Source organism: Micromonospora sp. DT231, from assembly GCF_049847025.1.
Classification (GTDB): domain Bacteria; phylum Actinomycetota; class Actinomycetes; order Mycobacteriales; family Micromonosporaceae; genus Micromonospora.
Window position 1 is genome coordinate 1 of the sequence record NZ_JBNCNO010000022.1, and the last position, 57,671, is coordinate 57,671.

A 57,671-nucleotide genomic window follows, 5' to 3' on the forward strand; every position below is an offset into this window, starting at 1 on the left:
CATGACCCTGGGCTGGGCCACCCCAGGTGAGAAGATGACCCAGCTCCTCGGTGTTGCAACCACCGGTTGAGCCCGCCCCTGGCACACTCAAAGACGAAGATCCCGCCGCAACATCAGGGATGTTGCTGCCTCAGGCGCGCAGCAGGCAGCAACATCCCTGATGTTGCTCGGATCTTGGTGCGGGGTGCGGGGTGCGGGGTGCGGGGTGCGGGAGGTAATGCGGGCGCCCGGCGGGCGTTTGCCCACGGGGCGGGCGCACGGGCGCACCAGCGTGCGGGCACGGGGCCGGCAGGGACGTGCGGGCGCGGGGGCGTGCGGGCACGGGGCGTGCGGGCACGGGGCGTGCGGGCGTCAACGGGGCCGGCACGGGCGTGCGCCAACAGGGCCGGCACGGACGTGCGGGCGCGGCACGGGCGTGCGCCCACGGTGCGGGGCACGGGCGTGCGCCCACGGTGCGGGGCACGGGCGTGCGCCCACGGTGCGGGGCGCGGACGTGCGGGCGCGGCACGGGCGTGCGCCCACGGTGCGGGGCACGGGCGTGCGCCCACGGTGCGGGGCACGGGCACGCGGGCGGGCGGGCGCGCATCGGTCGGTGGGCGGGTGCGCGGGGTCAGGGGGCTGGGCGGGCGGCGGCGCTGAAGAGGGTTACGGCGAGGTCGGCGAGAGCCGTGGCGGTCTGCTCGATCGGTTCGCGGGGGAGCACGATGTGACTGACCACCAGGCGGACGATGGTGTCGGCGGCGAAGGCCAGCGCGGCCCGGTCCGCTCCGGGCAGGTGGTCGCCGGCCCAGTCGACAAGCGCGCCGGACGCCGCGGTGAGCACCATCTCGGCCCGGGTGGTGAGGTACGGCAGTAGCTCGTCCGAGCCGCCTCGGGCGCTTGTCAGGATGGCCTTGACCAGGGGGTTTTCCGCCGCCGTGGTGAGGGTGTGCGCGATGGCCGCGTACGCGCCGGCCCGTACGTCGGTGTCGTGGGCGAGCAGGGCGGTCCGGACGGCGCCGACGAAGCGGTCCACCTCGGCGCGGGCGAGCGCCTCGGCCAGCCCTGCCTTGCTGCCGAACTCGTTGTACACGGTCTGCCGGCTCACCCCGGCGGCGTCGGCGACGGTACCCATCCGGACGCCGTCCCATCCGGTCGCGACGGTGAGCGCGCGGGCGGCGTCGACGATGCCGGTCCGTACCGGGGTGGGGTCCCTCTGCTCAATCATTCTGGTCGAAGTGTAGGTCGGCTCGGTGCGCCTCGATCTCGGCTCCGCGGGGCGGATTGAGCAAGGTCGTGACGGCAGATGCGGACGATGCCGCGCCCGAGCGCACTGCCCTGACGAGCGGCGCATAGGATGTGCGGTCATGGCACGCGTGCTCACTCCCCGTGCGGAGGATTTCCCCCGCTGGTACCAGGACCTGATCGCCAAGGCGAAGCTGGCCGACAACGGCCCGGTTCGCGGCACCATGGTCATCCGACCGGCCGGCTACGCCATCTGGGAGCGTATGCAGGCCGAGATGGACGCCCGGATCAAGGCGGCGGGTGCGGAGAACGCGTACTTCCCGCTCTTCATCCCGGAGAGCTACCTCAAGCGGGAGGCCCAGCACGTCGAGGGCTTCTCGCCGGAGCTGGCGGTCGTCACGCACGGTGGCGGCAAGCCCCTCGCCGAGCCGGTGGTGGTACGTCCCACCAGCGAGACGGTGATCGGCGAGTTCATGGCCAAGTGGATCGACTCGTACCGGGACCTGCCCCTGCTGCTCAACCAGTGGGCGAACGTGGTCCGGTGGGAGCTGCGCCCGCGGATCTTCCTGCGTACCAGCGAGTTCCTCTGGCAGGAGGGGCACACCGCGCACGCCACCCGCGAGGACGCCCGGGCGTACGCGCGGCGGATCCTGCACGAGGCGTACGAGGACCTGATGGTCAACGTGATCGGCATCCCGGTCGTGGTGGGCCTGAAGACGACGCGGGAGCGGTTCGCCGGCGCGACGGCCACGTACACCTGCGAAGGCATGATGGGTGACGGCAAGGCCCTCCAGCTGGGCACCAGCCACGAGCTGGGCCAGAACTTCGCCAAGGCGTTCGACATCAGCTACTCCTCGAAGGAGGGCGGCCGGGAGCACGCCTGGACCACCTCCTGGGGCACGTCGACCCGGATGCTCGGCGGCCTGATCATGGCGCACGGCGACGACAACGGTCTGCGCGTGCCGCCGAGGCTGGCGCCGATCCAGGCGTACGTCATGGTCGTCAAGGACGGCGACGGTGTGGGCGAGGCGGCGGCCAAGCTGCGCGACGGCCTGCGCGACGCCGGTGTCCGGGTGGCGCTCGACGACCGCACCGACACCCCGTTCGGCCGCCGGGCCGTCGACGCCGAGCTGCGTGGTTATCCGGTACGCGTCGAGGTCGGCCCGCGTGATCTGGCCGTCGGCAACGCGACCGTGGTGCGCCGGACCGACGGGTCGAAGACCCCGACGCCGGTGGCGGACGTGGTCGCCGCGGTGCTGGCCGCGCTGGAGACCGACCAGCAGGTGCTGCACGACCAGGCTCTGGCCAACCGCGAGTCGCGCACGGTGGAGGTGGCGACCCTGGCCGAGGCGATCGAGGCCGCCGCGGCCGGCTGGGCCCGGGTGCCGTGGTCGGCGGTCGGCGTGGCCGGCGAGGCCGAGGCGAACGGGCAGGGCGTCACGGTGCGGTGCCTGCTGCGCGCCGACGGCTCGGTGCCGGACTCGGAGGACGAGCCCGACCTGGTCGCCATCCTCGCCCGCGCCTACTGAGGTGCTCGTCGGCCGGTTCCAGCCGGGTCGGCTGATCCTGCATCGCAACGTGCGGCACGGCCGGCTCGGCTGGGTCCGGCCGGGCCGCGTGGTCAGCGACGACGAGCGCGGTCTGCTGGTGTGGATCGCCCGGGACTCGCCGGTGGCCCACGAGGTGACCGAGGCCGGGCTCACCATGCGCGCGGTGCCGTTCGCCCAGTGGGTCGCCTCGGACTACCGGATGGCGCACGGGCGCTGGAACGGGCCACCGCTGCTGAAGTTCCTGCCCACCGGGGCGGCGCACTCCGTCTGGTGGTTCCGCGACGCGCAGGGCCGGTTCACCCACTGGTACGTCAACCTGGAGGAGCCCGGTGTCCGCTGGGACGACGGCCCGGTGGCCGGTGTCGACGTGGTGGACCAGGATCTCGACGTGGTGGTGCGCCCGGACCTCGGCTGGGACTGGAAGGACGAGGACGAGTTCGTCGAGCGGCTCGCCTTCGGCGCCGACTACTGGGTGACCGACGAGAAGGCGGTCCGCGCCGAGGGGGAGCGGGTGATCGCGATCGCCGAGGCCGGTGAGTTCCCGTTCGACGGCACCTGGTGCGACTTCACCCCGCCCGCGGAATGGGACGTACCGGCGGTGCTGCCGGACGGCTGGGACCGTCCACCAGTCCGCTGACCTGCGTCGATTACTCTGTGTCATCCTGCGGACATAGAGTGTGGTGGGAGCGGTGTGGCGGCCTAGGGTTCAGGCAACGACACCACCAGTGGTGGGAGGCCCGATGGCCGACCAGATCAACACCTTCTCCGACCTCCAGGCTCGCGCCGGCGTGATCCTCGCCCGGCTGAATGCCGACCCCGCCGTCGCGATCGCGGCAGCCACGAATCCGCTGCTGGCCGTCGAGCACCTCGGCTACCAGTTCAACCCCGACACCCGTACCGGCATCGGTGACCGCATCCGGCTGGGACCCACGGCCGCCGACAAACTCGCCGACCTGCGTACGACGATCGCCCGGCTTGTCGATCGCCAGGTCGACCCCGACGACGGCCCTGCGGTCCGCCGGCTCCTGACCGACCTGGGCGTGCTCCCGTGCTCCGACGGCGATGAACCGGACACCGACCCGCCGCGCTGGCAGCCCGGCGGCGCCGGTGCCGACCCGCTGGAACCGCTCCGGGACCGGCACCCGGTGCTGGGCCCGCTGCTGGAGTACCGGCGGATTTCCGCCCGCCGGCCGAGGTTCGCGCCCCCGCGCGCCTTCGCCGCGATTCTCAGCGGTGCGGTGACCACGCCGTTGACGGCCGTGAGTGGCCGGCTCCAGTCGCCGGACCCGGCACCCGACACCCACCCCCGCTGACCAAACGGGCTGCCCATCGCGGCGACGGGGCCCAGGCAACTCCTGACGTCCGGCCCGGCATCCGGCCGTCCACACTCTCCGGCCTCCACCACACCGGCCCCGAAGGGGGACCAATGGCCGACACCCATGGCTTCGAGGTCGTCGTCGAGGCGACTTCGCCCGTTCTCCGCAAGGCGCTGCAGGGCGCCTGGAAGTCCGCCGAGTGCGGCGACACGAGCACCGACGAGGGACGCATCCCGCAATTCCTGCCGGTCCCGGCCGGCCTCGGGATCGGCGGTTTCACCACGGCCGGCGGCCAGGTGGAGATCCCCCGCGACCAACTCGACGCCACCCCACGACCCGACATCGACGGCTGTGAACTCACCTTCGGCCTGGTCATCCAGGTGACCGTCGCCGACCCGCCGGTGCCGTCCGCGCAACTGCTGGATCTCACCGCCATCGCGCACGCCGCCGTGCCGATCGGGGTGCTGCCCGACTCGAAGAACGTGGGGCTGCGCTTCGACGGCCTGCCCCGCAGCGCGGTCACCGCCACCCTGACCAGCGGCGACCCTCTCGCCCCGAAGCTCGTTCAGATCCTCGGCGAATACATCCACTTCGCCTACGAGAACGGTGGCCTCGGGGGCGTGCTGCATCCCGGTATCCCGGCGATCCCGCACGAGCAGGACGACACCGGGGTGGTGCTGGGCCTCGGCGTCGGCAGTTACACCCTCGACACCCACCTGGAGATCTACGACGACCAGGCCGACCCCGCCCACCGGATCGACGTCAGTCGGCCCGATCCGACGCACGTCCTCATCAGCATGCCGATCTACCTGCGGATGTTCCACATCGTGGGCAGTGGCGCGGCGCCCTCGCTGGCCGACCCGATGGCTGTGGAAACCCGGCTCGCCATCACCGTGCCGTTGGAGACCCCACCGGGCGCGTACACGTTGCGCTTCGACACCGCGACAGTGGCGGCGGGGCCGATCAGCCCGGCGCCCGGCATCGAGGGCACCCACTTCACCACCAACAACGCCACCCTCTTCGGTTTCCTCGACAACGCGCTGCAGGCCCAGCTCAACCAGCAGGGGGCAACGCTTGTGCACGGCTTCGGGTCACAGAGCATCGTGGTGCCCACGGTGGCGCAGATCGAGACGGCCATCGGTGACCTGCTCTTCGACGACCTGACCGGGCGGGGCTTCCTCGCCCTGTGGACGCCGGAGGTCGGTGGCGATGTGTTCGAGGCCGACAACGTCGCCAGCCGGGTCTTCGCCGACCTCCTGGTGATCGCGATCAACGCCGGCGAGGGCGCCGACATCGGGGCGGTGACGAACGTCGTACCGGCCGGGCGGGACTTCGCCATCCTGCTCGACGGGACGATCGTGCAGCAGAACATCGACTCCGCCCGGGTCAGCAACGGTTGGGCGGACAGCGACCTGCCGCGCCGCGTCGACCAGGGCGACGACAAGGCGGACGTCCGGGAGTTGGACGTCGAACTCCGCGACGGGTCGATCCGGATGACCGGGGAGTTGACGGTCATCGACGCGATCCTCGGCAGCATCGACGTCGACGCCAGCTTCCGGGCCGACGTGGGCCTGCACTGGACCCCGAACGGCGATCTCAACTCCGACGGCGTCCAGCGGATGGACAACCACCTGATCGGCGACCCGGACGTCGACCCCGAGGAGTCGGTCCTGTTCTGGGTCATCGCCATCATCCTGGCGATCATCAGCTTCGGCGCCGGGAGCATCCTGATCGGGATCATCATCATCGTGGTCGCCGCGGTGATCACGGCCGTGGTCAACAACATCGGCGGGTCGCGCCTTGTCGACCCGATCACCGGAGCGGTCAGCGGCATCACCGGCTGGCCGCCCGAGCTGGCCCGGATCGGGCGGGTCAGGGCCGTCTTCTTCGACCCGGTCGTGATCAACGCCGACGGGCTCGTCCTCGCCGGTGACCTGGAGGTGCTCAGCCCCTGTGAGAGCACCGAGGTGCTCGCCGCCCGCAGCAGCGGACCGTACACCGGGACGGCCCAGTCGGCCCTGCTGCTGGCCGCCGGGCACACCAGCGCCGCGGCCGGCTACACCTGGCTGACCGGCGACGGCGCGCTGCCGGCCGCCACCGCGGACGTCAACCACGTCTACGCCGCCAGCGGCACCTACCTGGCGGCGCACTCGTTGACGATCAACCAGCCCGGCGGCGCCACCAGCCGCCACTTCGCGTTGGTGTACGTCGCCAACGTGCCGCCCACCGTCGACGCCGGCCCGGACCTGACCGTCGACGAGGGTGAGATGGTCACCCTCGTCGGCCGTTTCAGCGACGTCGAGTACGTCGACACCCACGAGACCACCTGGAACTTCGGCGACGCCCAACCCACCGAGCCGGGCACGGTCGTGGAGACCAACACCCCGCCGTGGGCCGAGGGCACCAGCACCGTCCAGCACGCCTGGTGCGACAACGGTGTGTACGAGGTGACCCTGCGAGTCCGGGACCAGAACGGTGGGATGGCGACCGACACCCGGACCGTGACGGTGCGCAACGTCCCGCCCGTGGTCGACGCCGGCCCCGATCTGTTCACCTATCCCTGCACGGTCCTCACCCTCAGCGCCGCGTTCACCGATCCCGGTTGGTGCGACACGCACACCGCCGTCTGGGATTTCGGCGACTGCACCCCGCCGCTGCCGGCCGTGGTCACCGAGACGCACGAGCCGCCGGCCGGCCGGGGGACCGCCGTGGTGTCCCACCGTTACCCGGACTGCGGCACGTTCCTGGCCCGGTGCACGGTGACCGACGACGACGGTGGGACCGGGATCGACGAGCTGGTGGTTCGTGCCGTCGACGTGGTCAACAGGCACTTCGAGGACGGGTTCGCCCAGCGCACCACCGGACAGGTCGCCAACGGCTGGGAGCCGTACGTGCTGGCCGGCTCGGCGGCCGGCGGCACCGGCCAGCACGCCGCGAGCAACTTCGTGGTGCACGGTGGCCGCCGTTCCCAGGGGCTCGTGCCCGGCCCACGGCAGCGGGTCGGCGTCCGGCAGCAGATCGGGGCAAATCCCGGCTGGGCCTACCAGCTCACCGCCTGGTACGACCTCGACCAGGCCGACCCCTCGACCGCGCGGCTCGGCGTCGACCCCACCGGCGGCACCGATCCGACCTCCGCCGCCGTCGTCTGGAGCGACGGCACGAGCGCCCAGCGGTGGAGCCCGCTGACGGTACGCGTCGCCGCCCAGGCCGTCGCGGTGACCGTCTTCCTGGAGGCCGCTGCCGACGGGGCCGAACCCCGAAGGGACGGCGGACGGGTGTGGTTCGACGACGTGGACCTGTTGGCCGCGCAGCCGTACTGCCCCACGGAGCCCCCGCCGCCACGGCCGCGCGACTGCCTCGACTTCGCCGACCGTCAGCCCGGTACCCAGTACCCGGCGGAGTGGCCGGACGGCGAGTTCCTCATCCGTTCCCTGGACGGCGCCGGCCGGGTGGTCGTCGCGGTCGGCCCGCCCACCGGCGGCGCGGCCCTCCAACTCGGCGCCGGCGTCCGGGTCGCACTGCCCCACCCGGCGGACCGGGTCGTCGTCACCCTGGCCAACCAGGGCGGCAAACCGGTCGAGCTGACCGCGTTCGACGACGACGGTACGCAGCTCGACCGCGTCGACGTGCCGGCGAACTCACCACCGGGCCTGGCGACGGTGACTCTCACCGGTCCCGGCATCGTCTCCGTCCGGATCGTCGGTCGGTCGGCGGAAGGGCTGCTGGTCCGGCTCTGCGCCGAGTACGCCGACGACAGCGGGCCCGACGACAGCGGGCCGGACGACAGCGGGCCGGACGACAGCGGGTCCGGTGACGAACATGGCGACCCCACGTCGCACCCGGTTCCGATCGACCCCGGTGCCACCGGTCCGACGCGCCGGACCGACCCGCCGATTCGTGGCGGCTGCTGTGGCTGAACCCGACTCGCTCGACGCCGTCCGTGCCGTGCTGGCCGCGCACCGGGCCGACCTCACCAGGCGGTTCGCCGCCGTCGGCACCGGCATCGGCCGGCCCGACCCGTCCGGCCCGTACGTCATCACCGTCTACGTCACCGATCCCGTGTTGGTGGCCCTCACCAGCGAGCGCGTCGACGGTGTCGCGCTGCGCTTCGTGCTCACCGGGCCGTTCGAGGCCCGCCGAACCTGATCCATCACCTTGTTGCACCGGCAGGAGGCGGCCATGTCCAATCCGAACGACAGCTACGTCAAGGCCCGTGCGTTGGCTCGGGCGGCCCGGCAGGGACCACTTGCCGGGTTGCTCGGCGACCCGAACGTCAGCGGGCTCGCCTACGGGCGGCGGGAGGTCAGCGGGCGCCGCACGGACGAGCCGGCCCTGGTCGTGTACGTGGTGCGCAAGGTGCCGAGGCAGTTCCTCCCCACCACCCGGCTGCTGCCGCGGAGGGTCTACTTCGGACCGGACTTCGTCGAGGTCGACGTGGTGGAGACCGGCCCGTTCTTCGCCCAGGAGTTCACCGCCCGGGAACGTCCGGCGCCCAACGGGGTGAGCATCGCGCACATCGACGTCACGGCCGGCACGCTCGGCGCGCTGGTCACCGACAACACCGACGGTTCGCTCTGCGTCCTGAGCAACAACCACGTGCTGGCGAATTCCAACGCCGGGGCGATCGGCGACGCGATCGTGCAGCCCGGCGCGTACGACGGTGGCACCGCGCCGGCCGACACCATCGCCACGCTCAAGCGGTTCGTGATGATCAACCCGGCCGGCAACCGGGTGGACTGCGCGATCGGCCAGGTCTCCCAGCCCAACGACGTGATCGACCAGGTCAAGGACAACATCTACCCGGTGGCCAACGGCAACCATCCGGCGATCGGTCTGCTCTTCGCCGGCTCGTGCAACCGGACCCTGATCAACCCCATCGACGAGGTGCTGCGCCAACTCGACGTGACGTTCCTGAGCGGCGCGGGCGCCATCGCCGGCGTCGACATCGGCAGCAACGTGGAGAAGGTCGGCCGCACCACGGAGTACACCACCTCCACGGTGACCGAGCTGGATGTCAGCGCGAGCATCGACTACGGTCCCGGCGTCGGCGTGGCCACCTTCGAGGGCCAGATCGCCACCGCCCACCTGTCCGAGGGTGGCGACTCCGGGTCGGTGGTCTACCTGGGCGGCGAGGGTGGCAACGAGAGCGCCTGCGGTTGCGCCTCCAGCAGCACCGCCCGCCGGGTCCTGGACCGGGACGTCGACCTCGACGTGGCGGTCGAGAAGGAGTTCCGGCAGCGCTACCTGCAGCAGACCAGGGTCGGCCGGTTCGCTGTCGACACCTACTTCGCCAACGAGGACGGGCTGGTGGCCCGGGTCCGGGCGACGAAGCTCTCCGACGCCGACCGGCGGCACCTGCAGAAGCTCTACGACACCTACGCCGAGACGGCCCGTGCGGCACTGCTCCAGCCGCAGCGTTCCGAGGCGACGCTCACCACCGAGCACCTCGACGAGGCCCGCAAGACGCTGCGCCGCTTCGCGGACCGGTTGACCGCCGAGGAGATCTCCGCCGCCGAGGAGGTGCTGGCGCTGGCGAACGAGGCTGTCGGTCGTACCCCGGTGGAGATTCTGCGGATGCTCGACGACGAGCAGCTGCTGCACAAGGCGCAGGAGTTGGTCGAGCGGGTGCCCACCCTGTGTGCTCCCGGCAGTGGGCGGCGCGGCGACGGTGGCTGTGGCTGCGGTGGCGGTGGGAGCGGCGGTGACGCCGCCCAGCCGGCTGCCGAGAAACCCACCAAGCCGAAGCCCAAGCCCAAGCGGAAGCGGTGACGGTGAGCAACGCCACCGACCCGGACTGGCTGGCCAGCGCCCGTGCCCGGGAGGCGCTGGCCGGCCTGGACCGGCGGATGCGGGAGGCCGTCGCCGCGTCCGACCCGGTGCTGTGGGCGATGGCGACGGCACTGCAACGCCGAGGCGGCAAGCGGATCCGTCCCGCGCTGCTGCTGGTCGCGGCCGAATTCGGCACCGTCCGACCGGCACACCTGCTCGACGCCGCCGCGGCGTTGGAGTTGCTGCACCTCGCCTCGCTCTACCACGACGACGTGATGGACCGGGCCGTCACCCGGCGGCACGGCCCCAGCGTCAACGCCGAATGGGGCGAGCCGGCGGCCGTGGTCGCCGGGACCTTCCTGGTCGCCCGGGCCATCGCCCTGCTCGCCGTCTTCGACGACCGGTACGGCCGGGAGGCGGCCGCCGCGCTTGTCGCGCTCTGCACGGGCCAGCTCCGCGAGACGGAGAACGCGTTCTACACCGGCCTGACCGAGGCCGAGCACCTGGAGATCGTCGCTGGCAAGACGGCGACCCTGTTCGAGTTGCCCTGCCGGTTGGGCGCGCTGCTCGCCGGGGCGCCGCCGGCGACCGTCGAGGCGCTGGCCGGGTACGGCCACGACCTCGGAGTCGCCTTCCAGCTCACCGACGACGCGCTCGACGTGCGCGGCAGCTACGCGGCTCTCGGCAAGCGGCCGCTGACGGACGTCCGGGAAGGGGTCTACACCATGTCGGTACTGCGGTTGCTGGCCCGCGACACACCGGCGGCCGGCCGGGTGCGCGACCTCCTGGCGGTACGCGAGCCCACCCCGGCCGAGCTGGCCGAGGTGGCGGAGCTGGTGGTCGCCTCGGGCGTGGTGGACGAGGTCCTCGCCGAGGCCCGGAGCAGGGCCGCACAGGCCGCCCGGCGGCTGGATTCGCTACCGCCCGGCCCGGCCCGGGACTCGCTGGTCCGGCTCGCCGACTTCGCCGTCAGTCGGGCGGGCTGAGGTGGTCACGCCGGCCCCGACGCTGGTTCCGGACCGGCTCGACGGCTTCGACGCGGTGGTGGTGGGCGCCGGGCCGGGCGGTGCGGCCGCGGCGTACCGGCTGGCGGTCCTGGGCCGCCGGGTTCTGCTGATCGACAGGCGCGAGTTCCCCCGCGACAAGTGCTGCGGCGACGGCCTGACCCGCAGCGCCGTGCGTCTGCTCGCCGAGATGGGGGTGCTCGACGAGCTGACGGGTGCCCAGCGGGTGGGCGGGGTGCGGATCCGGATGCGTGGGCGAGGCAGTCGCGACTTCCACTACGAGGAGCCCGACGGCACCGGGTACGGCATGGTGGTGCCCCGGCTGGAGCTGGACGCGGTGCTGTGCCGGCGGGCGGTGCGTGCTGGCGCGGTGCTCTGGACCGGAGCCCGCGCCACCCGACTGCTGGGCGGTGCCGCCGGGGTCCACGGTGTGCAGGTCGAGTACGAGGGCCGCCGGTTCGCGCTGCGCACCCCGGCTGTGGTCGCCGCGGACGGGGCCTCCTCGCGGCTCGCTCACCAGGCCGGGTTGCGGAGTCCGGACCGGGAGTGGACCGGGTTCGCCGCCCGGGGCTACTTCACCGAGGTGGCCGGCCTCGACGAGCTGCTGGAGATCCACCTCCCGCTGGCGGACGTCACGGACCGGCGGGTGCTGCCCTCCTACGGCTGGGTGTTTCCGGTCGGCGACGGGACGGCGAACGTCGGCGTGGGCCTCTTCGACCCGACCCACCGGGAGAACGTGCGGTTGCTGTACGAGCGTTTCGTCGCCGAGCTGGCAACGACCGACCACCGGTTCCGGGCGGCCCGTCCGGTCGGACCGATGACCGGGGCGCCGCTGCGGCTGGACTTCGACCCGTCCCGGTGCGGTGTGCCGGGGTTGCTGCTGGTCGGCGACGCGGCGGGTCTGGTCAGCCCGTTCACCGGTGAGGGCATCAGCTTCGCCCTGGAGTCGGGCCTGCTCGCCGCGGACCGGATCGACACGGCGCTTCGTCGCGCCGGGGCGGGACCTGTGGATCCCGCTCCGTACGCCCGGCAGTTGGCCGCCCGGCAGTCCGGCTATTTCGAGACCGGCCGGTACTCGGTGCGCCGGTACCTGCTCGCCTGGCGGGTGCTCGACGCCACCTTCGACGACGACCGCCCGCTCTTCGCCCTCTGCCGCCGGCTGGCGCTCTTCCCGGACGGGGCGCGGGCCGGTGTCCTGCTGGACCCGCTGCCCCAGCCAACTCCGGAACTCGCCCGCGACCTGCGGCGCGATCTGCTGGCGGTGGGCGAACTGCTGGCCGGTTGTGTGCGGGAGGACTGGCCGATGTTCGTCCGGCTCGCCGGGGTGGACGAGGACCTGTCGACCCTCTCGCTGCGTCCGGCGGTGCTGCTGCTTGTCGCCGCGGCGGTCGGGGGCCGGGAACACCCGCTGCGGCACGCCCTCGCCGCGGCGGTGGACCTGGGTCTGCTCGCCGGCTTGGCGGTGGACAGCGCCCGGGAGGAGGCCCGGTCGACCGGGCCTCGGCCGACGCCGTGGGGCAACCGGTTCGCGGTGCTGGTCGCGGACTTCCTGCTGGCCCGGGCGTACGAGTTCGCCGCGCAGGGCGGTGGCCCGGTCGTCGCCGAGTTCGCCGAGGCACTGACGGTGGCCTGTGAGGGTCGGGCTCTGGAACTGCGTGACGACCCGTCGCCCGGCGGGGGCGCCGGTGGTGCCGTCCTGGCCGGGCGGGCCGCCATCGCTTTCGAGTTGCCGTGTCGGCTCGGCGGTCGGCTCGGCGGCGCCCGGGTTCCGGTGGTGGACGCGTTGGCCGCGTACGGTCGCGAGATCGGCGCGGCCCATACCCTCGGCGAGCAGCTTCGGGACCTGGTCGGGGCGTCCCGGTGGGGTGGGTCGGCACAGCCTGGGGCGGCTACCCACGACGACCCTCGGGTGGCCGGGTTGCTCGGCCTGGTGGCCGAGCATGCCCAACGGGCGCGCGAGGCGCTGCGGTTGGTGCCTGCCGGCCCGGCCCGCGAGCTGCTGGCTCGGCTGGCCACCCCCGGGCTGCCGGGTGCCGTGGACCCCGACGGCAGAGTGATGTCGGTCACGTAGTGGCGTTCGATGGGCACGTCTGGGGCTCCGGTGCGAGTGATCGGCGGCCGATCTGGCAGAATGGGTCGCTGGTATCCGGCGCGCGTCCGGCGCCCTCTAACCCGGGCACGTCGCTAGTCCACCGAGTAGTCTCCGGCCCAACCCCACGGGTCCGGTCGGCGCTCACCCATGCACACCGCCCACACGGGCCGGTGAGATCGCAACAGGAGCGAAACAACTGTGGCCGTAAAGATCCGGCTCCTGCGGATGGGCAAGATCCGCAACCCGCAGTACCGCATCGTCATCGCTGACTCGCGCACCAAGCGTGACGGTCGGGCGATCGAGTTCGTCGGGATTTACCAGCCCAAGGAAGACCCCTCGATCATCGAGGTCAAGTCGGAGCGGGTCCAGTACTGGCTGTCCGTCGGCGCTCAGCCGAGCGAGGCGGTGCAGCGTCTGCTGGAGCTGACCGGTGACTGGCAGAAGTACAAGGGCCTGCCGGCCCCGCCGCCGCTGCTCGTCGCCCCCGAGCGGGCCGACCGCAAGGCCGCGTACGAGGTTGAGGCGAAGGCCGCCGCCGGGCTGGCCCCGGAGACCCCGGCCAAGCCGGCCAAGAAGGCCGCCAAGGCTGCCGAGGCCCCGAAGACCGAGGCTGCGGCCGAGGCGCCGAAGACCGAGGCCCCGGCCGAGGCTCCCGCCGCCACTGCCGACGCCGGTGAGCAGGCCTGACATGCCTCTGCGTCCGGCGTTGGAGCACCTGGTCAAGGGCATCGTCGACCACCCGGACGACGTCCGGGTGCGGATGGTCGATTCCCGTCGGGGCAAGCGGCTCGAAGTCCGCGTGCACCCCGAGGACCTCGGCACGGTGATCGGGCGGTCCGGTCGGACCGCCAAGGCGCTGCGCCAGGTGATCGGCTCCATCGGCGGGCGCGGGGTACGCGTCGACATCGTCGACTCGTACTGATGCAGCTCGTCATCGGAAGGATCGGCAAGCCGCACGGCGTCCGCGGTGAGGTCACCGTGGAAGTGCGGACCGACGAGCCTGAAGCACGGTTCGTCCCGGGTTCGGTGCTGCGCACCGAGCCCGGGGCGGTTCCGCCGCCCGCGCCGGCGACCGGTCCGGGCGTGCCGTTCCGCGTTCCGGCGGAGCTGACCATCGAGGAAGCCCGCTTCCACCAGGGTCGGGTGCTCATCGCGTTCGAGGGCATCCCGGACCGCAACACCGCCGAGGCGCTGCGCGGGACGCTGCTCGTGGTGGACAGCGCCGACGTGGACCCGCCGGACGACCCGGAGGAGTTCCACGACCACCAGCTGGTCGGGTTGGCCGTGGTGAACCCGGCCGGCGAACCGCTGGGCGAGGTCGTCCGCATCGACCACGCGCCCTCCTCGGACCTGCTGGTGCTGCGACGCCCCGAGGGGCGTACCGCGTTGATCCCGTTCGTCCGGGCGATCGTTCCGGAGGTCGACCTGGCCGGTGGACGTGTGATCGTCGACCCGCCGGCCGGACTGCTCGATCTTTAGGACCACCTCCATGCGCGTCGACGTCGTGTCGATCTTTCCGGAGTACTTCGCCCCGCTGGACCTGTCGCTGATCGGGCGGGCGCGGGCCAACGGCGTACTCCAGCTCGCCGTGCACGACCTGCGGACCTGGACCCACGACGTGCACCGCACTGTCGACGACACCCCCTACGGCGGTGGACCGGGGATGGTGATGCGTCCGGAGCCGTGGGGGGAGGCGCTGGACGCGCTCGCGCCGGCCGAGGCCCCGCCGCCCCGGCTGCTGGTGCCGTCGCCGGCCGGCGCCCCGTTCACGCAGGCCATGGCGTACGAACTGGCGGCCGAGTCGCACCTGCTCTTCGCCTGCGGCCGGTACGAGGGGATCGACCAGCGGGTGTTGGCGCACGCCGCCACCCGGATGCCGGTCACCGAGGTGTCGCTCGGTGACTACGTGCTCTTCGGCGGCGAGGTCGCGGTCCTGGTGATGCTGGAGGCGGTGACCCGGCTGCTGCCGGGGGTGCTGGGCAACGCGGGCTCGCTGGACGAGGAGTCGCACGCGCACGGGCTGCTGGAGGCGCCGATCTACACCAAGCCGCCGAGTTGGCGCGGGCACGACGTGCCGGAGGTGCTCCGCTCCGGTGATCACGGCAAGATCGCCCGCTGGCGGCGCGAGGAGGGTCTGCTGCGAACCGCGGCCCGCCGCCCGGATCTGCTCGCCGCGCTGCCCGGAGATCGGCTCGACAAACGGGACATCGCGGCCCTGGACCGGGCCGGATTTCAGCTGCCACCGGGGGATGTGGCAAAGTAGGGGGGTTGCCGCATCCGTCCGCGCCCGCGGGCGGCTGCGAGGATCACCGACCGGGGTCGGTCCGCCGACCACCACCCGGGGATCAGAATCACCCACCCGCGCACCGAGTGACGGTGCGCCGTGAGCCTTACGAGGACGCAGCGATGAACATCCTGGACGCCCTTGACGCCCAGTCGAAGCGGACCGACCTTCCCGACTTCCGGGCCGGTGACACCGTCAAGGTGCACGCCCGCGTCGTCGAGGGCAACCGGTCCCGTGTCCAGATCTTCCAGGGCGTCGTGATCCGCCGCCAGGGTGACGGTCTGCGCGAGACCTTCTCGGTCCGCAAGGTCAGCTTCGGCGTCGGCGTCGAGCGGACCTACCCGATCAACGGCCCGGGCATCGACCGGATCGAGGTCGTGACCCGCGGTGACGTGCGTCGCGCCAAGCTGTACTACCTGCGCGAGCTGCGCGGCAAGAAGGCCAAGATCAAGGAGAAGCGGGAGAAGCAGCCCAGCTGACTTCCCGCTCGCCACGCCGCCCGAGCTGCGCGTATGCCGTAACGACCAGACCGCACTACCCTGGTCGTCACGGGCGCAGCACGGCGGCGAGCCCGCCCACGTGGGCGGGTAGCTGTCCACTGCCGCCCGTGGAGCCTCGACGAGGCTCCCGGGCGGTGGTGTTTCTGCGGACCGGGGAGTGGCGTGGTGCAGACGCTTGACGAGGACGGCACCGTCGATCCGTGGCGCCGGCGCGCGCGCCGTGGCCGCCGGCAGATGCCGCTGTGGCAGGAGCTTCCGCTGCTGCTGGTGGTGGCGTTCTGCCTCGCGGTGCTGATCCGCACCTTCCTGCTCCAGGCGTTCTACATCCCGTCCGGCTCGATGGAGGACACGCTTCTCGTCGATGACCGGGTGCTGGTCAACAAGGTCGTCTACGACGTCCGTGACCCGGCCCGCGGCGAGGTGGTGGTCTTCCGGGGCACCGACCGCTGGGCGCCGCAGGTCGACGACCAGCCGGAGCCGGGCTTCGTCGGCAAGCTGACCCGCACCGTCGGCGACCTGATCGGCGTGAGCCGCCCCGGTGAGAAGGACTTCATCAAGCGGGTGATCGGCGTCCCCGGCGACCGGGTCAAGTGCTGCGACAGTCAGGGACGGGTGACGGTCAACGGCACGCCGCTCGACGAGCCGTACGTCCTGCGGGACTCCCCGCTGGACCTGCCGCCCAATCCGTCGGAGTGCCGCTCCCGGCGCTTCGACGAGGTCGTCGTACCGCCCGGTCAGATCTTCGTGATGGGCGACCACCGTGAGGTCTCCCAGGACGCGCGCTGCCAGGGCCCGGTGCCGATCGACAACGTGGTCGGCAGGGCCTTCATGGTGGTCTGGCCCTCGTCGCGGTGGAACCCGCTGCCGGTGCCGGCGACGTTCGACGACGTGCCCGGGCCGGGCGCGGCCTCCTCGGGCGCACCCCCGGCGCGACCGAGCCCGCAGGGCGGTGTGCTGCTGATCCTCCCGTTGGCGGCCGCGCTGCGTGCTTCCCGCGCGTTCCGGTCGGTGACGTCCAGTTCGGCAACGTAGGCTCCTTGGCGTGATTGACGAGCAGACCGACAAGCCGCGCAGCTCCTTCTGGAAGGAACTGCCGATCCTGCTGGGTGTGGCGATCCTGGTCGCGGTGCTGGTCCGCGCCTTCGTGCTGCAGACCTTCTTCATCCCCTCCCCGTCCATGGAGAACACTCTCAAGATCGATGACCGGGTGTTGGTCAACAAGCTGGTCTACGACTTCCGGTCGCCGCACCGCGGTGAGGTGGTCGTTTTCAAGGCGCCGATCGAGTGGAGCGGCAACCCCGACGGCGAGGACTTCATCAAGCGGGTGATCGGCATCCCCGGTGACCACGTGGTCTGCTGCGACCCGCAGGAACGGCTGATGATCAACGGCAAGTCGCTGGACGAGCCGTACATCTTCTCCCTGGACGGCGTCCGCGACAAGGCGGCCGACCAGGAGTTCGACATCACCGTGCCGAAGGGTCGGCTGTGGGTCATGGGTGACCACCGCTCGGCGTCCGGTGACTCGCTGGAGCACTGGCAGCAGTCCGGGCAGAACATCACCGAGGCCACCATCCGCGAGGACGACGTGGTCGGGCGGGCGTTCACCGTCTTCTGGCCGGTCAACCGGGCCACCTGGCTGACGGTGCCCGACGGGTTCGACGGCATTCCCAAGCCGTAGGCCGACGGGGCGTGGGCGATCCGCCGTCGGTCTGGCAGGCTGGTGCGGTGACCGTCTACACCCCTCGACGCGCGGCCCGCGTGCTGCTCGTCGACGCGGCCGGCCGGGTCCTGCTCTTCGAGGGCTTCGATCCGGCCCGACCAGGGCACCGCTACTGGTTCACCCCGGGCGGCGGGCTCGATCCGGGGGAGTCGCCGGCAGTGGGCGCGGCCCGCGAGTTGGCCGAGGAGACCGGGCTGCGGCTCGACCCGGCCGAGCTGGGCGAGCCGGTCTGGTCCGACACGACGGAGTTCACGTTCGACGGGGTGTGGTACCGCCAGGCGCAGGATTTCTTCCTCCTCCGGGTGGCGTCCTGGCAGGTGGACACCGCCGGCTTCAACGACATCGAGCAGCGCAGCATCGCCGGCCACCGCTGGTGGCTCCCCGACGATCTGGCGGCCAGCGGTGACCGCTTCTACCCCGCCGAGCTGCCCGCCCTGCTGAGCCGGTTGGCGCGGTCGACCGCCACCGACCGGAACGAGGCGTCGTGCTGACCCCACCGCGCACCGTCGTGCGCCGCGAGGCGGGCCTGTACGCCCTGGAACGGGCGCTGCAACGGCGCGGCTTCCGACACGTCGCCGGCGCCGACGAGGCGGGCCGGGGCGCCTGTGCCGGTCCGCTCGTCGCCGCCGCCGCCGTGTTGCCCGAAGGTCGGCGCGGCGAGATCGAGGGCCTGGCCGACTCGAAGCTGCTCACCCCGGCCAGCCGGGAACGGGTGTACGCCGAGGTGGTGGATCGGGCCCTCGCGTACGCCGTGGTGGTCATCCCCGCCGAGGAGGTCGACGCCCGGGGGTTGCACGTGTGCAACCTGGCCGCGATGCGCCGGGCGCTCGCCTCGCTCAGCACCCGGCCCGAGTACGTGCTGACCGACGGCTTCGGCGTGGACGGCCTGGGCGTGCCGGGGCTCGCGGTGTGGAAGGGTGACCGGGTGGCGGCGTGCGTCGCGGCGGCAAGCGTCCTCGCCAAGGTCACCCGGGACCGGATGATGGTGGAGCTGGACGGGGTGTTCCCGGCGTACGGCTTCGCCGAGCACAAGGGTTACATCACCCCGGAGCACTCGGCGGCGCTGCGCGAGCACGGTCCGTGCCGGGAGCACCGGTTCTCGTACGTCAATGTCGCAGCGGTCTCCGGCCGCGACGGACGGCCGCCGCGCGCCAGACGTCCCGGCGGTCCCGGCCGGCAAGAGCCGATGGAGCGCTCCGGGGCGTCAGGGGGTACCGTCGGCGTGGCGTTGGGCGAGCAGCCTCGGCCTCAGACGCCGGTGGGGGAAGATGTGGCCATGGAAGGCGGAGTGCGATGAGCGCGGAAGATCTCGAGAAGTACGAGACCGAGATGGAGCTGCAGCTCTACCGGGAGTACCGCGACATTGTCCGCCAGTTCTCGTACGTGGTGGAGACGGAGCGTCGGTTCTACCTGGCCAACCAGGTCGACCTGCACGTGCGCAACTCCGACGGCGAGGTCTACTTCGAGGTCGAGATGCACGACGCCTGGGTGTGGGACATGTACCGTCCTGCCCGTTTCGTCAAGAACGTCCGGGTGATGACCTTCAAGGACGTCAACGTCGAAGAGCTGGAGAAGCCCGACATCTCGTTGCCCGCCGACTCCGGCTTCGGCGGCTGACCGCGGCCCTGCCCTTCGGCGGCTGACCGCGGCCCTGCCGCTCGGCCGCACCGCGGGCCCCCACCCGTGGCGTGACGCCAACCGGTCACTCGGCCGGCACCACGACCTCGACCCGCTGCACCAGGTTGTTGGCGAAGCCGCCACGGTTCCACGGCTGCTCGACCGGCTGGGTCCGCCCGGACGCGTCCGTCGCCCGCGCACCGAGCACGTACCGGCCCGGAGTCGCCGTCCACTCGTACCGCCAGCGCCGCCAGGCGAAGTCGCCCCCGTCCGCCGGGTCCAGCTCGGCCGACTCCCAACTCTGCCCACCGTCGGTGGTGACCTGCACGGCGACCACCGGCGCGTGCCCCGACCAGGCCCGACCGTCCACCGTGCACGGCCCGGCCCGCAGCACCCGGCGGCGGGACATGAAGTCGGGAAAGCCGGGCGGTCGGACCAGCGCACGCGGCTCGATCCGGGTCACCGGCACGCCGGGGTCGTCGGCGTCGGTACGCACCCGGTAGGCGACCGCGTTCTGATAACCCTCGAACGGCTCGGTCCGGACCTCGACGGACTGGACCCACTTCACGTGCGCCATGCCGTACCAGCCCGGCACGATCAACCGCAGCGGCGCGCCGTGCTGCGGCAGCAGAGGAGCGCCGTTCATCTCGTACGCCAGAAGCACCTCCTCGCGCAGCGCGTCGGCGACCGGCAGCGCCCGCTGGTAGTCCTGCTCGATCCCGCGCTCGACACCGTGGTCGGCGCCGGTGAAGACCACGTCCACCGCGTCCGGCCCGAGCCCCGCCTCCCGCAGCAGCGGAGCGAGGGGGGTGCCGGTCCACTCGGCGTTGCCGACCGCCTCGACCAGCCACGGCTGGCTGACCGGCCGAGGGTGCAGCAGGGCCCGGCCATTGCCGGCGCACTCGAGCGTCACCTGGTGGGTGACCCGCGGTCGCTCGCGCAGCTCGGCGAGCGTGACCGCCAGCGGCCGGTCCACCGCGCCGCCGATGGTCAGCGTGTGCGTCGCCGGGTCCAGCTCCGGAATGTCGTAGTGGATCAGCAGGTAGTGCAGCCCGGCAGGGGTGACGTCGTAGCGCAGCGCCTCCAACGGGATGCCGTGGTTGCGGGCGGCGAGCTGCAACTCCTCGGCGCTGATCGCCTCGTCCGGCGCCGCGAGCCGGGACGGACCGCTCACGTCGGCCACCGTCGGCCCGGCTGGTGGTGGCGTCCGGTCATCGACAGTGGTCATGCCTGGGCCTCCCCGGTCCACACGGCGTCACCCGCCGTACGCGGCCCAGCCTAGGCCCTCGGTCAGCACAGGAGAACGGCCCCGCCGCGCTGGCCGATACCGCGACGGTCGAGCGCCTCAGCAGCGAAGACGTGCACTCGCCCTGGCATAGCAGATCATCGAGGGCCGTGGGTGGTCGTCCACAGCACGCCCGGTTGTCCACAGCCGCGTCGGCCGGGCTGGCGGACCGTCCCGCCTCGGCGGAAGGCTGCCAGCATGCGACAGCCTCCCGCCTCCCGCCGCGCCCTGCCGCTTCACGCCGGGCCTGCCCTGCCGCTTCACGCCGCGCCTGCCCTGGCGCTGATCGTCCAGCTCTGCGGGCTGGTCGTGCTCGTCACGGCGGAGCCCCGCCGTGCACCGCTGCCGGTCGCGGCCCTGGCGACCGTCACGGCGTCCGCCCCAGCGCCCGCCGAGCGGTTTCGTTGGCCGATCGACGGGTCACCCCTGCCGGTACGCCGGTTCGACCCGCCGCCCCGGCCGTGGCTGCCCGGGCACCGGGGCGTCGACCTGGCCGCCCCGGCCGGCGCGGTGGTCCGCAGCGCCGGATCCGGCACCGTGCTCTTCGCCGGTCTGGTGGCCGGCCGACCGGTGATCACCGTGGGCCACGCCGGCGGGCTCCGGACCACCCACGAGCCGGTGCAACCGGCGGTACGTCCCGGCCAGCAGGTCACCGCCGGCACGCCGCTGGGCGAGCTGCTGCCCGGCCATCCGGGTTGCCCGGCTGCGGCATGCCTGCACTGGGGCCTGCGCCGGGGCGAGGAATACCTCGACCCGCTGGCACTGCTCGGCCTCGGCCCGGTGCGACTGCTGCCGGTCGGTCCGGTCAGCGCTGGGCGAGCAGCGCCGGCAGCCGCACGGCCAGCCGCTCGTACTCGTCGGCGGTGTTGTAGACCTGACCCGTGAGCCGCAACCACCCACGGCCGTTCCAGCTCATCACCGCGACCTCGGTGGCGATCCGCTCGCCGACCCGCGTCTGCAACGCCCGCGCCGCGTCGATGGTGGCGGCCATGCCGGCCGGCAACGGGATGAGGCGCAGGGACACCCCCGGCCCGCCGGGGTCGGGCAGGTCGGCGGGAGCCACCCCGAGCGCGTCCCCCACCACCCGCTGGCCGTACGCGGCGAGCGCGGCGTTGTGCGCCCGCACCCGGTTGACACCGAGACTGCGCAACGTGAACAGTCCCGCCGGGGCGGCCAGCCAGGACGTGTAGTCGAGAGTTGCCTGCCACTCGATCCGGGCCGGGAAACCCGACTCCTGCTCCCAGGAGACCACAAGCGGTTCGATCCGGTCCCGCCAGTGCGGCGTCACCGTCAGCAGGGCGGTCCCGCGCGGGGCGTACGCCCACTTGTGCAGGTTGCCCACCCAGAAGTCAGCGCCGATGTCGCTCACCGGGGTGGCCAGCATTCCGGGGGCGTGCGCGGCGTCGACCAGGACCGGTACGCCGTGTTCGCGGGCCACCCCGACGATGGCGGCGGTCGGGAACAGCCTGGCCGTGGCCGAGGTGAGCTGGTCGACGACGAGCAGCCGGGTCCGTCCGGGGCGCAGGCCGGCACGGATGATCTGCACGATCTGCTCGTCGGTGGCGGCCAGCGGGATCGGCAGGACCCGGCCGACCGCCCCGGTACGGCGACACTCGCGCTGGACGGCCAGGCTCACCGCCCCGTACCCGTGGTCGGTGCTGAGCACCTCGTCGCCGGGTTGCAGGCCCAGTGACTGGAGGACCACGGCGACGCCTGTGGTGGTGTTGCCGACCAGGGCGCTGCCGTCCGGGTCGGCGCCGAGGAACCCGGCGAGGTGCCGGCGGGTGTGCGCGATCCGGTCGACCAGGCCCTGGGTGAAGAAGCGCAGCGGGTTCGCCTCCATCTCGTCGCGCAGCCGCTGCTGGGCTCGCTGCACGGCGATCGGGACCGCGCCGAACGAGCCGTGGTTGAGATGGCTGACCGCCGGGTCCAGCGAGAAGAGCAGGCGGGCGCCCGGGATCGGCTCAGGGGGCTGCGGGACGCTCACTCGATGATCGTAACCGCCGGGCGTGCTCGGACCCGGTGCTTGATCGGGTACGCCTGCCGATAGGCGGCGCTGGACGTCAGGCGCGTGGGTGTGCCTGTCGGTAGGCGGCGCGCAGGCGCTCCACCGAGACGTGCGTGTAGATCTGCGTGCTGGCCAGCGACGAGTGGCCCAGCAACTCCTGCACGGCGCGGAGGTCCGCACCACCCTCCAGCAGATGGGTGGCCGCGGAGTGGCGCAGACCGTGCGGGCTGGTCCGGGGGAGGCCGACGGCCTCGGCGTAGCCGCCGACGATCTGACGCGCGGTCGTCGGGTTGAGCCGTCCGCCGCGGGCACCCAACAGCAGCGCGTCACCGGAGCGGGCGACCACAAGCGCCGGGCGGCCCCGGCGCAGCCAGTCGTCAAGCGCCCGTTGGGCGGGCACCCCGTACGGCACCGAGCGCTCCCGCCCACCCTTTCCGAAAACCCGGATCACCCGCCTACCATGGTCGACGTCGCCGACGTCCAACCCGCAGACCTCGCTGACCCGTACCCCGGTCGCGTAGAGCAACTCCAGGAGCACCCGGTCGCGCAGCGACACCGCCTCGGCCTCGGCCGCCGCGCCCGATTGCGGCGCGGCCGTGAGCGGGACACCAGGCCGGGCCGGTGCCTCGACCAGGGCGGCGGTCTGGTCGGCGCGCAGCACGGAGGGCAGCTCCCGGTGCGCCCGAGGGCTGGCCAGCGCGGCCCCCACGTCGGCAGGGATCAGCCCAGCCCGGTGCGCCCAGGCGCTGAACGCCCGTGCCGACGCGGCCCGCCGGGCCAACGACGTGCGGGCCGCACCCGTGGTGCGCTGCTTCGCCAACCAACTGCGCAGCACCGACAGGTCCAGCTCGGCCAGGTCGACGCAGCCCATCCGGACGGCGTGGTCGAGCAGCGAGACGAGATCGGTGACGTACGCGCGGACGGTGTGCGCCGAGCGGTTACGCACCCGGGACAGGTGCTCGGCGAAGTCGTCGACGGCGTTGCGCAGCTCGGGCGGCAGCGCCTGGTGCATGGACCGGGTGCCTCGGTCGGGCCGGCTCATCGTGGCCGCGCCAGTCTGCGGACCGGTCCACCGGCCCAGGCTCCTGCACGGACAGCTGGCACGGCACCAGCCTACGGCCCAGCGTCGTGGATCACCGGCTCCGTCGGTGCCGGTGATCATCGGCCCGGATCACCTGCGGTTGCCCCTCTTGAGCAGGAGCGCGATCAAGCCACCGATGAGTGCGGTGGACGTGACGAGACACAGCAGGACCGCGATATGCCACGGCTTGATAGCACCCATGGCCGCGCACAGTACCGTCGTCATCGGGTGCCTGGGGGTCGTGCAGCTCCGTGCGCGAGCGCGGGCAGATATACGAAGAAGGTCTCCCGCGCCAACGGGAGACCCCTCCAAAGTCGAGCGGTCTGGCCACAGACACTGCTTCGACGGAGACGGGGAAGCCCCATCTCGATGGCGCAATCTTGGGCCGGCACCTGACGGCCCTGCAACTCCCTCGGACTGTTTCGGACGAAGCAAGTCATACGAGACCTGCTTTAGCTCAGAAAACGAGGTTGTCCGCCGTCGGTTGACCGGTGTCTACGCCGGACAACCAGCAAACTTCGAACAGTCGATCGAGGCGTGCGAGTGCCCGGATGGTGGCACTAGGTCACCCCCAAGGTGTTGGGGTTACAGCGTTAGTGCACCATGGACCCCACGTTCGGCAGAAGAGGGATGCGGCCGCGCCAACGGCCGCGTGTCATGAGCGACTTTCGCGGAGCGTGGAGCGTCTGGCCACAAGACCAAGGAGGGCGTTATGCCCGGCTTCGCTGTTCACTCAGGTACACACACGGTCCGCGGGAAGGCCCGATCGGGTCAAGCCGGGATCCACCGTCGCCCCCGGCTGCCCAGCCGGCGACGCGCCGCGCGCTGACGAGGCCCGGTTCTCGAGTCGGAACGGGAGCTGATCATGCCCCGCCCCGAACGGCCGATCGATCCGCGTGGGGGACCACTCGCGGCGTTCGCCCATCAACTACGTCAGGTTCGGGCGAAAGCACAAAATCCAACGTACCTACAGATGGCCAAGGCAACCGGGCGATCGAGGACGGCCCTCGCCGAGGCCGCTGGTGGTGATCACCTCCCCGCCTGGGAGACGGTCGAGGCATACCTTCGTGCCTGCGGCGAGCCGTCTGTGGAGTGGCGGTCCCGGTGGGAGCGCTTGCGGGACCTGACAAGGACCTCGCCGGTCGACGCCGGTCACCGCGAAACCGAATCCGTTCGGTTCACCGGTGTCCGGCGGGACGCCAGCGTCCCTTCCCCGCAAACATCGGCCGCCGCCGTGGATGTAAGAGCAGTGCAGACGCCAGCGGAACTGGCCGCCGCACTGGAGACGCTCCGTCGCCGCCTGAGTCTGTCGTATAAATCGGTCGAGAAGGCTGCCACCAAGCCGGGGACGCAAGGTGCGCACCTGAGTAAGAGCACCGTCGGTGAGATGGTCACAGGCATTCGGCTGCCCACCAAAGAGAGGCTGCTGACGTTTCTGGCGGCTTGCGGGGTCGCCGGAGCAGCCGAGACGGCGCCGTGGTTGGACGCGTGGGAACGTGCTTCCTCTGTTCAGCCCACCCAGTCGTCTGGAGCCTTGCGCGTGCGCGAGGCGTGGCCCCATCAGCTCGGTGTGCACCTCGCAATGTCGGGCGAAACGCTACCCGAGTACGTCGGGCGAAAGTTCGACCAGGACGTCCGCGATCTACTGCGCCGAAGCAGTGAGCAAGGTGGCCTAGTCCTGCTGGTCGGACCGGCGGCCGCGGGCAAGAGCCGGTCGTTGTACGAGGCGGTGCATACCGAACTGCCCGAATGGTGGTTGATCCATCCCGCCGACTCCGACGAACTCGCTGCGCTGGTTGAGCACCGAACCATGCGCACAGTGGTCTGGCTCGACGATCTCGACCGTTTTCTCGGCCCTCCCGCCATACCCGGTGCCATCCGAAAACTGGTCCATCGGGGCACCGTGGTCGTGGGCACGATGCGGGCTGAGCAGTACGCCCGACGACTCGTCGTTCCGCGGTCAGGCTGGGATGACCTGTATACCGCGGACCGGCAACTCCTGGGCCTCGCGTCGGTGGTCGACGTGCCCGCGCACCTCACGGCTCGGGAGGTAGAGGGGGCAGAGGTGATCGCGGCACGCGACCACCGAATCCGGGCCGCACTGCGCAGCGGCGAGACCAATCTGGTCCAGGAACTCGCCCATCTGCCGCAGATCATCAACCGTTGGAGGCACGCCAACTCGTACGCAAGGGCGGTGATCTTAACGTTGGTGGAGGCACACCGCCTTGGGGTTCAGGGTCCGGTCAATCGCACGCTGCTCGCCGCCGCCGCACCGGGCTACCTCACCCTGGAGGACAGGGCTGCTGCTCCGTCCGACTGGCTCGATGCCGCTCTCGACTACGCCAGCGCACACGTCTCCGCTGGCCCGGGGCTACTGGTACCCGTAGCAGAGGAAATGGGTGCCGTAACCGGGTACCGTGTTGCCGATGCGCTGGTGGGAGAGGCCGCGGCGTACGCCGTGGCCGTCCCAGAGGTTGTCTGGAGGGCGTTCCGTCGCCACCTGACGGACGCGCATGACCTGCTCTCCGTCGGTCATGCCGCTCGGAAGCGGATGAGACTGCGGCATGCTGAGGCCCTGTACACGGCAGCCCTGGCGCAGGGGTTGCACCAAGCGGCCGCCTGTCTCGTCGAGATCCTGCACCTTCAGGGACGTGTAGGCGAGCGGGACAGGTTGGCCCGATGCTTCGGGGCGCAGGTGCCGCAGACCCGCCCTACTCGGCTGGTCGGCCCCCTCGCACATCCTGCCGACCTGCAGGCGCGAGTCGAGGCCGCTGACCCGGCCGCAGCAGTACACCTGGTCGAATCTCTGATCCAAGGCGGCCTGGTCGCGGGTGCGATCGAGGCCCTGAGCGGCAGGGTCGAAGCTGGCGACACCATCGCGGCTTCCCGCATGGTCGACGTCTTGGTGCACCGCGGGCACGCTGGTGAAGTGGGCGAGTGGCTTCGCGAGTTCGCGGAGTTCTACCCCTCTGCGGCGGTGGCAATTGCGGACGACTCGCTCTACTCGGGTCGCTTCGATGAGGTGGCCCGGATTCTGGCACCTCATTTCCACGCCGGTGACGCAGCCGCTGTGAGCCGGGTCGCCGAACTGCTGGCCGTCGAAGGTCGGATCGATGACCTGCGTGCCCTAGCCGATAGCGGCCTACCGATCGCGGCCGGGCAACTGGCCTGGCTACTGGCCGAGCGGGGCGAATTCGAGGAGCTCAGGGCCCGAGCCGCCGCCGGCGACAGTTGGGCCGCTTCCCGACTGGACGGGCAGGAGCCGCGCCTCGCCGAACGCCCGCCGGACCAGCGCGAGAGCTTCGGGGCCGATCGCGACTTCTACCTTCGGCGGGCCATGGCCCGCGCTGCTCGTCGACAGGAACCACGACGAACCTCTGTTGACGCCTACGCCGCCTATGCCTCTTCCCTTCACCGCAGGAGTCGGCCGTGACGACGAACAACGACCGTTCGACTGGTCACGGCGGAGGCCGCGATGCCGTTCCGGCCGGTCAACCCCCTCGACAGGGGCGTGCCGTCGGCCGCCAACGACGGTCGACGCAGACGCGGCCTGCGGGCCAGACACCCGAGGCCCCACTCGTGCCGGATGATGTCCTGCCCGCGCAGGCCAGCGCGCCAACGTCGAGCACAGTGAACCGGCTGCCTGACGTTGGTCCCCTGGACCGGCCGCTGACGGAGGCACGGCAGGCAGCTTCCTCGCAGTCGTCCTCGGAGGGCGACTTACCTTCCCAAGGCGGCGTGGTGTGGCTTATCGCCAGGATGTGGAAGGACTTGGACACCGAGCGGAGCCAGAACCTCTCCCGCATCATCCTCGCCGCCGGCGTGGCAGTGGCCATGATGCTCGCGGTGCTGGCGGTCGTCGCATACTTCTTGGCGAGCATCCCAGGCGTCGTGACGATGACCGGCGCGCTTCTTGCCGGCACCGCTGGTGCGACTGGCGCGGCGGCCGGAGCCCGCGCGCTGCGGCGCCACCGGCAGCGGCGGGCACAGCGAGCGGCTCCTCGCGGCGGGCGGCAAGGTCGTGGCCAACAAGGTCGGAGTCGCGGTCAACGGCGAGGTTGATACGCCCGACTCGCTGACGGTGTGGCTGGCCGACCGGAGCCGGACTCCAGTCGGAGCAGTAGCGGGCCTCCGGCGACTGCGGCCGCGGCGGCCGTGGCACCGACCGCGACGAGGAACACCGTCAGCGCGGCGGTGCCGCCGTCCGAACCAACCATGACACGCGTGACCCCGATCCCGATCGCCGCAGCCACCAACCCAACGAGTGCGCCGTACCCGGCGACGAGGGTGATCCAAGACCGACGGGCCAACCGGCGGTCAGCCGTGCTGCTGTCCTCGTCGGAGGGGGCACCGTGATCGAGACGGGTGGTATCCGGGTCAGCCATTCTTCGGTCCCTGTCGGTCGCACATCGGTCGGCGCCTCCGACAGTGGGCCGACCGGATCCGCGACCTCCGCAGCAGTCAAGAGCGGCTATAGCGGCTGTGCGCACGTCATCGCGTACCCGTGAGCCTATCGTCGATGACCCCCGGGAGCACGTGCGTGTCGTACCGAAGTCCGTTCAGCGACGTCAGCAAGATGAGTGTCATCGAGCCTGCGCCTTGATCGCAGGTGGGGCGAGGGTGTAGCCGTTGTCTCGACGGACCACCATGGACAGCTCCTCCAACAGGGACAGCTTGCGCAACGCGGTCCGTACGTCGACACCGGCGCGGGCGGCGAGCCGGTCCACGCCTATTGCACCTCGGCGGGGTAGCGCCTCCAGCAGCGACCGCGTGTCGTCGTCCAGCGCGTCGGTGGCCCGCTGTGGTCCACGCGCCAGCGGGGCCAGGTCGGCGCCGATCCGACCCACCTCCTCCAGCACGTGTGCCACCCCAGTGACCAGCCGGGCCTTGTCGGGGTACTCGCGGAGCAACTCGTGTGCGCCGACGGACATCGCCGAGGTCACCGGCCCCGGCACCACCATTGCCACCCGATGGGTGTGGATGGCCCGCCGAGCGGTCTGCGTCGCGCCACTGCGCGCCGACGCCTCCACCACGACGGTGCCGAGAGTGCCGGCGGCGATCACCCGGTTGCGGATCAGAAACCGGGGCCGCAGCGGTTCGGCGCCCGGCGGCCACTCACTGACCAGCAGCCCGGTGTCAGCGATCCGGTCGAAGAGCGCGGCGTTGCCCATCGGGTACGGACGGTCGAGCCCACAGGCGAGCACCGCGACGGTCAGACCGTCCGCCGTGAGGGCGCCCCGGTGGGCGGCGGCGTCGATGCCGAACGCGCCACCGGAGACGACAGTCCAGTCCCGTTCGGCAAGTCCGTATCCCAGCTCGGTCGCGACGTGCTGGCCGTAGCCGGTGGCCGCCCGCGCCCCGACCACTGCCACCGAGCGGTCCAGCGCCTCACCCAGCGGCCAGGCCCCGCGTACCCAGAAGCAGAGCGGTGGGGCGGTCTCGCCGTCCACCCGGCGGCTGACGTCCGGCAGGCGCAGCGCGGACAGGCCGGCCACCCGCGCCGGCCACTCCTCGTCGTCGGGTGTGACCAGGCGGGCACCGAGCCGGTCCGCCCGCTCCAGCGCCTCGGCCGCCACCGCACGGGCGTCGCCGGCCGCCGATCGGGCGGCCACCGCGGTCTGTAGCCGGCTGTCCGGGCTGCCGCCGTCGAGCAGCAGGTCCAGGGTCGCCGCCGGGCCGAGCCGTTCGACGAGTTGGTGCACCACGCGGGTGCCCGGCTCGGCCAGCCAGGTCAGTGCGACCCGGGCCATCCTGCGTTCGTCATCGGCGCTCACGTCGCCTCTCCCGTCCGTAGTTGAAGCGCCTCCCGGACGTCGTCCAGGTCTGGTCGGTCCCGGCCGTCCAGGTCGGCGATGGTCCAGGACATCCGGATCACCCGGTCGAAGCCGCGGGCCGACAGCGAGCCGGAGTCGAGCCGGCCGCGTAGCTCGGCGGTGACCCGGGCGGGCAGCCGCCACGGCGGTCGGCGCAGGTGCGGGCCTTCCACCTCGGCGTTGAGCCGCCGGCCGAGGCCGGCCCAGCGGGTGGCCGCCGCCTGCCGGGCCGCCGCGACCCGGGCGGCGACCGTCGCCGAGGACTCGACGCCGCCGTCGGCTGCCAGCAACTCCGCCGCCCGCACCGGCCGCAACTGCACCTGTACGTCGATCCGGTCGAGCAGCGGCCCGGAGAGCCGGCCGAGGTAGCGGCGGCGGGCCAGCGGGCTGCACTCACAGTGCGCGTCGCCCGCTGGCTTGGCACACGGGCACGGGTTGGCGGCCAGTACCAACTGGGTTCGGGCCGGATAGACCGTGCCGCCCCCGCTGCGGGTGAGCCGAACGCGGCCGTCTTCGAGCGGTTGGCGCAGCGCCTCCAACGCGCCCTTGCTGAACTCGGGGGCCTCGTCGAGGAACAGCACGCCGCGATGTGCCAGCGACACCGCACCGGGTCGGGCCAGCCCCGAGCCACCACCGACGAGCGACGGTACGGACGCGGTGTGGTGCGGCGCCTGGAACGGTGGGCGACGCAACAGCCGGCCACCCGGCGGCAGCAGCCCGGCGACCGAGTGCAGCGCGGTGACCTCCAGTGCCGCGTCGTCGTCCAGCTCGGGCAGGATCGACGGCAGCCGCTCGGCGAGCATCGTCTTGCCGGCGCCCGGCGGCCCGAGCAGCGCCACGTGATGCCCGCCGGCCGCGGCGACCTCCAGTGCGCGGCGGCCGAACTGCTGCCCGGCGACCTCGGCGAGATCCGGCCCGTCGACGGCCGGCGCCGAGGTGGCCTCCGGCGGCTCGATCAGTGGGGCGCCGTCGCGAACGAATGCCACCAGCCGGTGCAGGGAGTCCACCGCTCGCACCCGTACCCCGGGGATGACCGCGGCCTCGGCGGCGTTGCCGACCGGGACGATCACCCGCGCGATGCCGGCCTGGGCCGCGGCGGCGACCATCGGGAGTACGCCGCGCACCGGCCGGACCGTGCCGTCCAGCCCCAACTCGCCGAGGACCACCACCCCCTCCAGTGGGAGCAGCGGCAGCTCACCCGAGCCGCCCAGAAGTGCCGCGGCGATGGCCAGATCGAAGGCCGAACCGGATTTCGGCAGCGTCGCGGGCAGCAGGTTGAGAGTGATCCGCCGGTTGGGCCAGCGCTGGCCGGAGTTGACCACGGCCGCGCGGACGCGGTCGCGGGCCTCGTGCAGGGCGGTGTCCGGCAGACCGGAGATCACCACCGCGGGCAGGCCGGCGGCCAGGTCGGCCTCCACCTCGACCAGGTGGCCGGTGACCCCGACCAGCCCGACGCAGAGCACCTTCGCGTAGCTCACGGCCGCGTCACCGATCCCTCGGGTCGCGCATCTCAGAACGCGCCCTTGAGGTGGTCGACCTGCGCCGGACCGGCGTCGGGCAGCCGCACCGACAGCACGTCGAAACGCACCTCGTCGGCGGTCGTGCCGGTCTCGGTGAGCCAGCGCGCGGCGAGCCCTCGCAGCCGACGGGCCTTGGCCGGCACGACCGCCTCGGCCGGGGTGCCGAAGTCGTCGCCCCGGCGGGTCTTCACCTCGCAGAAGGCGAGCACCGGCCCGTCCCACGCGATGATGTCGATCTCCCCGGCGGGGCAGCGCCAGTTTCGGGCGATCGGGCGCAGTCCCGCCTCGGTCAGGTGCTGGGCGGCGCACCGCTCGCCGTACGCGCCGACCGCCTGGTTCCGCTTCGTCATGGCCGGAACCGTGCCCGCCCGGCGCCACCGTGGCTACTCCAACGGTTGCCGAACTGTGGACAACGGGGTCCCTGTGGACAGTCGACCGATCATGCCCACGGTGTGCTACCGGCGGCGGGCCTCCCCACCCGAGGCCAGCCGCGCTCCCGGGCGGGGCCGCCATGATCAGGTGATGAGGAGTAGGTGTCCGGACCGCCGTCGACCTACTTTTCATCACCTGATCACGGTGCCGGCCCGCGTCGGCGCCACCTCGACGCCACTCCTGCCCCGCGCTGGCGGGGACCGGTGGCGGCGTGGCGCGACGGGACTGAAATGGCGCGGGCGTGGCCGGTCGCATACGGTGCCTGACGTGGACGGACGACGGAGCTTTCCGGAAGATCAGGAGTCGCGCTGGTACCCCGACGAGCGGGGTCGCGGTTACGACGAGTCGGAGTGGCGCGGCGCGGGCGAATCGCGGTACCGGGACAGCGAGATCCCCGAGCAGCGTGGCGCCGAAGACGCCCGCTCCGTCGAGGACACCGGCGTTCGCCGCCGCCGCGAGCCGGACTCGGGACGCTTCGGTGCCGTCGACGCGAGCCGCTTCGGCGCTGCGCCGGAGTCCGACTCGGGTCGGTTGAGTGCGGTGGACTCGGGTCGCTTCGGTACGCCGGAGTCGGACTCGGGTCGCTTCGGCGCCCTGGACGACCAGACCGGTCGGTTCGGGGCGAGTGAGGCTGACTCAGGGCGTTTCGGCGCGGTCGACCCGTTGGGTGCCACACGGCCGGAGGCGGACGGTTATCGGGCCACCCGGTCGCGGCGGGCGGACCGGGACCCCTCGGAGACCTCCGGTGAGCTGCCGGGACGCCGGGCCGCCCGCGAGGCGACCGCAGCCGGGTCCCCGCTGACCGGCACCGCGCCGGAGACCGCCCGCGACACCACGGCGGCTGTCGCGCCGGCCGGTGTGCTCGCTGATCAGGTTCGTCCCGCTCCGCTCGCTGGGTACCCGATCATCGAGCCGACCCGGGGCGGCGACGCGCCGCACCCGCTGGAGATGCCGACCGGTCCGATGCCGGGGATCGGTCCTCGTCCGGACCTGCCCGTAGCCGACCCGCCGGTGTATCCGCCGACTGCCGACGGTGTCTATCGGACCCGTCGACCGGTGCTGGCCGTACTCTTCGCGGTGTTGGTGTTGATCTTCGAGATTCCCGCGCTGCGGGTGCTGCTGGCCGGCGTGACCGGTGATCCGGTGGACGCCGGGAACGTGGTGGTGGGTATCGCCCTGGTCGCCGGACTGCCGATCTTCGCGACCGGGCTGTACGGGCTGCGAACCGGAGGTCTGGCGCTCGCCGACGGTGGTCGGGGCTGGCTGCGCCCACCGACGGCCTACCTGACCGTCGGTCTGGTGCTCTTCGTGGCCGCCGCGCTCGCCGCCGGCTGACCCTGGCACACAGCCGGCTACCGTCTCCGCCACCACCGTCGCGGCCAGGCCTTCTCGCTGCGTCCCGCGCCGGGGGTGTGCCGCCCCAGCGCCATGACCGACTCGGTTTCCATGAAGTCGCGGTGTCCGGATCGGCTGGACGCGCCGATTTCCAGGAATCCGAGTCGATCATGGCGGGATGCCGCGCCGAGCGGCGTCGGTGCCGGACGTCGCGCTGGGTCGGAGGTCGCGCTGCGCCGGACGCCGTCCTGAGGGTGTGCCCCGACGGGCCTGCGCGTACCCGCGCACCCCGGGGCGGCTGGACGGGTGAGGGGCGTACACTGGCCAACTGGCGACCGCCTCGTGCGGTCGACCTCGCGCGCCCTCTTCACGAATCGTCGTGGAGCGACGGCCTCCCTGGTCCCGATCTTGATCGGGTCCACCATGGGTCGGCGACCAGGCGCCAGGACGCCCGGCCACCGGCCGGGCGTGACAACCAGGGATCTTGAGGAGTACCCCAACCATGGCCGTCGTGACCATGCGCCAGCTGCTGGAGAGCGGTGTCCACTTCGGGCACCAGACCCGGCGCTGGAACCCGAAGATGAAGCGCTTCATCATGACCGAGCGCAACGGCATCTACATCATCGACCTGCGCCAGACCCTCGAGTACATCGAGAAGGCGTACGAGTTCGTGCGTGGGACCGTCGCCGAGGGTGGCAGCATCCTGTTCGTCGGCACCAAGAAGCAGGCCCAGGAAGCGATCGCCGAGCAGGCGACCCGGGTCGGCCAGCCGTACGTCAACCACCGCTGGCTCGGTGGCATGCTGACCAACTTCCAGACGGTGTACAAGCGGCTCCAGCGGATGAAGGAGCTGGAGGGCCTGGGTGACCTCAGCGGCACCGCCGCCGGTTACACCAAGAAGGAGACCCTGCAGCTCTCCCGCGAGAAGATCAAGCTGACCCGCACCCTCGGTGGTCTGCGGGACATGCAGAAGCTTCCCGCGGCGGTCTGGATCGTCGACACCAAGAAGGAGCACATCGCCGTCGACGAGGCCCGCAAGCTGGGCATCCCGGTGATCGCGGTGCTGGACACCAACTGTGACCCGGACGAGGTCGACTTCCCGATCCCGGGCAACGACGACGCGATCCGCTCGGCCGAGCTGCTGACCAAGGTCGTCGCCGCCGCCGTCGCGGATGGTCTGATCGCGCGTTCCGGCCGTCGCCGGGGCAACGACGAGAAGCCCGAGGGTGTCGCGAGCGACGAGCCGCTGACCGAGTGGGAGCGCGAGCTGCTGGAGCCGAAGAAGGCCGACGAGTCGGCCGCCCCGGCCGAGCAGCCGGCCGCCGAGGCGACCGAGCAGCCCGCCGCTGCCGCCGCCGAGCAGCCCGCCAGCCCGGAGCAGCCGGCGCAGGCCGCCACCGAGCAGCCGGCGGCCGCCACCGCGGAGTGATCGCACCGTCGCTGTCCCACCGTCCGTTTTCGCAGACGGTGGGACAGCGGCGGTACGCCGGGCACGATCCGCCCGGATCCGGGTAACCGGCACCTCTGACCATCCACACGCCGTCTCAACACCGAAGAGAGAGCCATGTCCCAAATCACCGCCGCGGACGTCAAGAAGCTCCGCGACCTCACCGGCGCCGGCATGATGGACAGCAAGAAGGCGCTGACCGAGGCCGAGGGCGACTTCGACAAGGCCGTCGAGATCCTGCGCGTCAAGGGCGCCAAGGACGTCGGCAAGCGGGCCGGCCGTACGGCCGCCAACGGCCTGGTCGCCCACTCCGGCAAGGCGCTGCTCGAGCTCAACTGCGAGACCGACTTCGTCGCCAAGACCGAGTCGTTCATCGCGCTGGCCCAGCAGCTGGTCGAGCACGGCGAGCGCGCCGGCGTGAACAGCGCCGAGGAGCTGCTCGCCACCGAGCTCGACGGCAAGGTCGTCGCGGACCTGATCCAGGAGCAGTCCGCCAAGATCGGCGAGAAGCTGGTCCTCAACCGGTTCGCCCGGGTCGAGGGCACCACCGCCGTCTACCTGCACCGCAAGGCCCAGGACCTGCCGCCGGCCGTTGGTGTGCTGGTGTCGTACACCGGCAAGAGCGACGAGGCCGGCGACGCCGACGCCCGTGGTGTGGCCATGCAGATCGCCGCCATGCGGCCGAAGTACCTCACCCGGGACGAGGTTCCGGCCGAGGTCGTCGAGTCCGAGCGGCGCATCGCCGAGCAGACCGCCCGCGAGGAGAACAAGCCCGAGGCGGCCCTGCCGAAGATCATCGAGGGTCGGGTGAACTCCTTCTTCAAGGACTTCGTCCTGATCGAGCAGGCGTCCGTCGCCGACAACAAGAAGTCGGTGAAGCAGCTGCTGGCCGAGGCCGGCATCGAGGTCACCCGCTTCGTGCGGTTCGAGGTCGGCCAGGCCTGAGCCGCCACCGGGCGCCGCGTGCGCCCGTGGGCAGAAGACGTCAACGAGGAGGCCGCCGGTGTACGTGACAGGCACCGCGGCCTCCTCGTCACATAGGGTCGGCAGCGGCAGGTTCGCGGTACGCGCCGCACGGGGCGTGCGCGTGGGGAAGGGCGGGGCGGATGACGCAGGTTGTGAGTGACCGGACGCTGGCGGTGGACGATCCGACGGCACCGCCGCCGGGGCGGGCCCGCCGGGTGGTGCTGAAGCTCTCCGGTGAGGTGTTCGGCGGCGGCGCGATCGGCGTCGACCCGGACGTCGTCCAGGCGATCGCCCGGCAGATCGCCACGGTGGTGCGCCGCGGCGTGCAGGTCTCCGTGGTGGTCGGCGGCGGCAACTTCTTCCGCGGTGCGGAGCTGCAGAAGCGCGGGATGGACCGGGCCCGCGCCGACTACATGGGCATGCTCGGCACCGTGATGAACTGCCTCGCCCTACAGGACTTCCTGGAGAAGGAAGGCATCGAGACCCGGGTCCAGAGCGCCATCACCATGGCCCAGGTCGCCGAGCCGTACATTCCGCTGCGGGCGATCCGGCACCTGGAGAAGGGCCGTGTGGTCATCTTCGGCGCGGGCGCGGGCATGCCGTACTTCTCCACCGACACGGTGGCCGCCCAGCGGGCTCTGGAGATCCGGGCCGACGTGGTGCTGATGAGCAAGAACGGCGTGGACGGCGTCTACACCGCCGATCCCCGGATCGATCCCACCGCCAGCAAGCTCGACTCGATCACCTTCTCCGAGGCTCTGCGCCGCAACCTGCGGGTGGCCGACGCGGCGGCGTTCAGCCTCTGCATGGAGAACGGCCTGCCGATGCTGGTCTTCGGCGCGCAGGGTGACGACACCATCATCCGCGCGGTGGGTGGCGACAAGATCGGCACCCTGATCACCGCCTGAGCCCCGCCGACGGCGACGGCGACGGCGGTCCTGACGACTTTCAGCAGAGCCCACCACGAGCACAGAAGGAGGCGAGGAGACCGGTGATCGACGACACCCTCCTCGAGGCCGAGGAAAAGATGGATCGTGCGGTTGAGCACGCCAAGGAGGAGTTCGGCGCCATCCGTACCGGTCGCGCCAACGCCGCCATGTTCGGCAAGGTCATCATCGACTACTACGGCACGCCCACGCCGCTCACCCAGATGGCGTCCATCGCGGTTCCCGAGCCGCGGATGGCCATCATCAAGCCGTACGACAACTCGCAGATCAATGCGATGGAGAAGGCGATCCGCGACTCGGACCTCGGGGTGAACCCGAACAACGAGGGCAACCAGTTGCGCATCCTGCTCCCGCAGATGACCGAGGAGCGCCGCCGCGACATGATCAAGGTGGCCCGGCACAAGGGCGAGGAGGCCAAGGTGGCGATCCGTAACGTCCGCCGCCGCGGCAAGGAAGAGCTGGACCGGATCGTCAAGGACGGCGAGGCCGGCGAGGACGACGGCCGCCGCGCCGAGAAGGAACTCGACGACCTGACCCAGCGCTACGTGGCCACCGTCGACGACCTGGTCAAGCACAAGGAAACCGAGCTGCTGGAGGTCTGAGGCCCCACCCGGCGTCCGCCGGGACAGCAGCCGACGTGAGGCCCGCCCCCGATTCGGGGACGGGCCTCGTGCTGTTCGAGCGTCAGCGGGGGATCCGGACGGTACGGGTCGTCTCGGTCAGGGTCGTTCCGACGTACGCGTCGTGCAGTTCGAAGCGCACGGTCGCCCGACCCGGGTGCACCACCGGGCCACTCCGGTAGAAACCCATCGAGATGCTGGCGGTGCCGCCGTCGCAGACGATCTCGCCGGCGCCGAGGCCGCTGGTGGCCCAGGAGGTCGGTAGGCCGTCCTGGGTCAGTGACGCCGACAGGAAGTACACGCCGACCGGGCAGTTGCGCACCTCCCCCCGGGCGATCGTGGCCGGGAACGCCGGCCCGGTTCCGTCGGGGCTCCCGTCGTACAGGTAGATCTCGCTGGTGCGGTGGTCGATCCTGATGCTGGCGTTCCGCGTCGCCGCGGTGGCCGGTGTGGCCGCCGTCAGGACGAGGGCGACCATCGTCAACACCGCCAGGCTGATTCTGCGCACGAACGCTCCTTCTCCGCTGTCATGCTGGAAAGCTCCGGCGGACGCCGGCACACCGACAGCCGACCATCGATGGGCAGTGCGGGTCATCCCCTGTTCGCCCGGATGCACGGTCGGATAGGCGTCGGTGCGCCGCCGGCGCTCGTGCGGGCGGCGGGCGTGATTCTCCGGACGCCGTCGGGCCACACCCGCCCCGGCCAGCGCGGCGACTCGCCGGATCCCGCCCACCGCGACCCCCGCAGAGGGCCCGACGGGCAGGGGCGCCATCGTCCGCCTCGCCCCGGCGGCGGGTGCAGTAGGCTCGGCAGGATTCCCGGCCACCGGGTGGTGAACACCGGGAATCGACCGACCGTCGGGGCGGTCAATCGGAGGAACATCGCACGTGTAGGGGATGCTTGTGGTCTTGCGTCATGTGGTGGTTCTCGCGCCCCGTCGCGGTGCGTGATGTCCCACCCCGACCCCTACGGCGGCGAGCCTCGCGGCTGGGACCGCCCGGAACACCCGGTGGCACTGCCCTGGCCCGAGCAGGACCTGGACGCCGGCCAGTGGCACCGCCGTCCCACCGCCGGCCCTGAGCTGTACGCCGACCCGCACCCCCGGCCGCACGTCGACCCGCAGCCGTCGGACAGGTACGACGAGCGTGGCCGCGCCCCCCGCCCGGACGACCGCTTCGACGACCGCGACCGCTACGAGGACGACCGGAACCAACCCGACAGGTACGACGATCGGGGTCGCGCCGGCCGGTACGGTGATCGTCCGCCCGCGGCCCCGGAGGGCGTCCCGCCCCGCCCCGGCGGCCCGCAGCGGCACGACGAGCCCGGCCGTTACGACGGCCCGCAGCCGTTCGACGGCCCGCAGCCGTTCGACGGTCCGCAGCCGTTCGACGGTCCGGTCCGCTTCGACGACGACGCCGGTTACCCGACCGCGCAGCTCGCGCCCATCGGGGCCGAGGTGGCACCGGACCTGCCGCCGGTGACCGAGCCGGAGCCGCCGGGCGGCCGACGGCCGAAGGGCCGACGCCGGGCCAGCGTCGACCGACCGGCCACCCAGCAGGTGGGCAACGGGCGGGCCGGTCGCAACCTGCCGGCGGCGATCGGCGTGGGGCTCGGCCTCGGCGCGCTGATCGTGGTGCCGCTGATCTTCTACCCGTTGGCGTTCCTGCCGGTGATCGCCGCCGCCGTCGCCGTCGGTAGCTGGGAGATGGCGCGGGCGGTCCGCCGCAGCGGCGCGCACCCGCCGCTGGTGCCGTTGCTCGCCGGCGGGGTGCTGACCGTGGGTCTGGCCTGGTTCGCCGGCCCCGACGCGCTCAGTCTGGGATTGCTGGTCACGGTGCTCGGCACCATGGTCTGGCGGCTGGGTGACGGTCCGGCCGGCTTCCAGCGGGATGTCACCGCGGCCACGCTGATCGCCGTCTACGTGCCGTTCCTCGCCGGTTTCGCGGCGCTGCTCGCGGCGGCCCCCGACGACGGTTGGATGCGGATCCTGGCCACCCTGATCGCGGTGGTCCTCTCCGACACCGGCGGGTACGCGGCCGGCGTCTCGTTCGGTCGGCACCCGATGGCGCCGTCGATCAGCCCGAAGAAGTCCTGGGAGGGCTTCGCCGGTTCGGTCACGGCCGCGGCCGTGGGCAGCGCGTTGCTGCTGTGGCTGATGTTCGAGCTGGCGCCCTGGTGGGGTGCCCTGTTCGGGGTGGCCATCTCGTGCGCCGCGGTCCTCGGCGACCTGGCGGAGTCGATGATCAAGCGGGATCTCGGTGTCAAGGACATGAGCAACCTGCTGCCCGGCCACGGTGGCCTGATGGACCGACTGGACTCGATCCTGTTCGCCGTGCCGACCGCCTACCTGCTGCTGGCGATCTTCGTGCCGGTGGTGAACTGAGGTATGAATCACGGCGTCCTGGTCATTCGGCTCCGGCTACCGCGGCCCGCCCGACACCTCCGCACCGGCGGCTGCCGCCGAGGGCGTGACACACTGGACCAGCCATGACGAGCCTGCCGTTGATCCCCGCCCTCTCGGACGCCCCCGCCGCGCGCCGGGCCTCCATGCCGCCCCGACACCTCGCCGATCTGGACCTGGCCGGCCGCCAGGCGCTGGTGACCGAGTTGGGTGAGCCGGCATTCCGCGCCAAGCAGATGTCGAACCACTACTTCGGGCGGCTGGTCCGCGACCCACAGGCCATGACCGACCTGCCCGCGGCGACCCGGCAACGGTTGTCCGAGCAGTTGCTGCCCACGCTGCTCAATCCGGTGCGCGAGTTGGCCTGCGACGACGGCGCGACCCGCAAGGCGCTCTGGAAGCTGCACGACGGCGCGCTCGTGGAGAGCGTGCTGATGGGCTATCCGGACCGGGTGACGGTCTGCATCTCCAGCCAGGCGGGCTGTGGCATGGCCTGTCCGTTCTGCGCGACCGGCCAGGCCGGGCTGACTCGCAATCTGTCCACCGCCGAGATCGTCGACCAGGCGGTCTATCTGGCCGGTGTGGCGGCCTCCGGCGCGGTGTCCGGCTCCCCGCCGCGGCTGTCACACGTCGTGTTCATGGGCATGGGTGAGCCGCTGGCCAACTACAACCGGGTCGTCGCGGCCATCCGTCGCCTGGTCAGCCCAGCTCCGGAGGGGCTCGGTCTGTCCCAGCGGCACATCACCGTTTCCACGGTGGGCCTGGTTCCGGCCATCCACCGACTGGCCAGCGAAGACCTCTCAGTGACCCTTGCGCTGTCGTTGCACGCCCCCGATGATGATCTGCGCGACGAACTCGTGCCGGTAAACCAGCGCTGGAAGGTAGCTGAGGTGCTGGACGCAGCGTGGGACTACGCCGCCCGGACGGGCCGTCGCGTGTCGATCGAGTACGCGATGATCAAGGACGTGAACGACCAGCCGTGGCGAGCCGACCTGCTCGGGCGGCTGCTGGCCGGCAAACTGGCCCACGTGAACCTCATCCCACTCAATCCGACGCCGGGCAGCCGCTGGGACGCGAGCCCGAAGCCGGTTGAGCGGGAGTTCGTCCGTCGGTTGCGCGACGCCGGGGTGTCCACCACCGTACGGGACACCCGAGGTCGCGAGATCGACGGCGCGTGTGGTCAGCTCGCCGCCGCCGAGGACAACGACACAAACACCGACCGCGCCGGAGAGGCACCGGCGTGACCGGGCGTGGCGAACGAGACCAGGAGACATAGTGGCGAGTCAGGGTCAGCGTTTCCGGCGCAAGGCGCTCCGCCGGGGATACAAGGTCGACGAGGTGGATGCCTTCCTCGACCGGGTCGAGGCGACGCTCGACGGCCGCCAGGTCGGCGCGCCGGTGGCCTCCCAGGAGGTCCACGACGTCGTCTTCCGGGTCCGCTTCAACGGCTACGACGAGTGGCAGGTCGACCTGCACCTGGACCGGGTCGAGCGGCAGTTGGCCGAGCTTGAGGAGCGCACCAGCGCCGGTCGCGGTGGCGACCCCCGGATGGGTGACCGGATGGGCCCGCCGGACCGCATGGGGCCACCGATGCGCGATGACCGGGGCATGGTCCCGCAGCCGATGCCGCCCCGGCCGATGCCCGCGCAGGCCGGCCCGCCCGCCGATCGCTACGGCCGCTACGACGAGCCGACCGGTGCCTTCACCGGTGGGTACGACGCCCCCCGGGGCGGCTACGACGCGCCGCGAGGCCCGGCCGGCCCCGGCCCGATGGGCCCCGGCGGCCCGATGGGTCCCGGCCCGATGGCGGGTCACGGCGCTCCGCCGCGCGGCCTGCCCGCCGGCCCCAGCGGTTACGGCCTCGACGACCAGCGCGCGCCCGGCGGCTACGGCCCGGACGACAAGCGCTCTCCCGGTGGGTACGGCCCGGACGACCAGCGCGCGCCCGGCGGCTACGGCCTGGACGATCACCGCTCTCCCGGTGGGTACGGCCCGGACGACCAGCGCGCGCCTGGCGGCTACGGCCCGGACGACAAGCGTTCCCCCGGCGGCTACCCCCCGGAGGAGCCGCGCTTCGACGGCTTCGAGGCCGGGCGGCACGGCCGCAGCGACATGACCGCGGAGATCCGGATGCCGGAGCGGGACCTGCGCGACATGCGTCGTGGCCCCGCCGGCCCGCCCGCGCTCCCGCAGCAGGGCATCGGTGGGCCGCCGATGGCCGGTCCGCCCGCCGTCGCCGGTCCGCCCATGGGTGGCCCCCCGGTGGGCGGTCCGCCGATGGGTGGCCCTCCGATGGCTGGCCCGCCCGGCAGCGACCTCTACCGGGTCGACCAGATCCGCCGGAGCTTCCAGGTGCGCCGCTTCGGCAGCGGGTACGACCCCGACCAGGTGGACCGGTTCTTCGACACCCTGCTCGGCGGCATGCAGCGCCGCAACCCGATGCCCGTCGACCCGAAGGACCTGGACACGCTCCGGTTCGGCCTGGTGCCCGGTGGCTACTTCGAGGCCGAGGTCGACGCCGCGCTCAAGGACGTGCAGGACATCCTCTTCGGGCGCTGACCCCGACGCGTACGGACGAGGGCCCGTCCCCCGGGTTGGGGGCGGGCCCTCGGCGTTGTCGTCCGGGTGTGGGTCGGGTCAGGAGCGCAGACCGTTGCGCCGCAGCACGATGTCGCCGATCACGATGATCAGCAGCAGTGCGGCCAGGCCGATCAGCCAGATGTCCTCGACCTTGCCCTCGTGGTTGCCGCAGATCATCGCCAGCAGCGCCAGTGCGGAGAGCACGGCGCCGATCTGCCCGGCCTTGCGGTGCCCGGGCTTGTGCTGGTCTGGCGACGTTACCGGCTCGCTTCCTGCCACCGTTGGTCCTTCCCTCGCGATCGGATCTTTGGTTAGTCTGGCACGCCTCGTGCCGGCCCCGGCGCAGGGTCCGACCAGAAGAACCCCCCGCTCCTGAACGGGTGGTGCGCGGCCCGCGTCGGCACGGCGGGGCAGGGCGTCCCCGGCCGTGTCCGGACGGGCGGTGCGCCCGCTGTCTCCGCCTCTTCCTGGCTGGTCGAACGGCACTACCGGCGTCGCGGGGTGGCGGTCAGAGCCACTCCGGTAGCGTTTGGCGTACACCTGATTGTCTGTTTGAGGGGGACTGTGCGGTGCGAGTGACCGGAACCGGGCACGCCAGCATGCGGATCGACACGGCCGCGGGCAGCATCCTTTGCGACCCGTGGGTCAATCCGGCCTACTTCGCGTCGTGGTTCCCCTTCCCGGACAATTCCCTGCTCGACTGGGGCACCCTGGGCCAGGTCGACTACCTGTACGTCTCCCACCTGCACCGGGACCACTTCGACGCGAAGCACCTGCGAGATTTCGTCTCCAAGGACGCCACCGTCCTGCTCCCGGAGTTCCCCACCTCCGAGATGGAGGACGAGTTCCGGGCGCTGGGCTTCACGAAGTTCCTGAAGACCCCCAACGAGCAGGTGGTGGAGCTGCCCGGCGGTCTGAAGATCATGATTCAGGCGTTGACCAGCCCGACCGACGGACCGATCGGTGACTCGTCGCTCTGGGTCGAGCACGACGGGGTGCGGCTGCTCAACCAGAACGACGCCCGCCCCACCGACCTGAGCGTCTTCGCCGAGTTGGGGCACGTCCACGCGCACCTGCTCCAGTTCTCCGGGGCGATCTGGTACCCGATGGTCTACGAGCTGCCACAGGCGGCGAAGACCGCGTTCGGCAAGCAGAAGCGCGACCGGCAGTTCGACCGGACGTGGCGCTACATCGACGACCTGAAGGCCGACCACGTCTTCCCGATCGCCGGCCCGCCGTGCTTCCTCGACGACGCGCTGTGGCAGTTCAACGACATCCACGGCGACGAGGGCAACATCTTCCCCGACCAGTCCGTCTTCCTGTCCGAGTACGCGAAGGTCGGCGGCACCAACGGCATCGTGCTGCTGCCGGGCAGCGTCGCCGAGGTCACCACCGAGGGCGCGAGCACCACGCACCCGGTGCCGGTCGAGGAGTTCTTCGCGAACAAGGTCGCCCACCTGGAGGAGATGCGGGAGCGCAAGCGCCCGATCATCGAGGCGGAGAAGGCGTCCTGGCGGCACCCCGAGGTGGACGTCCTGGGTGAGATGAAGCGCCGCATCGAGCCGCTGCTCGACGAGTCGATCTACCTGGCCAAGGGCGTGGGGGGTCCGGTTCGCTTCGACCTGGTCGGCTACGACGGCGAGAGCGTCGAGTCGATCGTGGTGGACTTCCCGGGCAAGGAGGTCCGGCCGTACGCCGACGAGAAGGTCCGCTACCGGTTCCGTACCGAGCGGTCGTTGATCGAGCACCTGCTCTTCATCGACGAGGTGGACTGGGTCAACTCGCTCTTCCTGTCCTGCCGCTTCTCGGCGGCCCGGATCGGCCAGTACAACGAGTTCGTCTACGCGTTCTTCAAGTGCCTCTCCGAGGAGCGACTCCAGTACGCCGAGGGCTGGTACGACGAGCACGAGCGCAGCACCGACGCCGAGGACATCACGCTGGGCGACTGGGTGGTGCAGCGGCGCTGCCCGCACCTGAAGGCGGACCTGACCCGCTTCGGCATCGTCGAGGGTGACCAGCTCACCTGCCAGTTGCACGGCTGGAAGTTCGACCTCCCCTCCGGCCGCTGCCTGACGAGCGTCGGCCACAAGGTGCGAGCCCACCGCGTAGACGCGGAAACCCCAGCCCCCGCCGGCGAAGCGGCAATCTAACCCCCACCCACCCTGCCCCCACCCCACCTTGCCCCGTTGATCATGGAGTTATCGCCGACCGCAGCGGCGTGTCGTGACAATAACCTCATGATCAACCGCCTCGGGCGGGGGCGGGGGCGGGGGGCGGGGTGGGGGGGCGGGGGTGGGGTTAGGGCGTTAGGTCGGAGAGGATTCGGCGGGCGGCGTTGTGGCCGGCTGCGCCGATGACGCTGCCGGCCGGGTGGCAGCCGGCGCTGCCCGCGTACACGCCGTCGATGCCTGTCGCGTAGGGCATCCGGTCGGTGAACGAGACGGTGTTGTCGACGTGGTGGATGTGCCCGCCGGTGATGCCGAAGTGCGCCTCGATGCCGGGCGGGGGGAGCGGCACCGCGTCGGCGATCAGGTCACCGGTGCCGGGGGCGTACCGTTCGACGATGCCGATGAGCCGGTCGACGTAGCCGGGCAGCGCCGCGTCCCAGGTGGTGTCGGCCAGCTCGTAGGGGACCGACTGGACGAAGAGCGCCGACGAGTGGTGCCCGGCGGGGTCGGAGAGCGACGGGTCGACTGTCGTGTGCAGGTACCACTCGATTGTCGGCTCCGCCGGCAGCCGCCCGGCCCGCACGTCCGCCCACATGTCGCGCAGCGCGGTCATCGGCGAGGTGGCGTCCCCGCCGACCAGCGAGGCCGAGCCGGGCAGCAGGTGGATGGTCGAGCCGAACGGGCTCGGCGCGCCGGCCGGCAGGCAGGAGAACCGCGGCAGCCCGCTGAGCGCCAGGTTGAGTTTCAGTGTGGTGCCGGGGCGGCGGACCGCCGCCATCCGTTGGCCGAGCGGCGCCGGGAGCGCGCCGTCGGGCAACAGGTCGATCAGCCGGTACGGGTCACACGCGCCGAGCACCACACGCGCCGCGACCTGCCGACCGTCGGCCAGCACCACTCCGCTGGCCGCGCCGCCGTCAAGCGTCACCGCGCTCACCGGCGTACCGGTCAGGATCGTCGCTCCGGCGGCGCGCGCGGCCTCGGCGAACGTCCGGGAGACCGTGCCCATCCCACCCTCGGCGATCATCCAGGTGCCGCCGGAGCCGGGCAGCCGGCACATGTTGTGCACGAGGAAGTTGTGGCCGGTGCCGCTGTCGTCCGGGCCGGCGTTGAGCCCGGACAGGCCGTCGGTGACCGCGTACATGCTGACCAGCAGCTCGGAGCGGAACTCGAACCGGGCCAGGTAATCGGCGACCGAGCCCCGCACGAGGTCGACGAAGACCTGCCGCAGCGCCGGGCGGACGTGCCGCTCGGCGGTCTCCTCGACGCTCAGCGGTTCGGCCAGCCAGGCCGGGGCGAGGTCGTCGCGCAGCGCGGCCAGCTCGGCCTGCATGGCGTCGTCGGCGGCCACGTCGGCGGGGGAGAAGAACTCGGCGAGCTGCGCCCGGGTGGCGGCGGTGTCGCGGCCGAAGAGCAGGTACGGCGAGCCGAGGCCACCCGGGGTGGGCAGGAAGTAGTGCGGGTCGCGGCGCAGCACCGGGATCCGGACGTCGAGCGTGGCGAGCAGCTCCGGGGGCATCAGCCCGAGCAGGTACGAGCCGGTGGAGTGCCGCAGCGCGGGCACCTTCGGGAACGGGTTCTCGGTGCGGGTCGCGCCGCCGAGCACGTCGGCGGCCTCCACCACGAGCACGTCCAGGCCGGCGCGGGCCAGCAGCACGGCGGAGACCAGACCGTTGTGCCCGGCACCGATGATCACCACGTCGGCGCGGGCCGGAATCGCACTGCTCATGCCGCCGCAGCCTAGTCCGGGCCACCGGTCCCGGTCACCCCTCCGCAGGCCGGCCAGTTCTTACGAAACAGCCCGTGAACCTTCAGGAGTAGTGGGGAGGCGGAGGGTGAAGGTGGAGCCTCGGGTGGGGGCGCTGGCGGCAGTGATCGTGCCGCCGTGGGCCTCGACGAGTTTGCGCACGATGGCGAGGCCCAGGCCGCTGCCGCCGGTCTGCCGGCTCCGGGACTTCTCCGCCCGCCAGAAGCGGTCGAACACCCGGGGCAGGTCCTCGGCGCTGATTCCACTGCCGGTGTCGGTGACGGTGATGACGACCTCGGCGTCCGTCGCGTCGGCGCCTATCGTCACGCGCCCGCCCGGCGGGGTGTGTCGTACGGCGTTGCCGACCAGGTTGCCGACGGCCTGGCGCAGCCGCACCGGGTCGGCGTCCACCTGCGGGTCGGCGTCGGTCCGCAGCAGCAGGGTGACGCCGGCCCGGTCCGCCTGGACCCGGGACACGTCGGCCACCTGGGCCAGCAGGTCGGCGAGGTAGACCTGCTCGCGGTGCAGCCGCAGCGCGCCGGCGTCGGCCTGGGCCAGGTCCTGAAGGTCGGTGATCACATGTTGGAGGAGGGTGGCCTCCTCCAACAGTGAGGAGAGCAGTCGGCGGTCGGGGGCCGCGACGCCGTCCTCGACCGCTTCCAGCCAGCCGCGGATGTTGCTCACTGGGGTCCGCATCTCGTGGGCGATGTCGCTCACCATCGCCCGGCGTAGCTGCTCCAGCCGCTCGCGCCGTTCGGCCATGTCGTTGAAGACCTCGGCCAGCCGGGCGATCTCGTCGCGGCCGGTGACCCGGACCCGGGCGGATCCGTCGCCGTCGCGCATCCGCTGGGCCGCCCCGGTCAGGGCGTGCAGCGGCCGGGTCAACCGGATGCCGGCGAGGACTGTGCAGCCGACCGCCACCAGCAGGACCAGACCGGCGACCGCGACGATGCGGGCCTGGTTGGCGCGGGACAGGTCGAAGGTGGTCGACGGGGCGCCACCCGGGTTGGTGACGAAGAGGGTTGCCGCCGGGGCCACGTAGGGGAGCAACTGTTCCCGGCGACTGGTGCCGACACAGGCGCTGACCGCGAGGTTGTGCTCCTGGTCGACCTCGGCCGCGCCACGGGAGTCGCCGGCGGCGCTGGCCGCCGGCTGTCTCGTCCAGGTCCAGTTCAGGTCCACCTGTACGGGGGGCAGGCGCCGCCGCGCCAGGCAGGTGTTGACAAGTGCGTTGAGCTGGGCGAGCGCCTTGCCCTCGGTGGCCGTACGGCTCGCGAGATCATCCCTTTGCTGCACGCAGGCCGCACTGTCGGCGAGGTCGGTGCCGGGGGTGTCGATGCGGGGGCGGCCGGTGGGCCCGTCCACGACTGTGGCGTCGATCTGCGCCCGCAGGCGCAGGCACTGGACCGCCTCGGCCGCCCTGGCGCGCAGCGCGGCGCGCTCCTCCGGCCGGAGCAGGTACGGCCCGGTGGTGCGCGGGTCGATCCGGCTGGTGCCGCCGTCCGCTCCGGTCGCGGGGGTGGTGCCGGGCATCAGGGTGGTGTCGACGGCGAGCGCGTCGACGGTCGCGGAGGACGTCGTCGGGAGCGGGCCCGCCCCGGGCGCCGAGTCGGCGATCGGCGCGCCGGCCTCGGTGGTCAGGGCGATTCGCCGGTCGACGGACTGCGCGAGCGGTCGAAGGGTCTCCTCGACCCCGTCCCAGCTGGGGTGGGTGGCCGCGTACGCGAGCAGCGTGTCGTAGACGCGGGCGTCGTCGGCGAGGGCCTGGCCCTGCTCCTGGCGGATCGCCCCGGTGGTGGTGCGGACGGCCAGCCAGGCGGTGGCCGCGATCGACCCGACCGCGATGAGGACGGCCAGGGCCAGCAGCCGGAGCAGCAGGCTGCGGCGTAACGGCACCTCACGCGCCACGGTGTGGCTCCTCGACCAGCTTGTAGCCGACGCCGTACACGGTCACCAGGCGGGTCGGCTTACGCGGATTGGGCTCGATCTTCCGGCGGAGGTTCATCACGTGCATGTCGACGGTCCGGTTGGTGATGTACCTGTCGAACCCGTGCAGGTAGCCCAGCAGCTGATCCCTGGTGAACGCCCGGGCGGGCTGGGCGGCCATCGCCTGGAGCAGTTGGAACTCGCCCGGGGTGCAGTCGACGACGTGTCCGTCGCTGCGTACCTCGTGGCGGACCGGGTCGACGTGCAGGGCGCCGACCCGCAGCACCGGGTCGGTCTGCCGCATCGTCCGCTGGGTCCGGCGCAGCAGGCTGCGGGCCCGCGCGACCAGCTCACGCGGGCTGTACGGCTTCGTCAGGTAGTCGTCGGCGCCCAGGTCGAGGCCGAGCAGCAGGTCGTCCTCGGTCGATCGGGCGGTCACCATGAGCACCGGCAGGTCGGACTCCCGGCGCAGGATGCGACAGACGTCCAGCCCGTCGACCTTCGGCATCATCACGTCCAGGACCAGCAGTGCCGGCGGCCGTTGCCGGATCTGCTCCAGCGCGGCCCGCCCGTCGCCCACCACGAGCACCTCGTGCCCCTCGCGTTCCAGGTAGCGGCGAGCCAGCTCCGCCTGCTTCTGGTCGTCCTCGGCTACCAGCACGTACGCGCACACGGCAGCGACTGTACGTGACAGTGGTGTCGTCCTCCGGTGCCGCTGAGCTGGGACTACCGGATCACGACCGGATCTTGACAGGTCTCTGACAGGTACGCGTGAGGCTGGCTGTCATGACGAAGGCAACCAATCGAGTCGCGGCCGGACTCGCCGCGGTGACCCTGCTCGCCGCACTGACCGGCTGCGGCGGGGCGTCCGACGCCGACCAGGGCACCGCCAGTGGTACGGGCGACGTGGCCTCCCTCACCACCCCGTCCGCCCCGACGAGCGGGACCCCCACCGGGGGTGCCGCCAACGGTCGGCCGCAGCTCCGCCTGGACACGACCGAGGAGGAGGGGCAGCAGTTCTGGATGACCTACAACGTCTGTCTGCGAGACCACGGGGTGCAGGAGAACAAGGGACGGTCGGCCGGTGCGGTGGGCGACGGCCCGGGGCTCTCCCTGGACCAGAGCGGGGAGCCGAAGGCGGCGTACGTGGCCTGCGCCAACAAGCTGCCACTCCAGCCGCCGGAGCTGGACCGGGACAAGAACCCGAACTACGTGAGCCAGTGGAACGACTACGTGCAGTGCCTGCGCGGGCGCGGGATGAAGATCCACTCGTTGCCGGACGGCTCCGGGTGGACCTACGACGACGGAGTCGCCAACCCGTCGAACGGTCTTGACGGTCCCGCGCTGGCCAAGGTCGACAAGGAATGCACGATGGAGGTCTTCGGTGCCCACAGGTAGCCCGACCGACGGACGCGGTCCGCGGACGACCAGGCGTACCGCGCTCGTCGTGGCGACGGTGACGCTCGTGGTCGCCGTCGGCGTCGGGGTGCTGGCCCTGCGCCACGAACCTCGCGGTGACGCCGCGACCGCCGCACCGACGCTGACCACGACGACTGTGACCCGCGCCGACCTGTCGGACAGCCGCTCGCTCGGCGGGGCGCTCGGCTTCGGTCCGGAGCGGCTGGTGAAGGGGGCCGGGGAGGGCGTCGTCACCCGGCTGCCGAAGGTGGGCGACACGGTGGCGCGGGGCAAACCGCTCTACTGGGTCAACGACCGACCGGTGCCGGTGCTGTTCGGCGGGACTCCGCTGTTCCGCACGCTCGACAAGCCCGGCCTGGTGGGCAGCGACGTACGAATCGTCGGGGACAACCTGAAGGCGTTGGGCTTCCACACCGGCGCGCAGCCGTCGCGGGGTAAGGACGGCACGAAGATCGGCGCGGGCCAGGCCCTGCTCACGGAGAGCCTGATCGCCTCGATCAAGAAGTGGCAGCAGTCCGTCGGTCTGGAACCGACAGGCACCATCGGGGTCGGGCAGGTGGCCGTGTTGACCGGGCCGGTCCGGGTCAGCGCGGTGCAGGCGCTGCCCGGTGACCCGGTCGCCGGCGCGCTGCTGTCGGTCACCGAGAAGGTCAAGCTGGTCACCGTGCCGGTCGGGGCCACCGAGGTGGGCGCCATCGCGGTGGGCGCGACGGTGTCCGTCGCCCTGCCCGACGGCTCCGAGATCCCGGCCAAGGTCGCCTCCGTCTCGCACACGGTGCGGGGCGGAGGGTCGGACGATGGGACGGGGCAGAACAGCCCGCCGACAGTGGACGTCCTCGTCGCGCCGGTCCGGGCGGCGGACGTGGCCAAGCTGGACGCGGCGGCAGTCCAGGTCCGGTTCACCACCACCGTCCACAAGAACGTGCTCACGGTGCCGGTCGGCGCACTCGTGGCGCTTCGCGAGGGCGGCCACGCGCTCCAACTGCCCGACGGTCGGCTGGTGGCCGTGGAGACCGGGATGTTCGCCCGGGGCCTGGTCGAGATCACCGGCGCGGGTGTGACCGAGGGCCTCGACGTGGTGACGGCGTCATGATCGCGGAGCCGGTGCTGAGCGTCGAGCGGGTGAGCCGGACGTACCCGGGCGGGGTAACCGCCCTGGACGACGTCTCCCTGACCGTCCGCGCCGGGGAGATGCTCGCCATCGTCGGGCCGTCCGGGTCCGGCAAGTCCACCCTGCTGAACATCATGGGCACCCTCGACCTGCCGAGCAGCGGTCGCGTCCGGATCGCCGGGCAGGAGGTCACCGCGCTGTCCGACCGCCGGCTCTCCGCGTTGCGGGGTCGGTGGCTCGGCTTCGTCTTCCAGCAGTTCCACCTCACCGACGGTTTGGACGCCGCCGAGAACGTCGCCACCGGTCTGCTGTACGCCGGGGTGCCCCGCCGTCGCCGCCGTCGTACCGCCGTCGAGGCGTTGGGCCGGGTGGGCCTGGCGCACCGGGTCGGCCATCTGCCGAACCAGCTGTCCGGCGGCGAGCGGCAGCGGGTGGCGATAGCCCGCGCACTCGTCAACGAACCGGCGTTGGTGCTGGCCGACGAGCCGACCGGCGCCCTCGACACGGTCACCGGTGAGGCGGTCCTGTCCCTGCTCACGGATCTGAACGCGGAGGGAACCACAATTGCCGTGATCACCCACGATCGCGATCTCGCCGCCCGTACGCCTCGACAGGTGGAGATCCGCGACGGCCGGATCGTCGCCGACACCGGTGCCGGGAGCCGGGAGTGAACGCCACGCCGGGTGGTGGTCGGCCGACCCGGCTCGCCCCTGTCGACGTACTCCGGCTTGGTCTGCTCGGGATCACCACCCGCCGGATGCGGGCGGTCCTCTCCGCCCTGGGCATCTCCATCGGCATCGCCACGCTCGTCGTCGTGGTGGGGATCCCTGCGTCCAGCCACCGTGACCTGATGGATCAACTCTCCGCCCTCGGCACCAACCTGCTGCGCGCGGAGCCGGTGCCGGACCAGAACCCGCAGGTGCTGCTGCCCGGGGACGCCGACGCCATGGCGAAGCGGATCGGCCCGGTCCTGACCGCGAGCGCTGTCGCGAACACCCACACGGTGGTACGCCGCAACGACCTGGTGGACAGGTACGACACCTCCGGGCTCAGCGTGCTCGCGTCCCGGCCCGGCCTGTTGGAGACGGTGAACGGCCGGGTCCGCAGCGGCCGGCCCCTCGACGCGGGAACGGCCGGGCTGCCGACGGCCGTCCTCGGGTACGTCGCGGCGGGCCGGCTCGGATTCGACAGCGTGGACCCCCGGCAACCACCCCAGGTGTTCATCGGCGAGCGCTGGTTCACCGTGATCGGCATCCTGGACCCGTTGCCGCTCTCCCCGGATCTCGACCGCTCGGTGCTTGTCGGGTGGGACGCCGCCACGGCCATGCTCGGCTTCGACGGTCACCCCACTGTCGTCTACCTGCGGGCCCGGGAGGACGCGTTGGAGGACGTCCGCGCCGTGCTGCCGGCCACCCTCAACCCGCAGCTTCCCGGGCTGGTGCAGGTCAGCCGCCCCTCCGACGCGCTCGCCGCGAAACGGGCCACGGAGAACAGCTTCTCCGCGCTGTTCCTCGGGTTGGCGGCGGTCGCCCTGCTGGTCGGCGGGATCGGCGTGGCCAACACGATGGTCATCTCGGTGCTGGAGCGCCGTCGGGAGATCGGCCTGCGCCGGGCGCTCGGCGCGAACCGCGGCCAGATCCGGGTGCAGTTCCTCACCGAGTCGGTGCTGCTCAGCGCGCTCGGCGGCACGGCCGGGGCGGCCCTCGGGCTGCTCGCGACAATCGGCTACGCCAGCTATCAGGGCTGGCCGCCCACCGTCCCGGTGATCGCGGTGCTGGGCGGAGTCGCCGGCGCGCTCCTGGTCGGCGTGGTCGCCGGCGTCTACCCGTCCATCCAAGCCGCCCGCCAAACCCCCACCAAAGCCCTCAACACCCCCTAACCCCGCCCCTCCCTGCCCCGCCCCTCCCTGCCCCGCCCTGAGCCCCGTTGATCATGGAGTTATTGCCACCCGCCGCGGCGTGTCGCAGCGATAACCTCATGATCAACCGGGGTCAGGGGTGGGGGTGGGGGTGCGCCAGCGGGAGAGGGCCAGGGTGGCGGAGTAGCCGGCCAGGACGATCACGTGGAACAGGTAGAGCCAGAGGAGTACGGCCACGCCGGCGCCGATCTCGTCGAAGCCGCCGAACGGCACGCCCAGGTCCAGTGGGAGGGAGGCGAAGAGCACGAAGCCGTGCAGGAAGCCGGAGAGGTTCGCCGCGGTGAACGACCCGACCGCGAGTGTGGAGAGCCAGTCCGGTGATGCCGGGCCGACCACCCGGAACACCCACACCAGCACCGGCGTGAGCACCAGCCAGACGGCCAGGAACGACAGCACCACGCCGAGCACGCCGAGCCAGCCGCCCTGGCGGACGAGGCGGGTGGTCAGCGGCAGCGCGAGCAGGATCGACAGCAGCAGGGCGGGGGCCGGCGCGAGCAGGGGCAGCAGCAGCAGCCGACCCCGCCAGCCGATCAGGTGCTCGTCGGAGCGGGGTGCGGCAACCGAGACGAACGCCCGGCGCAGACCCTCGCCGTACAGCGACGCGGGCAACAGGGAGGCCAGTGCCAGCAGCGGGGTCAGCTCCACCCCGGCGCCGACGAGCGCGTCCACCGCCCGTGGTGCGCCGATCGCGGTGGGCAGGGCTTCCACGGCGTACGAGGTGAGCCGGCGTACCCGATCGGCCCCGGCCACGAGCGCGGTGAGCCAGATCGCCAGCAGGGCGACCGGCACCACCGCGATCGCGCCGTAGAAGGTGATCGCGGCGGCGTGCAGCGACAGGTCCCGTCCACGCATCGGACGGAACGCGGCGCTGGTGATCCGCTTCGCCCGTTGCCAACCGCTGCCCATCGTGATCCTTTTCCCCCTCGTCGGGTCCGCCACTCCTAAGATCGCCTGTCATGACTGTTCTCACCACCGACCGTCTCATCCTGCGCGACTGGACCGACGATCCGGCCGACCTGGCCCGGATCTACGACATCTACTCCCGTCCCGAGATCACCCGGTGGCTGGCCGTGTCGCCGGACCTGCCGATGACTGACCCGGCCCAGGCCGTCGAGCGGTTGCGGTTCTGGCGCGACCGGCACGCCGACGACGGCGGCCGGTACGGCACCTGGGCGATCGAGGTACGCGAGACCGGGCTGGTGGCAGGCACGGTGTTGCTCAAGCCGCTGCCGGGTACGCCCGAGACGGAGCTCACCGAGGACATCGAGACGGGCTGGCACCTGCACCCGGACTCGTGGGGTCACGGCTACGCCACCGAGGCGGCCCGGGCGCTCCTGGCGCGGGAGTTCGCCACCGGCACCTCGGAGATCTACGCGCTCGTGTCGCCGGGCAACGACCCGTCGATGGCCGTCGCCCGGAGGCTGGGCATGACACACGTGGGCGAGCGCTCCGACTGGTACGGCGGGGAGCTGCTGGAGACCTTCGTCCGGAGGTCTACAGACGCCTGATCGTTCCCGTACGAGCTGACGCAAGATCCGAGCAGCCTAGGGGAAGGTGTGGCCTCCAGTCGTCGGGAGGCGGCACCTTCCCCGACGTGTGCGCAGGTCGGCGCGGGCAGTGGCCCGCAGGGCAGGCAAGCCCATCAATAGTCACGGTGGTCGAAGTGTTGACGCTCCCGTAGCACGTCAGTAACCTTTGGCCAAAGTAGCGCAAGATTTCGACAAAGGCATGCACGGTTCTGTGCATGCCCTCGGAAGATTCAACGGGCCTCCATGGGGGGCCCGGTTTTGCAGGTCGAGCGGCACCCCCGCGCCGCCCGTGCCACCCCGTCTCTCTCGACACCGGCCTCGCATCTGCCGGCGCCGCACCGCCGCACCCCCACCCCGTGGTCCCGCCACCGCGCGGCAACCGTCCCCCGACGACAAGGACAGTGATGAGACGAACGAATCTGTTCAGGATGGTGGCGGCCACGGCCGCCGCCACGCTGATCGCCACGGCCGGAGCGACAGCCCTCGCGAACCCGGCTGCCGCCCGCCCGACCGCCACCGCAGCCGCGGCCGCACCGAGCAGCGGGTTCGCCGCGGCGGCCACAAACCTCGCCCAGGGCCGCCCCACCCAGGAGAGCGGCCACGCCGACGTCTACGACTCGTCGAAGGTCGTCGACGGCAACGCGGGCAGCTACTGGGAGAGCGTCAACAACGCCTTCCCGCAGTGGGTGCAGGTCGATCTCGGCTCGTCGCAGAGCGTCAACCAGGTCGTGCTGAAGCTGCCGACCTCCGGTTGGGGCACCCGGACGCAGACGCTGAGCGTGCGGGGGAGCACCAACGGTTCGTCCTTCACCGACCTGGTCGGGTCGCAGACGTACACCTTCAACCCGGCGACCGGCAACACGGTCACGATCAACGTCGGTGCAACCTCCACCCGGTACGTCCGGATCACCATCACCGCCAACAGCGGCTGGCCGGCCGGACAGCTCTCCGAGCTGGAGGTGTACGGCAGCGGCGGCACCACCCCGGACACCACCGCGCCGAGCGTGCCGAGCAACCTCTCCTACACCCAGTCGGGCACCACGATCGGCCTCACCTGGGTCGCCTCCACCGACAACGCGGGCGGCAGCGGCATCGCCGGCTACGACGTCTACCGCAACGGCGCGTTCCTCCAGTCGATCGGGAACGTGACAACCTTCAACGACACCCAGCCGGCCACGGCGACCGTGTCGTACTACGTCCGGGCCCGCGACGCCGCCGGCAACCTCTCCGGCAACAGCAACACGGTGACCCGTACCGGCAGCGGTGACACCACCGCGCCGAGCACCCCGGGGACGCTGTCGCAGAGCACGTCGGGCAGCACGATCACGCTCACCTGGGGCGCCTCCACCGACTCCGGCGGCAGCGGGCTGGCCGGCTACAACGTCTACCGGGGCGGCAACCTGATCGCGACGCTGGGCACCGTCCTCACGTACCAGGACACCCAGCCGGCGACCGCCACCGTGTCCTACTACGTCCGCGCCCGCGACGGCGCGGGCAACCTGTCCGGCAACAGCAACACCGTCACCCGCACCGGCAGCAACCCGCCCGCCTGCACGAACGTGGCAGCGGGCAAGGCCATGACGGCGAGTGGCTCCACCTTCAGCTTCACCCCGGACAAGGCGAACGACGGGCAGCTCGGCACCTACTGGGAGGGCGCGGCGAGCTACCCGCAGAACCTGACCGTGGCGCTCGGCGCCAACCACTCGATCTCCGGCGTCACCGTGCGGCTCAACCCGGATTCGGCCTGGGGCACCCGTACCCAGACCATCCAGGTCCTCGGCCGCGACCAGGCGTCATCCTCGTACACAAGTCTGGTGTCGGCGGCGGCCTACCAGTTCGTCCAGGGCACCAACGCGGTGACCATCCCGGTCAGCGCGAGCACGGCGGACGTGCAGTTGCGGTTCACCGGCAACACCGGCGCACCGTCCGGCCAGGTGGCCGAGTTCGAGGTGTGCGGCACGCCGGCGCCCAACCCGGACCTGGTGGTCGGCTCGGTGACCTGGTCGCCGACGTCGCCCAGCGAGGTCAGCGCGGTCACGCTCTCGGCAGTGGTGCAGAACATCGGCTCGGCGTCCGCAGGCGCGACCACTGTCAACTTCAGTCTGGCCGGCGCGGTCGTCGGCAGTGCCACGGTGGGCGCGCTCGCCGCCGGTGCCTCGACCACCGTGTCGGTGAACGCGGGCACCCGCCCGATGGGCAGCTACGCCGTCACGGCGGTGGTGGACCCGACGAACACGATCGTCGAGCAGAACAACGGCAACAACAGCCTGACGGCGGCGTCGCCGCTCGTGGTGGCGCAGGCCCCGGGGCCGGATCTGCAGGTGCTCGGCATCGCCTCGAACCCGCCGAACCCGGCCGTCGGGGCATCGGTCACCTTCACCGTGACGGTTCGCAACCGGGGCACCACCGCGACCGGCGCGACAACTGTCACCCGGTTGGTGGCCGGCGGCACCACGCTCAACACCACCACCGCCTCGATCGCGGCCGGCGCGACGGCCACCGTGGCCGTCAGCGGCAGTTGGACCGCCACCAGCGGCGGCGCCACCATCACCGCCACCGCCGACGCCACGAACGTGGTAGCCGAGACCAACGAGACGAACAACGCGTTCAGCCAGTCGATAGTGGTCGGGCGCGGCGCTGCCGTCCCGTACGTCTCCTACGAGGCGGAGGCCGGCCGTTACCAGGGCACGCTGCTGGAAACCGACGCGCTGCGCACCTTCGGCCACACCAACTTCGCCAGCGAGTCGTCCGGCCGCAAGTCGGTACGGCTCAGCAGCACCGGCCAGTTCGTCGAGTTCACCTCGGCCAACCAGGCCAACTCGATCGTGGTGCGCAACTCCATCCCGGACGCTGCGGGTGGCGGAGGCATCGAGGCGACCATCAGCCTCTACGTCAACGACGTGTTCTCCCGCAAGCTGACCCTGTCGTCGAAGCACAGTTGGCTCTACGGCAACACCGACGGGCCGGAGGCGCTCACCAACACCCCGCAGGCCGACGCCCGACGGCTCTTCGACGAGTCGAACGCGCTGCTGGCGCAGTCGTACCCGGCCGGCACCCGGTTCAAGTTGCAGCGCGACTCGGGTGACACCGCGTCCTTCTACGTCATCGACACGATCGACCTGGAGCAGGTGGCCCCGGCGGCGAGCCAACCGGCCGGCTGCACCTCGATCACGTCGTACGGTGCGGTCCCCAACGACGGGCTCGACGACACCGCCGCCATCCAGCGGGCGGTGACCGACGACCAGAACGGTGTCATCGGCTGCGTCTGGATCCCCGCCGGGCAGTGGCGGCAGGAGCAGAAGATCCTGACCGACGACCCGCTGAACCGGGGTACGCACAACCAGGTCGGCATCAGCAACGTCACGATCCGGGGCGCCGGCATGTGGCACTCGCAGCTCTACACGCTGACCGAGCCGCAGAACGTGGTGGGCGGCATCAACCACCCGCACGAGGGCAACTTCGGCTTCGACATCGACAAGAACACCCAGATCTCCGACATCGCCATCTTCGGCTCGGGCCGCATCCGCGGCGGGGACGGCAACGGTGAGGGCGGCGTCGGTCTGAACGGTCGCTTCGGCACCGGCACGAAGATCAGCAACGTGTGGATCGAGCACGCCAACGTGGGTGTCTGGGTGGGTCGTGACTACGACAACATCCCCGACCTGTGGGGGCCGGCCGACGGGCTGGAGTTCACCGGGATGCGGATCCGCAACACGTACGCCGACGGCATCAACTTCAGCAACGGCACGCGCAACTCGCGGGTGTTCAACTCGTCGTTCCGCACCACCGGTGACGACGCGCTGGCCGTCTGGGCCAACCCGTACGTCAAGGACCGCAGCGTCGACATCGCCCACGACAACCACTTCGTCAACAACACCATCCAGTTGCCCTGGCGGGCGAACGGCATCGCCATCTACGGCGGCTACGACAACTCGATCGAGAACAACCTGATCTACGACACCGCGAACTACCCGGGCATCATGCTGGCGACCGACCACGACCCGTTGCCGTTCTCCGGCACGACGCTTATCGCCAACAACGGGCTCTACCGCACCGGTGGGGCGTTCTGGAACGAGGACCAGGAGTTCGGCGCCATCACGATCTTCCCGGCCACCCGGGACATCGTCGGGGTCACCATCCGGGACACCGACATCATCGACTCCACGTTCGACGGCATCCAGTTCAAGAACGGCGGTGGCAACATACCGAACCTCGCCATCACCAATGTGAAGATCGACAGGTCGAACAACGGCGCGGGCATCCTCGCGATGAGCGGCGCACGCGGTAACGCCAACCTGACGAACGTGACGATCACCAACTCGGCCGACGGCAACATCGTCATCCA

48 protein-coding genes (1 of these 48 running past the window's edge) are annotated in these 57,671 nt (G+C 71.7%); 35 read left to right on the plus strand and 13 right to left on the minus strand.

Translation table 11 applies throughout. From position 1 onward, the window contains the following. Nucleotides 1–610: 610 nt before the first annotated feature. Nucleotides 611–1,207, minus strand: a complete 597-nt coding sequence (locus ACPXBU_RS33880) for a TetR family transcriptional regulator (RefSeq protein WP_425761279.1) — start codon at nt 1,205–1,207, stop codon at nt 611–613. A 139-nt stretch (nt 1,208–1,346) separates the two neighbouring features. On the opposite strand from ACPXBU_RS33880, the gene proS reads away from it, so the two are divergent. The 18 genes from proS to ACPXBU_RS33970 all read left to right on the plus strand — a co-directional run bounded on the left by proS (nt 1,347) and on the right by ACPXBU_RS33970 (nt 19,076). Continuing rightward, nucleotides 1,347–2,753, plus strand: coding sequence for a proline--tRNA ligase (proS, locus tag ACPXBU_RS33885; protein WP_393372937.1), 1,407 nt, complete (start codon nt 1,347–1,349; stop codon nt 2,751–2,753). Between the two features lies 1 nt (nt 2,754). Beyond that, nucleotides 2,755–3,411 carry a DUF402 domain-containing protein gene (locus ACPXBU_RS33890; RefSeq protein WP_425761280.1) on the plus strand — a complete coding sequence of 219 codons (657 nt, stop codon included), beginning with the start codon at nt 2,755–2,757 and terminating at the stop codon, nt 3,409–3,411. 103 nt (nt 3,412–3,514) lie between these two features. Further along, nucleotides 3,515–4,087 (plus strand): hypothetical protein, encoded by a 573-nt coding sequence (locus tag ACPXBU_RS33895; RefSeq protein ID WP_425761281.1) that lies wholly within the window; start codon nt 3,515–3,517, stop codon nt 4,085–4,087. Nucleotides 4,088–4,200: 113 nt separating this feature from the next. Continuing rightward, nucleotides 4,201–8,007, plus strand: a complete 3,807-nt coding sequence (locus ACPXBU_RS33900; RefSeq protein ID WP_425761282.1) for a PKD domain-containing protein — start codon at nt 4,201–4,203, stop codon at nt 8,005–8,007. Next, a complete protein-coding gene (locus ACPXBU_RS33905) occupies nt 8,000–8,236 on the plus strand; it encodes a hypothetical protein (protein ID WP_393139936.1) in 237 nt (78 codons plus the stop codon). The genes ACPXBU_RS33900 and ACPXBU_RS33905 overlap by 8 nt, the downstream gene beginning before the upstream one ends. Before the next feature lie 33 nt (nt 8,237–8,269). Beyond that, on the plus strand, nt 8,270–9,859 hold the full coding sequence (locus ACPXBU_RS33910; protein WP_425761283.1) for a hypothetical protein: 1,590 nt from the start codon (nt 8,270–8,272) through the stop codon (nt 9,857–9,859). After that, nucleotides 9,856–10,845, plus strand: a complete 990-nt coding sequence (locus ACPXBU_RS33915) for a polyprenyl synthetase family protein (RefSeq protein ID WP_425761284.1) — start codon at nt 9,856–9,858, stop codon at nt 10,843–10,845. Before ACPXBU_RS33910 ends, ACPXBU_RS33915 begins: the two co-directional genes overlap by 4 nt. 1 nt (nt 10,846) lies before the next feature. Next, nucleotides 10,847–12,934 (plus strand): geranylgeranyl reductase family protein, encoded by a 2,088-nt coding sequence (locus ACPXBU_RS33920; RefSeq protein ID WP_425761285.1) that lies wholly within the window; start codon nt 10,847–10,849, stop codon nt 12,932–12,934. Nucleotides 12,935–13,153: 219 nt separating this feature from the next. Continuing rightward, the gene (rpsP, locus tag ACPXBU_RS33925; protein ID WP_425761286.1) at nt 13,154–13,642 is read left to right on the plus strand and encodes a 30S ribosomal protein S16; all 489 of its coding nucleotides are present in this window, start codon (nt 13,154–13,156) and stop codon (nt 13,640–13,642) included. Next, on the plus strand, nt 13,617–13,877 hold the full coding sequence (locus ACPXBU_RS33930; protein WP_172862164.1) for an RNA-binding protein: 261 nt from the start codon (nt 13,617–13,619) through the stop codon (nt 13,875–13,877). The genes rpsP and ACPXBU_RS33930 overlap by 26 nt, the downstream gene beginning before the upstream one ends. Beyond that, nucleotides 13,877–14,434 (plus strand): ribosome maturation factor RimM, encoded by a 558-nt coding sequence (gene rimM / locus ACPXBU_RS33935; protein ID WP_425761287.1) that lies wholly within the window; start codon nt 13,877–13,879, stop codon nt 14,432–14,434. Before ACPXBU_RS33930 ends, rimM begins: the two co-directional genes overlap by 1 nt. A 10-nt stretch (nt 14,435–14,444) precedes the next feature. Next, a complete protein-coding gene (gene trmD / locus ACPXBU_RS33940) occupies nt 14,445–15,218 on the plus strand; it encodes a tRNA (guanosine(37)-N1)-methyltransferase TrmD (RefSeq protein WP_393372960.1) in 774 nt (257 codons plus the stop codon). Between the two features lie 143 nt (nt 15,219–15,361). Then, the gene (rplS, locus tag ACPXBU_RS33945) at nt 15,362–15,718 is read left to right on the plus strand and encodes a 50S ribosomal protein L19 (RefSeq protein WP_030487486.1); all 357 of its coding nucleotides are present in this window, start codon (nt 15,362–15,364) and stop codon (nt 15,716–15,718) included. A gap of 183 nt (nt 15,719–15,901) precedes the next feature. Then, nucleotides 15,902–16,771, plus strand: a complete 870-nt coding sequence (lepB, locus tag ACPXBU_RS33950) for a signal peptidase I (protein WP_425761288.1) — start codon at nt 15,902–15,904, stop codon at nt 16,769–16,771. A 10-nt stretch (nt 16,772–16,781) separates the two neighbouring features. Further along, the gene (lepB, locus tag ACPXBU_RS33955) at nt 16,782–17,417 is read left to right on the plus strand and encodes a signal peptidase I (RefSeq protein ID WP_393372965.1); all 636 of its coding nucleotides are present in this window, start codon (nt 16,782–16,784) and stop codon (nt 17,415–17,417) included. A 47-nt stretch (nt 17,418–17,464) separates the two neighbouring features. Further along, nucleotides 17,465–17,950: an NUDIX hydrolase gene (locus tag ACPXBU_RS33960; RefSeq protein ID WP_393372967.1), complete on the plus strand. Its 486-nt coding sequence runs from the start codon at nt 17,465–17,467 to the stop codon at nt 17,948–17,950. Further along, on the plus strand, nt 17,944–18,756 hold the full coding sequence (locus ACPXBU_RS33965) for a ribonuclease HII (protein ID WP_393372970.1): 813 nt from the start codon (nt 17,944–17,946) through the stop codon (nt 18,754–18,756). Before ACPXBU_RS33960 ends, ACPXBU_RS33965 begins: the two co-directional genes overlap by 7 nt. Then, nucleotides 18,753–19,076 carry a DUF2469 domain-containing protein gene (locus ACPXBU_RS33970; protein ID WP_007075222.1) on the plus strand — a complete coding sequence of 108 codons (324 nt, stop codon included), beginning with the start codon at nt 18,753–18,755 and terminating at the stop codon, nt 19,074–19,076. Before ACPXBU_RS33965 ends, ACPXBU_RS33970 begins: the two co-directional genes overlap by 4 nt. An 85-nt stretch (nt 19,077–19,161) precedes the next feature. Here the strand turns inward: ACPXBU_RS33970 and ACPXBU_RS33975 are convergent, their stop codons facing one another. Beyond that, on the minus strand, nt 19,162–20,304 hold the full coding sequence (locus tag ACPXBU_RS33975; RefSeq protein WP_425761289.1) for a sulfite oxidase: 1,143 nt from the start codon (nt 20,302–20,304) through the stop codon (nt 19,162–19,164). Nucleotides 20,305–20,559: 255 nt separating this feature from the next. Between ACPXBU_RS33975 and ACPXBU_RS33980 the strand changes: the two genes are divergently transcribed. Next, nucleotides 20,560–21,246 (plus strand): murein hydrolase activator EnvC family protein, encoded by a 687-nt coding sequence (locus tag ACPXBU_RS33980; protein ID WP_425761290.1) that lies wholly within the window; start codon nt 20,560–20,562, stop codon nt 21,244–21,246. Here the strand turns inward: ACPXBU_RS33980 and ACPXBU_RS33985 are convergent. Both ACPXBU_RS33985 and ACPXBU_RS33990 read right to left on the minus strand, forming a co-directional pair. Continuing rightward, a complete protein-coding gene (locus tag ACPXBU_RS33985; RefSeq protein WP_425761291.1) occupies nt 21,167–22,348 on the minus strand; it encodes an aminotransferase class V-fold PLP-dependent enzyme in 1,182 nt (393 codons plus the stop codon). The two genes, ACPXBU_RS33980 and ACPXBU_RS33985, sit on opposite strands and share 80 nt — an antisense overlap. 76 nt (nt 22,349–22,424) lie before the next feature. Continuing rightward, nucleotides 22,425–23,411: a tyrosine recombinase XerC gene (locus tag ACPXBU_RS33990; RefSeq protein ID WP_425761292.1), complete on the minus strand. Its 987-nt coding sequence runs from the start codon at nt 23,409–23,411 to the stop codon at nt 22,425–22,427. A gap of 1,288 nt (nt 23,412–24,699) precedes the next feature. Between ACPXBU_RS33990 and ACPXBU_RS33995 the strand changes: the two genes are divergently transcribed. Continuing rightward, the gene (locus ACPXBU_RS33995) at nt 24,700–26,883 is read left to right on the plus strand and encodes a hypothetical protein (protein ID WP_425761293.1); all 2,184 of its coding nucleotides are present in this window, start codon (nt 24,700–24,702) and stop codon (nt 26,881–26,883) included. Nucleotides 26,884–28,033: 1,150 nt separating this feature from the next. On the opposite strand, the gene ACPXBU_RS34000 is transcribed toward ACPXBU_RS33995, so the two are convergent. From ACPXBU_RS34000 to ACPXBU_RS34010, 3 genes are read right to left on the minus strand one after another with little or no spacing between them, the layout of a single operon-like run. Continuing rightward, nucleotides 28,034–29,224: a DNA-processing protein DprA gene (locus tag ACPXBU_RS34000; protein WP_425761294.1), complete on the minus strand. Its 1,191-nt coding sequence runs from the start codon at nt 29,222–29,224 to the stop codon at nt 28,034–28,036. Then, complete coding sequence (locus ACPXBU_RS34005; RefSeq protein WP_425761295.1) at nt 29,221–30,741, minus strand: YifB family Mg chelatase-like AAA ATPase; 1,521 nt, start codon at nt 30,739–30,741, stop codon at nt 29,221–29,223. Before ACPXBU_RS34005 ends, ACPXBU_RS34000 begins: the two co-directional genes overlap by 4 nt. Before the next feature lie 32 nt (nt 30,742–30,773). Further along, nucleotides 30,774–31,133: a YraN family protein gene (locus tag ACPXBU_RS34010; RefSeq protein WP_393237946.1), complete on the minus strand. Its 360-nt coding sequence runs from the start codon at nt 31,131–31,133 to the stop codon at nt 30,774–30,776. 349 nt (nt 31,134–31,482) lie between these two features. On the opposite strand from ACPXBU_RS34010, the gene ACPXBU_RS34015 reads away from it, so the two are divergent. From ACPXBU_RS34015 to frr, 5 genes are all read left to right on the plus strand, one after another. Next, nucleotides 31,483–32,550: a hypothetical protein gene (locus ACPXBU_RS34015; RefSeq protein WP_425761296.1), complete on the plus strand. Its 1,068-nt coding sequence runs from the start codon at nt 31,483–31,485 to the stop codon at nt 32,548–32,550. Between the two features lie 502 nt (nt 32,551–33,052). Continuing rightward, the gene (gene rpsB, locus ACPXBU_RS34020) at nt 33,053–33,979 is read left to right on the plus strand and encodes a 30S ribosomal protein S2 (RefSeq protein WP_393372993.1); all 927 of its coding nucleotides are present in this window, start codon (nt 33,053–33,055) and stop codon (nt 33,977–33,979) included. A 135-nt stretch (nt 33,980–34,114) separates the two neighbouring features. After that, nucleotides 34,115–34,942, plus strand: coding sequence for a translation elongation factor Ts (tsf, locus tag ACPXBU_RS34025; RefSeq protein ID WP_357801546.1), 828 nt, complete (start codon nt 34,115–34,117; stop codon nt 34,940–34,942). Nucleotides 34,943–35,103: 161 nt separating this feature from the next. Further along, nucleotides 35,104–35,871 (plus strand): UMP kinase, encoded by a 768-nt coding sequence (gene pyrH / locus ACPXBU_RS34030; protein ID WP_088946657.1) that lies wholly within the window; start codon nt 35,104–35,106, stop codon nt 35,869–35,871. Nucleotides 35,872–35,954: 83 nt separating this feature from the next. Continuing rightward, the gene (frr, locus tag ACPXBU_RS34035) at nt 35,955–36,512 is read left to right on the plus strand and encodes a ribosome recycling factor (protein ID WP_393372996.1); all 558 of its coding nucleotides are present in this window, start codon (nt 35,955–35,957) and stop codon (nt 36,510–36,512) included. A gap of 82 nt (nt 36,513–36,594) precedes the next feature. Here the strand turns inward: frr and ACPXBU_RS34040 are convergent, their stop codons facing one another. Next, nucleotides 36,595–37,038 (minus strand): hypothetical protein, encoded by a 444-nt coding sequence (locus ACPXBU_RS34040; protein WP_393372999.1) that lies wholly within the window; start codon nt 37,036–37,038, stop codon nt 36,595–36,597. A 441-nt stretch (nt 37,039–37,479) separates the two neighbouring features. Between ACPXBU_RS34040 and ACPXBU_RS34045 the strand changes: the two genes are divergently transcribed. From ACPXBU_RS34045 to ACPXBU_RS34055, 3 genes are all read left to right on the plus strand, one after another. Continuing rightward, nucleotides 37,480–38,913: a phosphatidate cytidylyltransferase gene (locus ACPXBU_RS34045; protein WP_425761297.1), complete on the plus strand. Its 1,434-nt coding sequence runs from the start codon at nt 37,480–37,482 to the stop codon at nt 38,911–38,913. A 104-nt stretch (nt 38,914–39,017) separates the two neighbouring features. Further along, nucleotides 39,018–40,175 carry a 23S rRNA (adenine(2503)-C(2))-methyltransferase RlmN gene (gene rlmN, locus ACPXBU_RS34050; RefSeq protein ID WP_393373008.1) on the plus strand — a complete coding sequence of 386 codons (1,158 nt, stop codon included), beginning with the start codon at nt 39,018–39,020 and terminating at the stop codon, nt 40,173–40,175. Nucleotides 40,176–40,206: 31 nt separating this feature from the next. Continuing rightward, nucleotides 40,207–41,490 (plus strand): DivIVA domain-containing protein, encoded by a 1,284-nt coding sequence (locus tag ACPXBU_RS34055; RefSeq protein ID WP_425761298.1) that lies wholly within the window; start codon nt 40,207–40,209, stop codon nt 41,488–41,490. Nucleotides 41,491–41,568: 78 nt separating this feature from the next. Here ACPXBU_RS34055 and ACPXBU_RS34060 read toward each other — a convergent pair whose 3' ends face one another. Beyond that, nucleotides 41,569–41,790 (minus strand): DUF2631 domain-containing protein, encoded by a 222-nt coding sequence (locus tag ACPXBU_RS34060; RefSeq protein WP_124776315.1) that lies wholly within the window; start codon nt 41,788–41,790, stop codon nt 41,569–41,571. A 290-nt stretch (nt 41,791–42,080) separates the two neighbouring features. Here ACPXBU_RS34060 and ACPXBU_RS34065 point away from each other — a divergent pair, with 290 nt between their 5' ends. Beyond that, complete coding sequence (locus ACPXBU_RS34065; RefSeq protein WP_425761299.1) at nt 42,081–43,661, plus strand: Rieske 2Fe-2S domain-containing protein; 1,581 nt, start codon at nt 42,081–42,083, stop codon at nt 43,659–43,661. 148 nt (nt 43,662–43,809) lie between these two features. Here the strand turns inward: ACPXBU_RS34065 and ACPXBU_RS34070 are convergent, their stop codons facing one another. The 3 genes from ACPXBU_RS34070 to ACPXBU_RS34080 are packed head-to-tail and all read right to left on the minus strand — an operon-like array spanning nt 43,810 to nt 48,022. After that, the gene (locus ACPXBU_RS34070; RefSeq protein WP_393373017.1) at nt 43,810–45,405 is read right to left on the minus strand and encodes a phytoene desaturase family protein; all 1,596 of its coding nucleotides are present in this window, start codon (nt 45,403–45,405) and stop codon (nt 43,810–43,812) included. 60 nt (nt 45,406–45,465) lie between these two features. Next, nucleotides 45,466–47,331, minus strand: a complete 1,866-nt coding sequence (locus tag ACPXBU_RS34075; RefSeq protein WP_425761300.1) for a HAMP domain-containing sensor histidine kinase — start codon at nt 47,329–47,331, stop codon at nt 45,466–45,468. Further along, entirely contained in the window at nt 47,321–48,022 is a 702-nt protein-coding gene (locus ACPXBU_RS34080) for a response regulator transcription factor (RefSeq protein ID WP_393373021.1), read from the minus strand. Before ACPXBU_RS34080 ends, ACPXBU_RS34075 begins: the two co-directional genes overlap by 11 nt. 113 nt (nt 48,023–48,135) lie before the next feature. Here ACPXBU_RS34080 and ACPXBU_RS34085 point away from each other — a divergent pair, with 113 nt between their 5' ends. Genes ACPXBU_RS34085 through ACPXBU_RS34100 form a run of 4 tightly spaced genes read left to right on the plus strand, consistent with a single transcriptional unit; the run spans nt 48,136 to nt 51,758 of the window. Beyond that, nucleotides 48,136–48,747 carry a hypothetical protein gene (locus ACPXBU_RS34085; RefSeq protein ID WP_425761301.1) on the plus strand — a complete coding sequence of 204 codons (612 nt, stop codon included), beginning with the start codon at nt 48,136–48,138 and terminating at the stop codon, nt 48,745–48,747. Then, nucleotides 48,734–49,861 carry an efflux RND transporter periplasmic adaptor subunit gene (locus ACPXBU_RS34090; RefSeq protein ID WP_425761302.1) on the plus strand — a complete coding sequence of 376 codons (1,128 nt, stop codon included), beginning with the start codon at nt 48,734–48,736 and terminating at the stop codon, nt 49,859–49,861. Before ACPXBU_RS34085 ends, ACPXBU_RS34090 begins: the two co-directional genes overlap by 14 nt. Then, nucleotides 49,858–50,550, plus strand: coding sequence for an ABC transporter ATP-binding protein (locus ACPXBU_RS34095; RefSeq protein WP_393373029.1), 693 nt, complete (start codon nt 49,858–49,860; stop codon nt 50,548–50,550). The genes ACPXBU_RS34090 and ACPXBU_RS34095 overlap by 4 nt, the downstream gene beginning before the upstream one ends. Next, nucleotides 50,547–51,758, plus strand: a complete 1,212-nt coding sequence (locus ACPXBU_RS34100) for an ABC transporter permease (RefSeq protein WP_425761303.1) — start codon at nt 50,547–50,549, stop codon at nt 51,756–51,758. Before ACPXBU_RS34095 ends, ACPXBU_RS34100 begins: the two co-directional genes overlap by 4 nt. A gap of 102 nt (nt 51,759–51,860) precedes the next feature. Here the strand turns inward: ACPXBU_RS34100 and ACPXBU_RS34105 are convergent, their stop codons facing one another. Next, entirely contained in the window at nt 51,861–52,703 is an 843-nt protein-coding gene (locus ACPXBU_RS34105; protein WP_425761304.1) for a YhjD/YihY/BrkB family envelope integrity protein, read from the minus strand. A 50-nt stretch (nt 52,704–52,753) separates the two neighbouring features. On the opposite strand from ACPXBU_RS34105, the gene ACPXBU_RS34110 reads away from it, so the two are divergent. Both ACPXBU_RS34110 and ACPXBU_RS34115 read left to right on the plus strand, forming a co-directional pair. After that, a complete protein-coding gene (locus tag ACPXBU_RS34110; protein WP_425761305.1) occupies nt 52,754–53,305 on the plus strand; it encodes a GNAT family N-acetyltransferase in 552 nt (183 codons plus the stop codon). 425 nt (nt 53,306–53,730) lie between these two features. Next, nucleotides 53,731–57,671 carry the 5' portion of a CARDB domain-containing protein gene (locus ACPXBU_RS34115; protein WP_425761306.1) on the plus strand. It continues 34 nt past the right edge of the window, so 3,941 of the gene's 3,975 nt are visible here — the first part of the coding sequence; its start codon is at nt 53,731–53,733; the stop codon falls past the right edge of the window.

What these genes read in the sequence shown, in the direction of transcription:
- pyrH (WP_088946657.1), top strand. Translation starts at nt 35,104, where the DNA reads ATGACGCAGGTTGTGAGTGACCGGACGCTGGCGGTGGACGATCCGACG.
- ACPXBU_RS33975 (WP_425761289.1), bottom strand. Translation starts at nt 20,304, where the DNA reads ATGACCACTGTCGATGACCGGACGCCACCACCAGCCGGGCCGACGGTG.
- ACPXBU_RS33970 (WP_007075222.1), top strand. Translation starts at nt 18,753, where the DNA reads ATGAGCGCGGAAGATCTCGAGAAGTACGAGACCGAGATGGAGCTGCAG.
- proS (WP_393372937.1), top strand. Translation starts at nt 1,347, where the DNA reads ATGGCACGCGTGCTCACTCCCCGTGCGGAGGATTTCCCCCGCTGGTAC.
- ACPXBU_RS34110 (WP_425761305.1), top strand. Translation starts at nt 52,754, where the DNA reads ATGACTGTTCTCACCACCGACCGTCTCATCCTGCGCGACTGGACCGAC.
- ACPXBU_RS33910 (WP_425761283.1), top strand. Translation starts at nt 8,270, where the DNA reads ATGTCCAATCCGAACGACAGCTACGTCAAGGCCCGTGCGTTGGCTCGG.
- ACPXBU_RS33900 (WP_425761282.1), top strand. Translation starts at nt 4,201, where the DNA reads ATGGCCGACACCCATGGCTTCGAGGTCGTCGTCGAGGCGACTTCGCCC.
- ACPXBU_RS33880 (WP_425761279.1), bottom strand. Translation starts at nt 1,207, where the DNA reads ATGATTGAGCAGAGGGACCCCACCCCGGTACGGACCGGCATCGTCGAC.
- rpsB (WP_393372993.1), top strand. Translation starts at nt 33,053, where the DNA reads ATGGCCGTCGTGACCATGCGCCAGCTGCTGGAGAGCGGTGTCCACTTC.
- ACPXBU_RS33895 (WP_425761281.1), top strand. Translation starts at nt 3,515, where the DNA reads ATGGCCGACCAGATCAACACCTTCTCCGACCTCCAGGCTCGCGCCGGC.
- ACPXBU_RS34085 (WP_425761301.1), top strand. Translation starts at nt 48,136, where the DNA reads ATGACGAAGGCAACCAATCGAGTCGCGGCCGGACTCGCCGCGGTGACC.
- rlmN (WP_393373008.1), top strand. Translation starts at nt 39,018, where the DNA reads ATGACGAGCCTGCCGTTGATCCCCGCCCTCTCGGACGCCCCCGCCGCG.
- rplS (WP_030487486.1), top strand. Translation starts at nt 15,362, where the DNA reads ATGAACATCCTGGACGCCCTTGACGCCCAGTCGAAGCGGACCGACCTT.
- ACPXBU_RS33990 (WP_425761292.1), bottom strand. Translation starts at nt 23,411, where the DNA reads ATGAGCCGGCCCGACCGAGGCACCCGGTCCATGCACCAGGCGCTGCCG.
- ACPXBU_RS34095 (WP_393373029.1), top strand. Translation starts at nt 49,858, where the DNA reads ATGATCGCGGAGCCGGTGCTGAGCGTCGAGCGGGTGAGCCGGACGTAC.
- trmD (WP_393372960.1), top strand. Translation starts at nt 14,445, where the DNA reads ATGCGCGTCGACGTCGTGTCGATCTTTCCGGAGTACTTCGCCCCGCTG.
- rimM (WP_425761287.1), top strand. Translation starts at nt 13,877, where the DNA reads ATGCAGCTCGTCATCGGAAGGATCGGCAAGCCGCACGGCGTCCGCGGT.
- tsf (WP_357801546.1), top strand. Translation starts at nt 34,115, where the DNA reads ATGTCCCAAATCACCGCCGCGGACGTCAAGAAGCTCCGCGACCTCACC.
- ACPXBU_RS34070 (WP_393373017.1), bottom strand. Translation starts at nt 45,405, where the DNA reads ATGAGCAGTGCGATTCCGGCCCGCGCCGACGTGGTGATCATCGGTGCC.
- ACPXBU_RS33980 (WP_425761290.1), top strand. Translation starts at nt 20,560, where the DNA reads ATGCGACAGCCTCCCGCCTCCCGCCGCGCCCTGCCGCTTCACGCCGGG.
- ACPXBU_RS34010 (WP_393237946.1), bottom strand. Translation starts at nt 31,133, where the DNA reads ATGACGAAGCGGAACCAGGCGGTCGGCGCGTACGGCGAGCGGTGCGCC.
- ACPXBU_RS34045 (WP_425761297.1), top strand. Translation starts at nt 37,480, where the DNA reads ATGTCCCACCCCGACCCCTACGGCGGCGAGCCTCGCGGCTGGGACCGC.
- ACPXBU_RS34105 (WP_425761304.1), bottom strand. Translation starts at nt 52,703, where the DNA reads ATGGGCAGCGGTTGGCAACGGGCGAAGCGGATCACCAGCGCCGCGTTC.